This window comes from Paenibacillus arenilitoris (assembly GCF_014705655.1).
GTDB classification, from domain to species: domain Bacteria; phylum Bacillota; class Bacilli; order Paenibacillales; family Paenibacillaceae; genus Pristimantibacillus; species Pristimantibacillus arenilitoris.
The window spans coordinates 115,344-173,014 of the sequence record NZ_JACXIY010000014.1; the positions used below are offsets into that span (position 1 = coordinate 115,344).

The 57,671-nt window shown below is 55.7% G+C and carries 45 protein-coding genes and 1 pseudogene (1 of these 46 only partly in view); 13 read left to right on the forward strand and 33 right to left on the reverse strand.

What is annotated here, in order from left to right; all coding sequences use genetic code 11:
• Positions 1–350: 350 nt before the first annotated feature.
• From IDH41_RS11895 to IDH41_RS32125, 6 genes are all read left to right on the forward strand, one after another.
• Complete coding sequence (locus IDH41_RS11895; RefSeq protein ID WP_190861254.1) at positions 351–587, forward strand: hypothetical protein; 237 nt, start codon at positions 351–353, stop codon at positions 585–587.
• 167 nt (positions 588–754) lie between these two features.
• Positions 755–1,282, forward strand: coding sequence for an ATP-binding cassette domain-containing protein (locus IDH41_RS11900; RefSeq protein WP_190861256.1), 528 nt, complete (start codon positions 755–757; stop codon positions 1,280–1,282).
• 57 nt (positions 1,283–1,339) lie between these two features.
• Complete coding sequence (locus IDH41_RS11905) at positions 1,340–1,834, forward strand: transposase (protein WP_190861259.1); 495 nt, start codon at positions 1,340–1,342, stop codon at positions 1,832–1,834.
• Positions 1,831–2,286: a helix-turn-helix domain-containing protein gene (locus IDH41_RS11910; protein WP_190861261.1), complete on the forward strand. Its 456-nt coding sequence runs from the start codon at positions 1,831–1,833 to the stop codon at positions 2,284–2,286. The genes IDH41_RS11905 and IDH41_RS11910 overlap by 4 nt, the downstream gene beginning before the upstream one ends.
• A 633-nt stretch (positions 2,287–2,919) precedes the next feature.
• Positions 2,920–4,458 (forward strand): group II intron reverse transcriptase/maturase, encoded by a 1,539-nt coding sequence (ltrA, locus tag IDH41_RS11915; protein ID WP_223829663.1) that lies wholly within the window; start codon positions 2,920–2,922, stop codon positions 4,456–4,458.
• A 343-nt stretch (positions 4,459–4,801) separates the two neighbouring features.
• Positions 4,802–4,951, forward strand: coding sequence for an IS3 family transposase (locus IDH41_RS32125; RefSeq protein ID WP_223829664.1), 150 nt, complete (start codon positions 4,802–4,804; stop codon positions 4,949–4,951).
• Between the two features lie 87 nt (positions 4,952–5,038).
• Here IDH41_RS32125 and IDH41_RS11925 read toward each other — a convergent pair whose 3' ends face one another.
• The 5 genes and pseudogenes from IDH41_RS11925 to IDH41_RS11945 form a co-directional block, all read right to left on the reverse strand.
• Positions 5,039–5,923 carry a hypothetical protein gene (locus IDH41_RS11925; RefSeq protein WP_190861265.1) on the reverse strand — a complete coding sequence of 295 codons (885 nt, stop codon included), beginning with the start codon at positions 5,921–5,923 and terminating at the stop codon, positions 5,039–5,041.
• A 217-nt stretch (positions 5,924–6,140) separates the two neighbouring features.
• Positions 6,141–6,578 carry a hypothetical protein gene (locus tag IDH41_RS11930; RefSeq protein WP_190861267.1) on the reverse strand — a complete coding sequence of 146 codons (438 nt, stop codon included), beginning with the start codon at positions 6,576–6,578 and terminating at the stop codon, positions 6,141–6,143.
• 200 nt (positions 6,579–6,778) lie between these two features.
• Positions 6,779–6,955: pseudogene (locus tag IDH41_RS11935) on the reverse strand (Tn3 family transposase); the annotation flags it as partial.
• 848 nt (positions 6,956–7,803) lie between these two features.
• Positions 7,804–8,376: a hypothetical protein gene (locus IDH41_RS11940; RefSeq protein WP_190861268.1), complete on the reverse strand. Its 573-nt coding sequence runs from the start codon at positions 8,374–8,376 to the stop codon at positions 7,804–7,806.
• Between the two features lie 19 nt (positions 8,377–8,395).
• Positions 8,396–8,869, reverse strand: coding sequence for a hypothetical protein (locus IDH41_RS11945; RefSeq protein WP_190861270.1), 474 nt, complete (start codon positions 8,867–8,869; stop codon positions 8,396–8,398).
• Between the two features lie 1,381 nt (positions 8,870–10,250).
• Here IDH41_RS11945 and IDH41_RS11950 point away from each other — a divergent pair.
• Complete coding sequence (locus IDH41_RS11950) at positions 10,251–10,760, forward strand: polymorphic toxin type 44 domain-containing protein (RefSeq protein ID WP_190861272.1); 510 nt, start codon at positions 10,251–10,253, stop codon at positions 10,758–10,760.
• Positions 10,761–11,065: 305 nt separating this feature from the next.
• Here IDH41_RS11950 and IDH41_RS11955 read toward each other — a convergent pair whose 3' ends face one another.
• The 3 genes from IDH41_RS11955 to IDH41_RS11965 form a co-directional block, all read right to left on the reverse strand.
• Positions 11,066–11,530: a Mov34/MPN/PAD-1 family protein gene (locus IDH41_RS11955; RefSeq protein WP_190861274.1), complete on the reverse strand. Its 465-nt coding sequence runs from the start codon at positions 11,528–11,530 to the stop codon at positions 11,066–11,068.
• Entirely contained in the window at positions 11,527–12,816 is a 1,290-nt protein-coding gene (locus IDH41_RS11960; RefSeq protein ID WP_190861276.1) for a ThiF family adenylyltransferase, read from the reverse strand. The genes IDH41_RS11955 and IDH41_RS11960 overlap by 4 nt, the downstream gene beginning before the upstream one ends.
• A gap of 432 nt (positions 12,817–13,248) precedes the next feature.
• Complete coding sequence (locus tag IDH41_RS11965) at positions 13,249–19,278, reverse strand: S-layer homology domain-containing protein (RefSeq protein ID WP_190861278.1); 6,030 nt, start codon at positions 19,276–19,278, stop codon at positions 13,249–13,251.
• Positions 19,279–19,629: 351 nt separating this feature from the next.
• Between IDH41_RS11965 and IDH41_RS31330 the strand changes: the two genes are divergently transcribed.
• Positions 19,630–19,917: a hypothetical protein gene (locus IDH41_RS31330; RefSeq protein ID WP_223829665.1), complete on the forward strand. Its 288-nt coding sequence runs from the start codon at positions 19,630–19,632 to the stop codon at positions 19,915–19,917.
• A 109-nt stretch (positions 19,918–20,026) separates the two neighbouring features.
• Here IDH41_RS31330 and IDH41_RS11970 read toward each other — a convergent pair whose 3' ends face one another.
• The 12 genes from IDH41_RS11970 to IDH41_RS12025 all read right to left on the reverse strand — a co-directional run bounded on the left by IDH41_RS11970 (position 20,027) and on the right by IDH41_RS12025 (position 37,063).
• Positions 20,027–21,013: a glycoside hydrolase family 113 gene (locus IDH41_RS11970; protein WP_223829666.1), complete on the reverse strand. Its 987-nt coding sequence runs from the start codon at positions 21,011–21,013 to the stop codon at positions 20,027–20,029.
• 19 nt (positions 21,014–21,032) lie between these two features.
• Complete coding sequence (locus IDH41_RS11975; RefSeq protein ID WP_397327827.1) at positions 21,033–22,037, reverse strand: carbohydrate ABC transporter permease; 1,005 nt, start codon at positions 22,035–22,037, stop codon at positions 21,033–21,035.
• 23 nt (positions 22,038–22,060) lie between these two features.
• Positions 22,061–22,963 (reverse strand): carbohydrate ABC transporter permease, encoded by a 903-nt coding sequence (locus tag IDH41_RS11980; protein WP_190861280.1) that lies wholly within the window; start codon positions 22,961–22,963, stop codon positions 22,061–22,063.
• Complete coding sequence (locus IDH41_RS11985) at positions 22,960–25,533, reverse strand: DUF5696 domain-containing protein (RefSeq protein ID WP_190861282.1); 2,574 nt, start codon at positions 25,531–25,533, stop codon at positions 22,960–22,962. The genes IDH41_RS11980 and IDH41_RS11985 overlap by 4 nt, the downstream gene beginning before the upstream one ends.
• Positions 25,534–25,548: 15 nt before the next feature.
• Positions 25,549–26,169 carry a Yip1 family protein gene (locus IDH41_RS11990; RefSeq protein ID WP_190861283.1) on the reverse strand — a complete coding sequence of 207 codons (621 nt, stop codon included), beginning with the start codon at positions 26,167–26,169 and terminating at the stop codon, positions 25,549–25,551.
• Positions 26,150–27,613: an NHL repeat-containing protein gene (locus tag IDH41_RS11995; RefSeq protein WP_190861541.1), complete on the reverse strand. Its 1,464-nt coding sequence runs from the start codon at positions 27,611–27,613 to the stop codon at positions 26,150–26,152. Before IDH41_RS11995 ends, IDH41_RS11990 begins: the two co-directional genes overlap by 20 nt.
• A 17-nt stretch (positions 27,614–27,630) precedes the next feature.
• A complete protein-coding gene (locus IDH41_RS12000; RefSeq protein ID WP_190861285.1) occupies positions 27,631–28,500 on the reverse strand; it encodes a carbohydrate ABC transporter permease in 870 nt (289 codons plus the stop codon).
• A gap of 3 nt (positions 28,501–28,503) precedes the next feature.
• A complete protein-coding gene (locus IDH41_RS12005) occupies positions 28,504–29,385 on the reverse strand; it encodes a carbohydrate ABC transporter permease (protein WP_223829686.1) in 882 nt (293 codons plus the stop codon).
• A gap of 100 nt (positions 29,386–29,485) precedes the next feature.
• On the reverse strand, positions 29,486–32,464 hold the full coding sequence (locus IDH41_RS12010) for an extracellular solute-binding protein (protein ID WP_223829667.1): 2,979 nt from the start codon (positions 32,462–32,464) through the stop codon (positions 29,486–29,488).
• Positions 32,465–32,586: 122 nt separating this feature from the next.
• Complete coding sequence (locus IDH41_RS12015) at positions 32,587–33,951, reverse strand: ABC transporter substrate-binding protein (RefSeq protein WP_190861287.1); 1,365 nt, start codon at positions 33,949–33,951, stop codon at positions 32,587–32,589.
• Between the two features lie 525 nt (positions 33,952–34,476).
• The gene (locus IDH41_RS12020; protein ID WP_190861289.1) at positions 34,477–35,523 is read right to left on the reverse strand and encodes a LacI family DNA-binding transcriptional regulator; all 1,047 of its coding nucleotides are present in this window, start codon (positions 35,521–35,523) and stop codon (positions 34,477–34,479) included.
• 133 nt (positions 35,524–35,656) lie between these two features.
• Positions 35,657–37,063 carry a glycosyl hydrolase gene (locus IDH41_RS12025; protein WP_190861291.1) on the reverse strand — a complete coding sequence of 469 codons (1,407 nt, stop codon included), beginning with the start codon at positions 37,061–37,063 and terminating at the stop codon, positions 35,657–35,659.
• A 356-nt stretch (positions 37,064–37,419) separates the two neighbouring features.
• Between IDH41_RS12025 and IDH41_RS12030 the strand changes: the two genes are divergently transcribed.
• Both IDH41_RS12030 and IDH41_RS12035 read left to right on the forward strand, forming a co-directional pair.
• Complete coding sequence (locus IDH41_RS12030; RefSeq protein ID WP_190861292.1) at positions 37,420–37,752, forward strand: ArsR/SmtB family transcription factor; 333 nt, start codon at positions 37,420–37,422, stop codon at positions 37,750–37,752.
• Positions 37,753–37,861: 109 nt separating this feature from the next.
• Complete coding sequence (locus tag IDH41_RS12035) at positions 37,862–38,974, forward strand: NADH:flavin oxidoreductase (RefSeq protein ID WP_190861294.1); 1,113 nt, start codon at positions 37,862–37,864, stop codon at positions 38,972–38,974.
• Between the two features lie 145 nt (positions 38,975–39,119).
• Here the strand turns inward: IDH41_RS12035 and IDH41_RS12040 are convergent, their stop codons facing one another.
• Both IDH41_RS12040 and IDH41_RS12045 read right to left on the reverse strand, forming a co-directional pair.
• The gene (locus IDH41_RS12040) at positions 39,120–40,772 is read right to left on the reverse strand and encodes a DUF4091 domain-containing protein (RefSeq protein ID WP_190861296.1); all 1,653 of its coding nucleotides are present in this window, start codon (positions 40,770–40,772) and stop codon (positions 39,120–39,122) included.
• 17 nt (positions 40,773–40,789) lie between these two features.
• The gene (locus IDH41_RS12045; protein WP_223829687.1) at positions 40,790–41,611 is read right to left on the reverse strand and encodes a helix-turn-helix transcriptional regulator; all 822 of its coding nucleotides are present in this window, start codon (positions 41,609–41,611) and stop codon (positions 40,790–40,792) included.
• 534 nt (positions 41,612–42,145) lie between these two features.
• On the opposite strand from IDH41_RS12045, the gene IDH41_RS12050 reads away from it, so the two are divergent.
• Positions 42,146–42,991, forward strand: coding sequence for a class I SAM-dependent methyltransferase (locus IDH41_RS12050; RefSeq protein ID WP_223829668.1), 846 nt, complete (start codon positions 42,146–42,148; stop codon positions 42,989–42,991).
• Positions 42,992–43,007: 16 nt separating this feature from the next.
• On the opposite strand, the gene IDH41_RS12055 is transcribed toward IDH41_RS12050, so the two are convergent.
• The 3 genes from IDH41_RS12055 to IDH41_RS12065 form a co-directional block, all read right to left on the reverse strand.
• Positions 43,008–43,403 carry a YciI family protein gene (locus IDH41_RS12055; RefSeq protein WP_190861300.1) on the reverse strand — a complete coding sequence of 132 codons (396 nt, stop codon included), beginning with the start codon at positions 43,401–43,403 and terminating at the stop codon, positions 43,008–43,010.
• Positions 43,404–43,506: 103 nt separating this feature from the next.
• Positions 43,507–44,238, reverse strand: coding sequence for a class I SAM-dependent methyltransferase (locus IDH41_RS12060; RefSeq protein WP_190861302.1), 732 nt, complete (start codon positions 44,236–44,238; stop codon positions 43,507–43,509).
• A 15-nt stretch (positions 44,239–44,253) separates the two neighbouring features.
• A complete protein-coding gene (locus IDH41_RS12065; protein ID WP_190861304.1) occupies positions 44,254–44,685 on the reverse strand; it encodes an NUDIX hydrolase in 432 nt (143 codons plus the stop codon).
• A 280-nt stretch (positions 44,686–44,965) separates the two neighbouring features.
• Here IDH41_RS12065 and IDH41_RS12070 point away from each other — a divergent pair, with 280 nt between their 5' ends.
• Together IDH41_RS12070 and IDH41_RS12075 are read left to right on the forward strand one after the other, a co-directional pair.
• Positions 44,966–45,439, forward strand: a complete 474-nt coding sequence (locus tag IDH41_RS12070) for an SRPBCC family protein (RefSeq protein ID WP_190861306.1) — start codon at positions 44,966–44,968, stop codon at positions 45,437–45,439.
• 43 nt (positions 45,440–45,482) lie between these two features.
• A complete protein-coding gene (locus tag IDH41_RS12075; RefSeq protein ID WP_190861308.1) occupies positions 45,483–45,902 on the forward strand; it encodes a VOC family protein in 420 nt (139 codons plus the stop codon).
• A 65-nt stretch (positions 45,903–45,967) separates the two neighbouring features.
• Here IDH41_RS12075 and IDH41_RS12080 read toward each other — a convergent pair whose 3' ends face one another.
• The 8 genes from IDH41_RS12080 to IDH41_RS12115 all read right to left on the reverse strand — a co-directional run.
• A complete protein-coding gene (locus IDH41_RS12080) occupies positions 45,968–46,981 on the reverse strand; it encodes a LacI family DNA-binding transcriptional regulator (protein ID WP_190861549.1) in 1,014 nt (337 codons plus the stop codon).
• A 100-nt stretch (positions 46,982–47,081) separates the two neighbouring features.
• Positions 47,082–47,891 carry a 5-deoxy-glucuronate isomerase gene (iolB, locus tag IDH41_RS12085; protein ID WP_190861309.1) on the reverse strand — a complete coding sequence of 270 codons (810 nt, stop codon included), beginning with the start codon at positions 47,889–47,891 and terminating at the stop codon, positions 47,082–47,084.
• A complete protein-coding gene (iolG, locus tag IDH41_RS12090) occupies positions 47,888–48,940 on the reverse strand; it encodes an inositol 2-dehydrogenase (RefSeq protein WP_190861310.1) in 1,053 nt (350 codons plus the stop codon). The genes iolB and iolG overlap by 4 nt, the downstream gene beginning before the upstream one ends.
• Before the next feature lie 75 nt (positions 48,941–49,015).
• Positions 49,016–50,479, reverse strand: a complete 1,464-nt coding sequence (locus IDH41_RS12095) for a CoA-acylating methylmalonate-semialdehyde dehydrogenase (RefSeq protein ID WP_190861311.1) — start codon at positions 50,477–50,479, stop codon at positions 49,016–49,018.
• A gap of 20 nt (positions 50,480–50,499) precedes the next feature.
• Positions 50,500–51,504 carry a 5-dehydro-2-deoxygluconokinase gene (gene iolC / locus IDH41_RS12100; protein ID WP_190861312.1) on the reverse strand — a complete coding sequence of 335 codons (1,005 nt, stop codon included), beginning with the start codon at positions 51,502–51,504 and terminating at the stop codon, positions 50,500–50,502.
• 3 nt (positions 51,505–51,507) lie between these two features.
• Complete coding sequence (gene iolE / locus IDH41_RS12105; RefSeq protein ID WP_397327834.1) at positions 51,508–52,428, reverse strand: myo-inosose-2 dehydratase; 921 nt, start codon at positions 52,426–52,428, stop codon at positions 51,508–51,510.
• Positions 52,429–52,500: 72 nt separating this feature from the next.
• Positions 52,501–54,366 carry a 3D-(3,5/4)-trihydroxycyclohexane-1,2-dione acylhydrolase (decyclizing) gene (gene iolD, locus IDH41_RS12110; protein ID WP_190861313.1) on the reverse strand — a complete coding sequence of 622 codons (1,866 nt, stop codon included), beginning with the start codon at positions 54,364–54,366 and terminating at the stop codon, positions 52,501–52,503.
• A 1,082-nt stretch (positions 54,367–55,448) separates the two neighbouring features.
• Positions 55,449–57,671, reverse strand: the 3' portion of a protein-coding gene (locus tag IDH41_RS12115) for a glycoside hydrolase family 88/105 protein (protein WP_190861315.1). The gene runs 30 nt beyond the window's last position; the window shows 2,223 of its 2,253 coding nt (coding positions 31–2,253); its start codon lies off the right edge, out of view; its stop codon occupies positions 55,449–55,451.

A 57,671-nucleotide genomic window follows, 5' to 3' on the forward strand; every position in this document is an offset into this window, starting at 1 on the left:
TGCCGCAGCACCATCGTCTGGTTGCCTTGCGAACGCGCCTGTCCCCAGAGCGGCTCCTCCAGCGTATGGCCGATGTAAGCCAGCCCGCGCGACTCGCACCACCGGCTCAGCGCCTCGTGATAAGCGCCGACATACCACCGGGTCAATGCGCCGTAGTAATGCTCCCGTATCGCGTGGCTGGCATCCTCAAGCTCATACAGAAGCGCGCCTAATAATGGACGCAGCGAATAGCCGCATTCCGCTTCGAACCGCGTCAACAAATTTCTCGTCCAACCGAGCACGTAGCCCGGCAAATTGCCGTTCAGCGTCCGGACCGACGTCCGGATCGCTTCCGTGCCGAAGAAGCCGTCATGAATCATCAGCCCCGGCTCGTCGGTGAAGATGCCCCGTATCGTCCCGCCGAAATCGGCCTGCAGCTCAAGGAAAGGCTCGTATCCGGCCTGAATGAACGCTTGCACCGCTTCCGGGTTCATCGTATCGAGATAATAGCCCGCGCCGAACGTTACTTTCTCGGCAATCTCGCATTCCCAGCAAGCGAGAATGACATAATCCCCGGGCACCGGGGGCGTCCAGCATTGTCCCTGTAATTCCGTTACGTCGAACGGGTCATTGGCCAGGATGACTTGCTCGCCCACTTGACGCAAGACCCGATAGGCGAGAATGGCGATATTCTAAGGAGCTTAGAATATATAACTATATTCATTTCATTCTTGATAAATGGGAAAACAAAGTAACGACAATCAGAAAAATAACGATGGATCTACAGAAGAAATTTCATACAAATAATTTATTTATCAATGGTTTTGGATTTCTTTTGGTAGGGGTATTCTTCGTATCAACTTCTATAAGCGTATATAATTCTGAAGCCAGTATAGGTGCTTTTGCTGGATTGGTTTCTTTCTTAGCACAGCTTACGCCAATGATAAACAATGTGGGTTCAACATTGAAAAGCTTTAACATTAACAAAAATAATATTAACGAATTATTAAGTTTTTATCAAGAATATGAGACTAATCGAATGTATGCCAAGAACGTAAAAATTCAGCAACCATCGAGTGGAGGGCTCATTCGATTAGAGAATGTCTCGTTCATGTTTCCGAATAGCGAAAAATATATATTGCATAATGTAAATTTAGAAATTCACCCTGGAGAGACACTCGCCATTGTAGGTTTGATTGGAGCAGGTAAAACGACGTTAGCAAATATTATTGCCGGTTTTTATGAGCCGACTGAAGGACGAATTTATATAAATGGTGTCGATTATCCCCCTCTGTCAGAATAGTTGTCGTACCCCTTAAATGAAAGTATAGTGGGAATAACGAGGATGAGGTGGGAGACAATGAACCAAGTGAATGAGAAGTTAAAGGAGAGCATTGTGCAACGCATGCTGCCCCCGAACAACGAATCGGTCAGTCGGATCGCCAAGGAAAGCGGTCTATCTGAGACGACGCTATACAAATGGAAAAAGGCGGCGAAAGCCCAAGGGATGATGAATAACGGTGATGTGTCACCTGAGCGATGGAATACGCGTGAGAAGTTCGCCATCGTCGTCGAAACGGCAAGCTTAAGCGAAATCGAGTTGGCGGAATATTGTCGGACAAAAGGGTTGTTCGTCGAGCAGGTTGAATCATGGCGCGATGCCTGTATGCAAGCCAATGGCGGAGTTGCCGCACAAGCGGGCAAGCTGCAGAAGGAACTGCGCACGAAAGAGCAAGAAAACAAAGCCTTAAGCCGTGAGCTTAAGCGTAAAGAAACGGCGCTCGCCGAAGCAGCCGCCTTGTTGGTGCTGCGAAAAAAGGCCCAAGCGATTTGGGGAGACCAAGAGGACGAATGATCAGTGCCTCAGATCGCAAGGAAGTTATCACACTGATTCAAGAGGCCGTCGCTACCGGCGCAAGAGAAGCCGCTGCTTGCAAGGAACTCGGACTGACGCAGCGAACGCTGCAACGCTGGCGTAAGCAAGGCGGCAGCGAGGACGGGCGCCCTCATGCCACGCGGCCAGCGCCTGCCAACAAGCTGAGCGAGGCTGAAGAGCAGCAGGTGCTGAATATTCTTCAGAAGCCGCAAAACAGGAGCCTGCCGCCAAGCCAGATCGTGCCTGCTCTGGCTGACGAAGGCATCTATATCGCCTCCGAATCAAGCTTCTATCGAATCATGCATAAACATAATCAACAGCATCATCGCGGGCGTAGCAAGAAGCGCACAGCAAGGCCGCTTACCAGCCATGCTGCGACCGGACCGAATGAAGTATGGATGTGGGATATTACCTGGCGTACGCCCAGCTAACGAGTTCCCTTAGCGGAACAAGTTACTTGAGCATGTTTGGAATGCATGCCGAGATTTTTTTCAGGCATGTCCTCCCTCTGCTGTGAGGGGGAGTGAGCCGAAGTGGCGGTGACTTGCCGACACTGGCAAGGTGACGTAGTCCGTGGGAAACGGGGCTTGCGGCGAAGCGATTACGCCAAGATGAGTCTCTAGGCTGAGCATGGGAAGGTTGAGGAACACGAACCTATTAAACCGCATCTGAGGGTTGAAATGTCACCCCTGCCTACATCGCTTAACAGGCAGGACACGGATCGATGCTAGTTACAGCCATGAACTGGCATTGCGAATATCGGTTGGACATGTACGCCAACCGATAGGGAATTGCGAAGAGAGCACAGCTAGAGCGTGATGTCCGTGACGACTTGCAGAAAGCAAGGATAAAGACTGCGATAGGCAACCTAACCCATGTGTGGAGTCCAACATGTGAACTGGGGAAAGTTTGCATGGATGCCAAGGGAGTGAGCTCCCCGATGCTATGCAGAATGACGGAGCCTCCGTAGTAGTCCGAGATCGGGAAAGCCGATTACATGGCGAAGGGAGGCAGTTTAAGTGGTTTGCTTGGCCTATTAACTGACCCTAGTGAGGTGAAGACCTTTGATAATCAGTGAAATGCAAAGCAAACTGGCGACAGGGGCAACTGAAAGCAAAGAACGTAAGTTCGACCGACTCCTAAGACTTATTGCAAACAAGACTTGGCTCAGCGAAGCGGCTAGCATTACTCAGGCTTCAAGTGGTGCCCGAACACCTGGTGTAGATGGCATCAACAAGTGCAAGATGGAAGAAATGCTTGATCTTGAACTAGACAACCTACGGCATGAATTGTTGACGGGAACGTACTGCCCGCGACCTGCGCGGCGCGTATATATTCCAAAAGCGAACGGCAAGCTTAGGCCGCTAGGCATCCCCTGTCTCCGAGACCGCATCGTGCAACGTGCGATGGTAATGGCTATGGAACCGATCTGGGAAAGCGACTTCCACCCTCAATCCTACGGATTCAGACCGGCACGAAGTGTCCATCATGCCATTCGAACGGTTAAAATGCAACTGCAGGATGGAAATGAACGCACAGAAGCAACTGCGGGTCGCTGGGTCATTGAAGGCGATTTGGCCAGTTACTTTGATACCGTTCATCATCGGTTGTTGATGAAGGCAGTCCGCAAACGCATCTCTGACAAGCGCTTTCTTGCCCTGCTGTGGCGTATCATCAAGGCAGGATGCGTAGACCGTGGATTATTCCGAGCCTCTAGTGAAGGAGTTCCGCAAGGTGGTGTCATATCACCGCTCCTATCCAATATTATGTTACACGAATTCGATCAGTGGATGGAAGCGAAATTTCTGAGTAAAAAGGTGAGGAAGGATCGCTGGGCATGGAACTTCGGCATTCAGAAAGAGCGCCCTATCGCAATACGCGAAAACCGACAATGGATGCCAGCAATCTCCTATTGCCGTTATGCCGACGACTTTGTAGTGGTAGTCAAAGGAACCAAGGCACACGCTGACGAAGTGCGAGAAGCGTGTCGTTTATTTCTCGAAGATCGGCTGAAACTCACGCTGAATATGGATAAAACGCATATTACGCATGTGAACGATGGCTTCATTTTCCTTGGTCATCGAATTATTCGGAAGCGTGGAGCTAGAGGACGAATGCGACCTGTATCCTCGATTCCTTGGGATAAATACCGCCGTTTCACAGAGAAATTAGTCAAGCAATTGTCAGGGAATTTCGGTATGAACAAAATGGATTTAGTTGAAAGTCTAAATCGTCAACTTACAGGATGGTCTAATTTTTATCAATACACAGACTATACAGCAACGATATACGGAAAAGTAGACCGCGCGGTATTCTGGAAGCTCGGTCACTGGCTGGCGCGAAAATACAAACGTGGCTTCCGATCATTGATGCAAGAATATGTACGATCCCCAGAGAAAGGCAAGGCTAAAATCTGGGTACTGCAAGGTCAGAGCAGCCGGGGATTTTATGGAGAAATACCGTTGAAAAGGTTAATAACCAGCCGCAAAGGCTGGTTCAAATGGCGTACTCCAGCAGAAAATCCATACATCCTACGTTCAGAGAAACATCGTACAATTGAATCCTACTATGACGAAGTCGCCTTTGCTTTGAGCAACGCTTAAATGGAGAGCCGGATGCGCTGAGAGGTGCAAGTCCGGTTCGGGAAAGAGAGATGGGGAAATAGTTCGACTACGCCCCATCTCTTATTTCACTCCGAATGAAATACGGCTGGATGTACCTATACGCTGTCGTATCAATAGATATAAAAAAACTCGACTGATGGTGAAATTCAGGGAGGGGGACGGTCTCATTTTGAAGCAGCAAGATTTCCTTCTCCCACTTAGTCAAGACTATGAGGTAATAAAACTATGAAGAAAGCCGTGCATCTGCCTCGCTCGAGCTGCTGAAGGCGGCGGTTCTAGTCAAAAGTTTTTAACATGTGTTATGTTCAGTTTACGATGCAAGATGACTAGCTTAACGCTAAAATGTGAGAAGTATTTCTTGCACACTTACCAAACCTTTGAGCAGCTCGAAAGGGACTTTTACAATTACGAGCGATTACAAGCGAAATTAGACGGCCTCAGTCCGATGCAATTCAGGACCAAGGCCGCCTAACCGTTTTATTATTTATGCTGTCTACTTGACGGGGTACAGTTCATACTGGCAGCCTTATCATTCTTTTTAGAGTCACTTTTATAGCACTTATTTAATTGTAATTAAATTTGATGAGTGGACACTATTTTCTATAGTAGTTAGCTTATAAGGATTATTCACACTTATTACATATAAATTACTATCTTTTATTAAGTGTTCATCATTTAATTCAATTGGAATTGTTGCCTGCCCTGATGGCATCGTATAAAACAGAGGATCATCCTTAAATAATTGACCATTTGAATTCAAAACAATGATCGATACTTCATTACTTTCATTCATCATATTTATATTTATATTTATGTTTATATCCCTTGTTTTTGACTCTAGAATACTTATAATTTGTTTGAAATCAATTAATGGCATTGCATTGGTTAATAAAGGTTGAATGTATTGTAGATCAGTTGGTTTAGTTTTAATTTTGGTATATGAAACTTTTGGAACTATAGATGAATCGCCGACTAATAAAGCTGCTCTTCTATACATGAAAAATTGGTCTTCAGGAATCATTTTATCATTATCCAGGTGGTACTCAGGACTTCTAATGGAAATAACCAAAAAATCGTGAAGCCCCTCATTTAATTCTGGAATATTAATATTAAATACTTCTTTTTCATTTTGATTTAATATTATATCGATATATGATAAATCCTCACCATTTTTTTTCACATTGATCTGCTTGTAATCCAAAAAGAAAAATAATCTATATTTTTGTTTTGTAGATAAATGATTAATCAATGTGATTTTTGGATAATAAATACCCTCTTTTTTAATAGTGTGTATTTGTTGATATCTATCTGAGTTCTCATGCCATAAACCTAAAGATGTACCACCGTACTCGGTAGGTTTTATAGTGTAATCATATTTTTCAGAGCATCCAATCATATTTATAGCAAATATGAATAATATATGTATTAGAAATACTTTTTTCATACCCACCTCGGAATTATCATATTTAATTTTACTACTTGCTTACAAACTTGCTCTTCTATATACTCAAACAGATAACACTACCAATCCAGATTCGCTGTCGAAAAACTCCGACAGCGAATCACGATTGAATAAGGTGGCAATCAACATTCAATATTGGTCTTGGAGGCCCCACACCTCTGACCATTTTTTTCATTAAATTCCTTAATAAATCTACTATTTAAGTAGTGATACCATTTTCATCAATGGTGTTATACCCAGTTTTGACACCACCGTCATTGAGGAAATAATGTGTCGATTGAGATGAGTATGATATACTAGATGCGTAAGTCCCAAGGTTAAGAAGCGCTACTGCTGTGCCTCCATTTGTACTAGAGTGACTAGTAGTAGATCCTGCAAAAATACCATTTTTACTGGCATTAATAGTCGTAGTGGATTTTCCTATATGCGCGCCTACATTTAATTCTAATAATCTTGTCCATGCCTTTGCCATGACTGTATTTCCAGTAATCAGTTGTATTTCACTCCAGGCTTCAGAGTTACCAATCAAGTCTCCATCATAATACAGATAAGACTCTTCTGTTGTAGCATAAGCACTTGATGTAAAAGTTAATATTAGTGCCAACATTAAAGAAATAGTCACTAATGCCTTTTTCACTTTTCCCACACCCTTTTTATAAAATACCATATCCTTGGCTGCGCAGCATATGGATTAAATGGTTAAATATAGAATATCAAAATTGTATGGTTTATAAATAGCCCTTAAGAACTGGATATTCGACAGAGTACTTGTGTCAACTTCACTGGTATTGGTCCTATTGCGAAAAAAAAGAGTTGCTGAGAGCTATCTTTTTTCTTGACGTAGACGATACAATTCTGCAGGAGATGCAAGGATAGAACGGCCATTTCTTGTTCCTCTATTCGATTCGTCGCCGCCGTTGTCGTAAAAATGAAGCTATGGACCGAGTTCCAATTTTCCACGACATTCAGCCCATCGTTCATCTCGCGGCGCAGCTCTTGGGAGTTCAAATACTCGCTCCGGGCTCCCTCTGCAGCGCGCACCTTGGCCCGCATCGATCAATCGGGAAGTACTCGCCGAGCTGAAGAAACAGCTGCGCAGATCCGGAAACGCTCCTGTTACCGTCTCCCCTCTCGCCTGTTGCAAGTTCTTGACTCCAACGGAGGTATGCTGGTCGTTCGCATTCGACCAGGAACAGAATTCGCCATCGAATCGTCAAATACCATGAGGCGATATTTGCTGCTCACATACGGCCGCCGGCACTTGAACGAGCTGTAGCCGGCGATCGACGAGGCCATCAACCAGGAGTGCTTCCGGGTCAGCGTCAGTCGGCGCCGAACAAGCTGCAGCTTCCGGCGATCGGTAGCCGATAATCAGGAGCGCTCGCGGATTCGCGCGAAGCTGCTCTGGTCAACGGCCGTCAGCGCCGAACGAGCTGCAGCAGCCGGCGATCGATGCGGTCGAAAACCAGGAGCGCTTCTGGGTCCGACTCAGTAGCCCAGGATCCCCCGACACACCTGGAAAGAGTCGCAGCAGCCGAAGATTGAACCGGCCAGTAACCAGGAGCACATTCCGATCCCCGCGCAGCAGCTCCGGCCGGCCGCCGGCGCACCTGGAAGAGCCGCTGCCGGCGACGATGCGGCCAGTACCCAGGAGTGCTTCTGTATACGCATGCTTTTAAATCAACCTTCTGCTCCATACCAAATCGAAACGTTCCCCTATCAGCTCTCGTTCAAGCTGATCGAATACGCCGAGGATCCCGAGATAGCCATCTTGCTGCTCGTATAAGTTCTTTACAGAGCGAGTGAACCGGTCGAACCAGTATAAATAGAAAAGCCCCCGATAATAGGGAGCGTGACTCGTATTATATTTGGTTTGATTCAGTTTGTTCACTATGCCTTGAAGATGTATAATACAGAATTGTATTTGCAATTGATACTTCAAATATCATCATTGGAATTCTGACCAGCAAGTACACCAAACCGCCTTCCCACCAACTCGTTACGAATGCAATAATAATCAAGGCCAGCAATGTCAAATTTGAGAAGTTTTCAATATTGCGGCCCTGAATTCCATTTCCGTATCTGCCAATACCATGCATTATTCCTGCAACAACACTAATCATGATTAGTACTTTCCATAGTGTTGAGGGATCGTAGAATCCTTTCGCAAGATCTGTAATGGTAGATGACAGTTCGGCATTTGCAACATATAGACATAAATAAATTAACAAGTGCCTAAAAAACGGATACCTATCCTTTATTGGCAATGAGGTGTTAATGAAGAAGGAGAAAACTATCGTTAAGACAAAATAGGTAAAAAAGTTGTAACCAAATATGTAGAAAATTAGAGTCTGAAATAAAAAAGCGATTGCAAAATTCCATAAGAATCTGAAGAAAAGGCCAATAAAATATCCTTGCTGCATGCCTGTGTTCACTAGCGTTCTCCCCCAAGAATTATCCATGGATATTAACCATATTCAAAAATGGATAACTTATTTCAATGATAATTCGTTGAACCTGTCTACGTACTTGGCTGGCGAACCATTTTCCGTCACGGCGACAACCAGTGAAAATGCGAATAAGGTCGATGTCCATTTCGGATTCGGCGTTGCCGATAAGCCAGTACCAATACAGTTCTTGTACAATGAGGATGACGATCGTTATCCAAACTTCGCTCATATCTTTAACCTGAGTTCGGCCAATAATATAAACTGGAACACGGAAGCCTGGCGCAAATATTGGATCCAAATCCCTGACGGGACATATCCGGCTACCGTGACTGCCACCTATAATAATGGAACCACGCTCAGCAAGTTCATTAACATCATCATAAAAGATCACATCTGGTATAATAAAAAAGAAGGAAACTCGAATAGCGGGAAAAATCAAAGAAAGAGAGGACTTGCTCCTCTCTTTCTTTGATGTCAAGAATATTATTTCATTAACTGCTGCGAAATCGCTGCATTTTTGTTTTAAGGGATAAGGTACTTACGCAACTTTATAACATGTGTTAAGTTCAGTCTGGATTCAGGCAATGAACAGCTTGCGGTGCACGTCGTGCACACCGAAACTGTCGTTCGAGTAGATGCCGCCCGTCGCCGGAGGCGCGTCCACCCGGAAACCAGGCGCTCGAGCTGCAGGAGCTGGCAACCATCGGCGGCGCTTCGACCGTCCGCAACCGAACCTGGCACTTACGCTGCAGAAGATGGCCTCCGCCGGAGGCGCGTCGATCGTGCGCTTCCGGACCCGGCTCTCAATCTGCTGTAGCTGGCGCAGCGGCGCACCTCCGCAATTTCGGAAACCTGGGCTCGAGTGATTCAATGCCCGGACGATCATCACGCGAGCGATGCTTTGTTTTTCCATTCCTCTTAATGGAGATGGTATAATAAATGGAACGAATAGGAGAAGGAGGGAAATGATAAGTTTGCATCATTCGGTGATGCAGGATGACTCACTGGGATCCAAAAAGGAGGGATGCAACTGATGTCCCTAATAGCAACCTTTTTTCCATTTCATGAGTCTATCCATTAATGAACATCTGAAGATGAACAAAAATAAGGAGGTAATTTTATGAATTCTATAAAGCAAAGAATCAACCTTTGGTCCTTTATATTAACGTTTGTTTGTTGGGGATTATTTTTCTTGACGGCCACGACTTCTTTACATATTCATTCAATTGTCATGATCCTTGCGATAATTGTATTTCTTGCGAGCTTCGTTGGATTGGGAAGCATGAACAACTGGAAATCAATATTAAGATCAATCTTATCTCTTCTTGGGTGCGTTTTGCTCATAATAATTGAGATATGGGTACTCTTTTTTGGTAGTCTACTGGCATAAACCTACAGCTAACTGCGAAAAGGCTTTCGAGTTAACATCTAGTGACAACAATCAATCAAGTCCCCGCCTCGTGGGAAATATTGCCTATACTTTTTTGGATACTATGCAAAATAGTGATGATGAGGTTACACCCGCACTACGCAAAGGTTTTAGCCTCATTCAGAATCTTGTAATTCGCACATAAAACCAAGTCCAAATGCCTTAATCAAAATAGAAACTAATATAAATATTTATACCTATTTACAGAAATAGAAATATAAGGATAATTAGGATAAGTCGTTGAGAATGGAGGTAAGTGGTTTATAACTATATTAATTGAATTCAGGAGGAAAGTATGAAGAAAAGAGTTCTTATCCTATCTATTTTATCTTTAATCTTAACAGTTGGTTTAAGTGCAAGTGCTTTTTCTGCTACCCCATAAGATGTGACCTCAAGCTTCTCTCAGACAATGAGGGATAACGGCGCATGGATGGCTTATTATGCATTAACCGATATTGAACAGGAAACTTATCCATTTGGAACTGGTTTGGAGTTCGCTTCTAAAGTAAAGTCTGGTGGAGTATGGGATTATAAACTAACATTAGGCGTGGATACTCCTTATAAGTACGCAGGATATAATGTAACAGGTGAAGACTTAGGTAATATACACTATGGTTTTGTGGGCAGATATGCAGGATTTTCCAAAAACCTTTTGTTAACTGCCGCAGGTGCTGTTCAAATTTATTCTGGTACAGCTCATATAAAATGGTATGCATCTTATTTTGATGACCCTAACGACCAACACTGGATTGACCATGGAATCAGAAGATTTGATAATGGAACTTTACCAACGTCCTTTATTACATCTTCATCGGGAGTTCAAATTGATACTTCTCTAATTCATACTTTAACAGAAGCACAAAAGAAAGAGATTAGAGAGATCGCTATGGCCAGATCTAAAGAAATTAAGGAAGAACAGAGAAAAAAGAAATCTCAGTAGGTAACTGGTCATTGTATTGTCAATTAAATTGTATATAAGAATTTCTTAAGAGGCGATAACTAATCGGAATTTAACCGGTTAAGCGATCGCCTCTTATGCGGTTTTTATGGGGTACCGAAACATTTTAACGAAAACACCTTTTGGAGCTTAATGAACCGCCTTATCACCAAGGCGGTTTTCTTATGCTCAAGTTGTTCTCCAGAATACATATGCGTAATCGAAAGGGCAAGGTACTTAAACCTATTCATCGCTCACAGCATCGACTAGGCAACCCCCTATTATGGGAGTTGCCTTTTTTAAAACAACTATTTATTCGTTTGAATAATCTGTATGAAATTCCCGTCTCGGTCCAGAGAAGCAACAAAAAAATTATTAATTCCAACAATGACCATTAGCAAAAAATCAATGTCCATTTTCGTATCTCGCATCATATTTGCAAGCAACCTTCGATCTGTTAACGATGGCTTTGGTATCAATTCTGGATGTGTATGCCACTCTCCGAGGTATATAACTTCACCGCTAGATTCATCCCATTTCTCATTGACGAGCTTCTGCGCTTTTTTTACATTGCGATAAAAATAATATCGCCCCGACTTATCTTCGCCAGAAGGAACGCTAACGCTCTCGATAATAACCTTATCAGCGTAAACCCTACCAAATAGAATGCCACCAGACTCATGCTGATGATCGAAACGCTGCCGGTAACAATCAAATGTTTCGATGACCTCTTGTGCAAGAATCAGCTCTCTATGATTTAATTGATATTTCATTGGGCTATGCAGACCTCGCATCCAGTAAAACTGCTAATTGGATCTCTTTTTATACCATAATCACCTTCATGTTCCCATTGAGGAGAGATCTGCCGACCACTTGCTCGATGCATCGTCAAGTTACCGAACCAAGTAAATAAAACGTTTTCCTTAACTGACCCAGCAAGAATGTCTTGAACTAAAAACATAAGATCATTTATAAACCGTTTTACTTCCAAAATGCTATAGGGAACGTATGCACTTTGGCAACCTGACTCACGAATCGCATATTGCCCCGGATTATCTAACACAGTCTGCTTAAATGTATGGTCTTCGTTGAATAGACATTGTAAGCATCCGGTATTAGCAGGATCCACAAACACAGCGTGTGCACCGGCCAAATAAGGTTCCACCCATACATATAATATTGGTTTATCGATGATTCCCTGACGCTGTAGATTATTTAATCGAAATTCAGCATTCATATTTCCAACGGCGACGACAGTAAAGTCACAATTATTTAGTAAAGATTCGTAATCTCGCAGTAATGTTAATACATCGCCATGATATACAGTATTCTGGCTATGCGGGAAACGAGAAGCTATTTGTTCGCTCACTGCTTCGACCTTATTTTTACCTACATCAGAAGCACCACAAATATGCCGTGCGATGTTTTCAAATGTCAGTTTGTCATTATCAATTAGAAGCAATTTGTGCATTCCAACTTCACTAAGAGCGCTTGCAATTTGACTTCCAATTGAGCCACATCCAATAATGCCTACTCTCGAATCGAATCCAATTGTTCTGTCACCGCCGCGCCGCAGGAGCCGCTCTTTATCCACGCGAGTAATAACATATTTATCAATTGTTACATGTTGGAAATGGTTAAGCTCCAATCTTGCATTTTGCCCGAAGTCCAGCCGGGCCGTCTCCGCGCCGCCTGCGAGCCGTCGCTCCTCCAGGCGCAAGTAACGCATCCGATATTCCGGATGCCGTCTCGTCAGCTTCCCGCCGAACGTGCCGCTCGGCCAGTTATCCTCATCGTAAAGCCAGACGACCATATCCCTTTTCTTGCATGCGTCAACGCAGAAAGCCAGCATGTCCAAGTATTCGCGGGACATGTACTCGGCGCTCTTGCCGTGCCGGGAATGCAGCACGACGCCGCCGACGCCTTGCTTCCTCATTTCCTCCAGCTGCCATTCCAGCTCCTCCCGCTTGTAATCGTGATTCAAGAACCAGAACGGCTGCGGGCGGTACGCCGGCGAAGGATCGGCGAATTGCTTCTTCGTCTCTTCCAATAAGCTCATGACAATCTCCTTTCTTCTTTCGAGAATGGGCAGTATCCGTTAAACGCGGAATAACGAGGCGCCCTCAACGAATATGCGGATTGGCGATCCGGCTCGATTTCGGAAAGGAATCAGACCGAAGCTTTTCCACCGCCAAAATCCGTTCTCCGTAACTTTCGCCATTCCGCCGGCATCTCCTCCCCAAAACTCGGGGCCTCCGAACACGTCGTCATTGACGGCGACGGCGCCGTCCTCCATCCAGCGCTTATCATAATCGCAATGCACGATTAATTGCGCTCTGACGCTTTCTTGTTTACAAGTCACATGGACAATTACCGAGAAATAAAAAATAAGAGCCTTTTCGGCTCTCAAAAAGTTGATTAGGCATGCGCTAATCAATGACCGGCGACAGCTTTGTCGCCGGTTACATTTAAATGTTCTCCTTGCACTACGTTACTCGTTAATCAAACCGGATTTTTGCAGCAGCCGCTGCATAATCGTCGCCACTTCCGCCCTTGTCATAAAAGCTTTGGGAGCTAATTCGTCATCGCTTCTGCCGGAAACGATTCCTGCGCTAACGCTGTCGCCAACGCCGGACAACGCCCAATTCGAAATATGGCCGACATCGGAAAATGCCTCAAGAACGCGATTCGCGCTTTCGCCCGCTTGTACGCCCGGCAATCCCGTAATCGCCATCGCTTTCGATACCATCAGCATCGCCTGTTCGCGGGTAATTTTGTCGTGCGGGCGGAAGCTTCCATCTTCGTAACCGGCGATGATCCCGTATTCGTAAGCAGTCTGAACCGCGCCGCCGAACCAATCGGCAGGCTTGACATCCGTGAAGACGCTCATCCCGCTCTCCGGCCTAAGGCCTAAGCCGCGAACCGCAATGGCCGCAAATTCGGCTCGAGTGATGTCGCGATCCGGGCTGAACCTGCTCTCTCCCGTTCCGCTTACGATCATCCGCGCTCCCATGTTGTTGACAGCGTTCTTCGCCCAATGGCTCTCTACATCCTCGAACGTAAACGGATGCGAAACAACGGAGTAAATGCTGTTCGTCAAACTGTTGATTTGCGCATAGTACTTGCCGTCGATCGTGACGATCTTCGTAGGCACGTGCCGCAGCGTGCCGTCCGCTTCCACCGCTGCCCCGGTCGTCATCCGCTCCGGATCGATGCCTTCCGGAAGCGCAATCGTGCGCTTGACGTAGGCGCCAAAGCTCGACACTTCTTCCGTACGATCGCCGTTGACTGCGCTTATCTTGAAATGGAGCGGCGGCACGACCAGCGTCGCTCCTTCCCGATCGGCCGCATCCTCGACGACGGAGACCTCTTCCGTTAACAGCTCGGAAATTTCAAGCCTGATCTTGATATTCTCCAAGCCGTTATCGATTCCGATCCGCTCGGCAATGGCCTCGATATTCAAGCGCTCCGCCGGCAGCGTATAGGCCGCCCTCTCCGTACGAAGCTCCAAGACGGCTTTCAGGACGCCCATGTTTTGGACAATTCGCCCGCTTAGTTCGCCAATTACCGCCTGACTGCCCGCAGCGGACGGAATGGTTATGACGGCCTGTTCGCCTTCGGCTTCAAGCAGTCGCTGCAGCTTCTCTTCATCCACCTTGATGGTGGTCACTCGCTGCCCATTCACTTCCTCGGTCGTTGCCTTCCCTATGTTCTCCGTTACGCCGTTCACAAGAACGCCGGCTTCCGTGCCTGCAGGCGGCCCCGAAGGCGATCCGCCCCCATTGTTCGGCGGCGTCTTCGGCGTCGAATCGCCGATCGTAACGGTCAGCGTCGGGTCGACTCCTTCGCTCATATCGATCGTGAACACATGCTCCCCGATACCTAGCTTAGCCAAGTACGCTTTCTTGATCGTCAACGCATGGCCGGCTCTATCGTAGCTATAGTTCCGCTCGCCGATGCCCGTCCCATTCCGTGTCACACCGATCAGCGTATTGCCGTTCTCCTTCAGTTTCGTCGTTACGTCTGCATAACCGGCCGCTTGCTTGTACTTGTCGAACGTCGCCGAGTCCGAGTTCGCCGTGCTATTGTAAGCAAGCTTCTCGCGGTCGTACAGCTCCTCGATATCTTGATCGAATAACGGCAAGGTGTATAAGCCCGTCTGGCCGATCCGGCCTCCGTAATAGGATGCGCTGGAATCGTCCCCGAAGACGTCCAGCTCCGCGCCAGCGGCAATCGTCGCGGTCAGGCTTCCTCTCTCGATGTCGTAGAGCTCGGGATTTCTGGATGCCGGGTTCGCCCCGTCCTGATTAAGAGAAGATTGCTTCGGCTGGAAGCCGGTCTGAAGCTCTTCTTGCTTCACGCCGTCCACGTACAGCTTCAAGATCCCTTCTTCATAGACGACCGTCACAAACCGCCAAGCATCCGCGTCGAAGCCGGTGCTTACCGTCTTCAGCGTTTGTTCTTTGGATACGCCCGCGATCAGTTGATCTCCCTCGATTTTGAGCGCGAGCCCTCCGTCCCGATTCCCTTCGTGGTAAAGCATCTGCGAATCCTCGGTTTCATTTGCTTTGACCCACATGGAGACGGTTCGATTGTAGAACGAGTCGTCCAGATGCTCCAGCTTGATCGCATCGCCGCTGCCGTCGAAATCGGCGTAACCGGCGTCGCCCGAATCCGGATCGGCGAAGGACGGGCTGCCGATCGCCTCTCCGTCGTTGCCGCGCCCGGACGCATCTTCCGCTCCGCCCAGGAACGAATACAACGACTCTTGCGAGAAGTGATTGATCAAATTCCACATTTCCCGCGTGCCCATTATGGACATGCCGGAATGTCTGGCCCGGAACGGAATGCGTAGATCCATGTTTTCTTCGGACCAGGCCGACGGGTCCGTAATATCCGGCGTCGTCTTCAGTCCGAACTTGCCCGCCCACCAATAATCGTACATCATATGCCATTGATCGCCGACTTTGAAGATGGATGCGCCTTCCGTTTTTAACGGCGTCACGTATTCGCTGACGCGGCCCGCATCCCGATACGTTTCCGGACTCGCGACTCCTTCGGCGGACCAGGTTTGCCTGTTTCTCATTCCACCCTGATTTTCATGGGTTTCATCCTTATAAAACATCATCCATACCGTATTGCCGGGAATTTCTTGATTGTCCGGAATGCCCAGCTTTTCTCTCACCGTCAATCCGTCGATCCGCTCATCCGCATCCAAGGCGTGCAGCGTCGCATCGATCGTTTTGTGCTCCGGGGCAAAAAATGGCTTGGCGTCGCTAAACGTTTTCCAATCTTTTGTCGTCGCGTAATAATGCTTGTTGTCTCCCGATGAATAAGTGCCGACGGTGGAAGACCAATAAATGACGTACTCCCCGTTCACGGGATCATAGGACCACTCGGGCGCCCAGGAATTGAAGACGACCTCGCCGCGGTCTTTGTACGCCTTCATGACATCCAGCATCCTGTAGTTGGTCCAATTGATCAGATCCCGGGATTCCGCATAGCCGAGCATGCTGAATATGCCCTTGCTGTTCGGGCCGTTAACGGTCGCGGCCGTGAACATCAATCGCCATATGCCATCCTCGCCCTGCGCGATGAACGGATCCCTGAGCGGATTGTTGAAATCGACGACCGGCAGATTGTCGTTCAATTCGTACCATTTGAGGCCGTCTCTGCTGTAAGCCAAATGCAAATATTCGTCTTTTTTGCCCGTTTGCGCAATATCCGAGCGGAAATACGACATTAAATAGACAGGCTCGCTATCCGTTGCCTCCTCGACGGTAACGGCGGAAGTGCCGAGAACGTCCCCTTCCTCCGACTTCAGCTTGATTGTCGCATGGCCCGGCGCAAGCGTCGTGAGCTTGCCGTTCGCGTCGATCGAAGCTACTTCCGGATGATCGGACGACCATTTCAGACCGTAAGGCTTCGCGTTCGAAGGCTCAAATGCCGGCGCAAACACGTAGTCGACGCCAACGGGCAGCGTGATGCGAACCGGATTCAGCTTGACGCTCTGCAAGCCCGGATCGGTGACGGTAACGTCCACGGACGCCTTGTAGCCCCCATCGACGGTCGACGCGCTGATCGTCGCCGTTCCGGTCGAATCCGCCGCGAGATTGGCGATAAGCGCTTCCGTCGTATCGATGCGGACAACGGACGGATCGCTGGATTCCCAGATCAGGTCCGAATTCGTCGCATCGATCGGAAGCAGGGAAGCGGTCAGCGGAGCCTTCTCGCCCAGATTCAACGATAATTCGGTTTCGTCGAATGCGATGCTCTCGGCGGATACTTCGCCGATCTTCGGCACGACGACGGAAGGGAAGAGGCGGACGTCGTCAATCAGCCCTTCGAAATGAGCGCCGGAGGCCGTTCCTCCGAACGCGTCCACTTCCGCTCTCCAGCCGATGCCGCCAACGTTCAGCGCGGAAGCGACAAGCGCGAAGCCCGTAGCCTTCTGCGCCGCGAGTTCGCCATCCAGATACAGCTTGAAATCCCCTTTATCGAACGACACCAGCACATGATGCCAAGACGAAGTATCGGTAAAGTCGACGGACAGCACATGCCGATTGGACGCGTTCACGACGGCCGCTTCCAGCTTGTTGTTGTTAAGCTGGATCGCCAGCCCGGCTACGTTGCCTCCGCGCTCGAACAACACCTGCCTCGCGATCGTCTTATTCGCTTTGAACCACAAGGAAGTCGATTGCTGCTCGAATTCGTTTCTCATGAAGGTGCCGGACGGCCCGTTCAATGCGATTCGGTCGCTTGTCCCGTTCAAGGAAAGGGCGCCGCCTCTCACGCCTCCTTCGGGAAGCCAGGTGCCGTACGTAATAAACGAGTGGCGATAGTTGCCCGAGGAGTCCAGCGCGAAGAAGCTGCCCGCAGGCTCGTCCATCTTGTACCAAGCATCCATTCCGGTATTCGGTACGCTAATCACCTCTTGCTGCACCTCCGGTGTCTCGGGCTCTTCTTCGTTCGAAGGCCCGTCAATTGTTTTGATGCCGAAATAGTCGACCCTCACGTTAATCGGATAGTCGGGCGCGACGTTGTTGTTGCCATATACGCCGATTTTAATATTTTGCAAATCAAGCGTCGCCGTTTCGGCCGCTTGCACCCAGCCTCCGTCCGACCAGTAGTAGCTCGTATATTGATTGCCGAACTTCCTGATCTTCAGCTTGACCTGCAAGCCACCCGGATGATCGGCCATATTGCCCCGGGTGTACGCGGCGGCCTTCTCGTAGCCCGTCTCGATGAATTTATTCTGGTTCCATACCTGACCCAGTCTGTAGAAGTTGTCGGCATCCTGCATCACGATCAAGCCTGCCTGCTGATGGTTCCTTAAGATCGGAGCGTGCAGACTCGTTACGATTTCGAAGTTCTCCGGCGCTTCGCGCAAAAACACGTTATTGAGCGTATTATTCGCCTGATAAAGATCGGTTGCCGTCGTCTGGAGAGTCAAATAGCCCGGATGTTGGCTAAGGCTCCATTTGCCGGCGTCCTCTTGAAAAATCGACCAATCCCCGCCAAGTGAAGGAGAATCAAACGAATCGAGGGCGAACGAGGACAAATCCGGCTCCGGCTGCCCGATCCGATCGCTGGATAACGCGGTGACCTTGACGTTATCGAAAGCTGCGTCTCCGGCTGTATGCCAGGCTCTTAAACCGAAGGTGCCGATCGCATGATCCGTGTCGGTGAATGTAAACTGAAACTTTCCGTTCAAATAAATATAATAAGAGGCGCCAAGTCCGACCACCTTTAATCGGTTCAAGGCATTCGGCGTAACCTCGGCCGCGTTCGCCCCCTCCAATCGATGAATAAGCGCGAATTTGCCCGAGCTTCCGTCGCGCGTCAACTTGGCAGCCGCAAGCGTACCGTTCGCGGCAAAGCCGACAAAATAGCCGCTCATCGTATCCGCGCCGGCGCCGGGATCCGTCACCCGAAAAACAAATCCGGTATTTTGCAGGCTGCTGTACGGATTTATGTCGGCTTCCATTACGAAATGCCGCGGGGAAGCATCGGCCAAATCCGCGATCATCGCCTTGAAGCCATTCGCTTGCTTGGCTACAAACTGTCCGCCTGCGACCGACCATGCCGTCGGGTCGTCCTGAAACTGCCAGTCCGCCGAATCGTATGAGCTGAAATCATAACTCCATTCGGATTCGATGTCCGCGATGACGTACAGCCCTTCGACCCGCTCGGACGGCATCCCGCCTTCCGATTCGGCATAGGCCCGAATTTGCGTTGCCGAATCGATCCAGATCGGTTCCGAATAGACGGGAGAGCTTGCATTCGGCTCGCTTCCATCCACCGTATAACGAATGACCGCTTCCGGTGTAGTCGTGCTTAAAGCAACGGTCTGCGGCTCTTCATATAGGCCTGGAGCCACGCTGAATGCAGGCGCTTCCGCTTCATCCCCGGCAGCCTCCGCATTCATCGCTTGCGGCATCATCGCGAACGCCATAAGAAAGCTTAAAAATATGGATAGTGCAGTCTTGCTGCTGATCCATGCGTTTTTCCGCTTTTTCAAATCTCAAACCTCCCCGTTTTGTTTACAGTCGCCTATGTAAGCGTTTTACCAAATGGACATGAATAAAATCGGCTAGGACCGATTCGGTTGATTGAAGCCCCCTTTCCAACTTTCGATTCACCAAATGCTGTAAGCGCTTCCTTTCGGTGTTCCCCCATTATAGAGCAACTCAAATAACGGTTAACTACACATTTATGACAATTTACTCCACAAATTTTACGGCTTCGCTTCGGCCGCGCGTTGTAGAGTTGACCGGCACGCTATCATAATCCCCGAATCCCCTCTCGTCAAGAGATAATGCGGGAATGAGCAACATATCGTGGGATCCCCCCTTTTGCTTTCGAAATAGGAATGAATTTCCGGGAATATCGCTTTTTCCAATTCATCCGATTTCATGATAAACACAGAGTGGACAAAATCAGATTTGTGCTTCTTTACGAGGAAGCGCCTGAAGCGCAATGCTACGGGTACATGGAGTTGGATCGGGATGGCAATAGGCTCGCGCTTTACAACGGATATGGCGAGGAAATAGACATGTATGGCGGACATGAATTCGTCAGGGTACGGACGCTTGGCAAATTCGATAACGAAGACCGCGATCATTTTTATTCCTTGTTGGAAAGCGATGGTGTAGGATAATCGGACGACAGGCGAAATAAACAAACGCAAAACTAAACGGCCTAAGTCCAATTGAGATCTGGACCAAGGCCGCTTAACTGACTTTACAACTCGGATCTGCATCGTTCCGCTACACGCCCACCCGCTTCTTTCCCGCGTAATACGCCTTGAGCACATCCCCGGCTTTTTTGCCATAGATGTCGAATCCGCGGTTGGCTGGCGCTTCCTCCAGCTCGTACAGCTTCGTGCTCCAATCCCACCAGAAAAATCCCGCGAACCACGGCTCATCCCAGAACGATTGCAGCGCGGATTGATAGAAGTTCGCCTGTTCCTCCTCGTGGAACGGGAGCTCGTCATGCTCGAAGTCCCACGGCATCGTGGCGCAGCCAAGCGCGCTGCGGCAGCCGATCTCCATGAAGACGACGGGCTTGCCGAACTTCCGGGACAAGGCGGCGAGCTTGGGCTTCTGCGCCGCCCAACCTTCCAGCATGGACGCCAGACTGTCTCCCGGCTGCTTGGCAACGGGATAATAGGCGCTCATGCCGATGAAGTCGACGGCGTCGAACCAGTCGATTCCTTCCTCTTTGCCATGATTGCCGTTATAGATGATCGGACCGCTGTAGATGCCCCGCACCTTCTCGATCAGCGCCCGCCAATAGCGGGACTTCGCTTCGGTCCGCACCATTTCGCAGCCGATGCAGAACATCTCGCAGCCCAGCTCTTCCGCAAGCTCGGCATAGTGGCAGACGAAGTTGGTGTACGACTCGAACCATTCATCCCAGTACGTCGCTCCTTTGGCATCGTCCGGGAAGCCGATATGCGCACGCCAGATGCCGTCCCGCGAATTGACGACCGGCTTGAGGCATACTTTAAGCCCCTGCGCCTTGGCTTCCTTGACCGCAAAGGCGATGTCGCGATCCGTCATCGTGTAGCCGTAATCAAACGTAATGCTGGTCGAATAGACGCGGTCCTGATAAGTCCAGAAGGATAAAGCGATCCATTCGCTGCCCGTCTCACGCAGCTTCCGCAAGGAATCTACCGCGTAAGGCTGCCTGTACTCGCCGCGTTTGGCGCCCCAGCCGAAGGTCATTCCTTTAAAAAAAGATCTTGATGTCATCTTCGAATCCTCCCATTCATTAGCCTACGACGCCCGTACGCTCTACGCTTTCCACAAAGTACCGCTGGACGAATAAATACATAAGAACGAGAGGGGCGATCGCGAGCAGAATGCCCGTATCCACGATCATGGCGACATGGTTCGGATCGGCCCTGGTCTCCGCGCCCGTGGCGAGGCCGAGCAAGCCGGGCAAATACTGATTCGTGTCCGCCGGCAGCGACGCGACCTTGATCGACATCAGCGCGCTGTCGCTCATGAACAGGGAAGCGTAGAACGTATCGTTATACTGCCAGACGAAGGCGAACAGCATAACCGTCATAAGCGCGGGCACCGCGTTCGGCATCATGATTCGCAGGAAGGTGCCGTACGCGCCGGCGCCGTCGATCAGCGCCGCTTCTTCGATCTCCTTCGGCAGTCCTTTGAAGAACTGACGGAAGATATAGATGTACAATCCCGATTTGAGCCCGTTCGCCAAAGCGGAAGTAATGATCGACGGCCAATACGTATTAAGCAGGTTGATCCCGTCTTTGCCGCTGAACAGTCCGACCGCACCAAGGACGTCGAAGCTGCGGAAGTGCAGGTACATCGGCACCATCAGCGTATTCATCGGTACCATGATAGTCAGCACGACAAGCATGAACAGGATGTTGCTGCCCGGAAATACGAATCTCGCGAAGCCGTATCCGGCAAGCGCGCAAGATGCTGCCTGCAGCACCGTCATCACCGTCACGAACACGATCGTATTGCCCAGCATCGGCCAATAGTTCAAGATATCCAACGCCTGCTTGATATTGTCCAGCGTAAAGTGGACAGGCACCATATAAATCGTAGGGTTGTAAATGTCGACGGGAGCTTTGACCGCCATCGAAATGCGCCGGATCAGCGGATACAAGATGACGAACGATATTCCGGTCACCAGCACGTAGACAAGCAGCTTCCAGGCCCAGTCCGTCGCGCGGTTTCGCGCTTTGTTGAACCGATACAGGAACATCTCGTTCTGCTTCATGCTTTGCGGCATGTCCATTCGCTTCCCTCCTCCCGAGGTCGTTAGTTGTAATAGAAGACTCGCCTGGACACCATGAATCCGATGAAGACCAGGATCAAGCCGACCACGATCGTGTACATCCAGGACATCGCCGCGCTAAGCCCGAAGTTCTGTGAGCGGAATGCCGTATCATAGATCGTCTGCGTAACCGGACTGCTCGCGAACGAGTCGATGATCGTATAAATAATGTTCGTCAGGATAAGGGGACTGACCATCGGGAACGTGATTTTCCAGAACGATTCGTAGCCCGTGGCGCCTTCCATCTTGGCCACCTCATACATCGCGGGAGGCACCGACTGCAGCGCGGCAAGAAAAATCAAGATTTGCACGCCGGAGCTGCGGATGATTTCGTAAATGCGGCTGGTGCCGTCGATGATGTAATTGATGAACCACTCCGGCAGACCGGCGCTGTCCAGCATGAACATCAGCGACATGGTATCAAAGCCGCTCTGCGCCTCGCCGAGTTCCTGCGCGACCTCCGAGCTGCCCGTCATGCTGATAAGACCCGCCGTCTCCGCCGCGGCGATGGCGCCCGACGCCAAGATGACCGGCAAGAAGAAGATGGCGCGCGCGGCGGCTCTCCCCCGGAACTTCTGGTTGAGCAGCGCCGCGGAGAACAGGCTGAAGAACAGAATCATCGGCACGTTAAGCGCCATCTCCGACACCGATTCGGTCAAAATCCGGTTGAAATTCGCGTCGACGAACAACGCTTCATGGAAGTTCTGCAGCCCGATATACTCCAGCGCATAGCCGCCGGGAGCCACGACCAGCTTGTTGAAGCTGAATTGCACCGATTGGAGCAGCGGCGTCGCGAACAGGAAAACGAACCCGATGAACCAGGGCAGGATAAAAGTTACGCCAACGAGCGATCTTCTTTGCATCAACGTCAATTTCCTCAGGTTCATTGCCCTCCGCCTCCTATCGCAAAGTCGCGGCCTTGAATCGTTACGCCGTTCACCGTCGCCGCTTCGTCGGCATAGTTGACATAGATGGATATGCCGTTATCGTATATCGTCTCCGATACGTCTTCGGAGTGGCGAATCTGCCGAACCATCCTGGCGGTCCGAACGCCAGCCAGAGCCTCGTTCGCCCGTGCGTACAGCTCGACGGCCTGGTCGTACCAGGACGTGTATTGCGTCGAGAACATGGCGTCGAACGTTGTGAACTTCAGCTTGGACGAGGACTCATGCGACCATAGAAAATGCGGCGCCATGCCCAGCTCGATCGCGCGGAGCGTATGCCCGGCCGCATCCTGATCGTTGCTCAGATTGATCGGCATGCCCGCGTAATCCGCGTAGCCGTGCAGCACCATCTGATAGAACGGCACCGTCTCGTCGGTCAAGTTAAACCCGCTGTCGTCCGTCGGGACGTTGATGAACCGGTCGGCGTAAGCCAGCGCGTACGCGTTGCCGCCCGCGATCAGCAGATCGTCCTGCGCCTCCTTGATGCGCGCCAGCTGCTCCTGCACGATCCGCTTCGCCGTGTCGCGGAAGACGACCCGCCCCGTACGGTAATCCGCATGCAGCTTGTCGCCCAGATCGCGGAGCGACAGTCCTCCCGCTTCCACGTCCAGCTTGGCGTAGCTGTCCAGGAACCGGTTCGCGTAATAAGGCAGTTTGGCCGGCGACAGCAGGAAGTAGGTGCCGAGCTCGTAATCCATCGTGTTGAACGCGCGGTTGTACGGCGTCCGTTCCGCTTCCTCGCGAGTGACGAAGCGCGCGGCGTCGGCGGACGGCGAGAATCGGCCGTCCTCGCGGAACACATGCTGGAACGCGACGTCGGGATACAGCTTGCCTCCCAGCCGCTCCAGCGTGGACGCAAGCCCGCGCAGCCCGGAAGCGCCTCCCAGCACGCCGTCGGCATGCACCCGATCCGGCGCTTCGTGATTGACGCCTTCGTTGAACCAGCCGACGTACCGCATCCCGACGTTGGTGATGCCTTCCGCGGCCAGCCGCTTGGCAATCTCGCCGGCTTCGCCGAACGTCGTCATCGAGATCAGGCCTTGATACGGAACGCCGAGGAACGACTTGCGCTTGTCGACCGCGCCGAGCATGCTGACGAAGAACGGAATCGACTCTTCTTCTTGCAGCGGCTTCAGCACGCCCCGCTCCTCCAGTATGCCGCGATAATGGGCGGCCATGCCGGCATAATCGGCCTGCTCGCCGGACAAGAAGCTGTAACGAACTTGGATATCGCCTTCGAAACGCTCTTCTGTAAGCAGCTGGATTTCCTCAACCCGGTTCCCCTTGTAGAGCTCCAGCTCATCCTCGCCGCGCAGCGCGAATCCGGCGAACACGTTATTGTAAGAATTATTGCGGCCGCTAATGTCGGCATTGACTGTCGCGATCCCATCGCCATTCTCCACGACCGCATACCATGCCGCTTGATCAGACTTCAATCCGAATACCGGCAATCGGGCGCTCTCGGCCACTTGTCCGCGTCGTCCGCTGTTGTCGTTCTCGTCCTCGCCGTATACGCGCTGAGCGTACACCTCCTGGCTGGTTTTCCCGTTATTCAGGCGAATAAGGCTGCCCGAACCGTCGGGAACGAGCATATACCCTTCTTCGCCTGTGCCGGCCGCCCCGAAAAACGATAACAAATTCAGCATCCGAATCCGGTATCCCTCGCTTTCCGCGATTTCGGCCGCAGGAACCGATACGACGAGCGACTCCCCTTGCAGCCGGATGTCCAGCGGAATGGTGAAGCTCGGCCGGTCCGCTCCGCCTCCGCCGGCGATGCCGTTCTCCTGGTTGTCGAAGGCGAGATCCTCTTCGGTATAACCCGCCGCCTGGAAAATCTCGAGCATCCGCTTCAGCACCAGCTCCCTCGCCACGGCGGTGTCCAGCCGCTCCAGCACGTCCGGATTCGCCTTCTGCGGCAAATACCGCGTGCTGACGTAACGCGCCTGCGCTTCATCCGCCTTGCTGTAAATCTTTTCTTCCATTCGCTGCTTGCTGATCAGCTTGGGCAAGGCGTCGATGCCGAGCGACATGTCGCCGAGCGTGTACGTCACCCGCAAGCCGTCCTGAATCGCTTCGGCCTTGAATTGGCCGCGGCTGACGCTCTGGCCGAAGCTCGAATACGTCTCCAGCCTGCCCGTTTCGTCGAGGAACGAGATCGCAAGCAACGAAGACAGCATCTCCTTCTCGTACGGGGAAGCCTTGGCGTCCTCGGCCCGCTCCTCCGGATTGCTCCGCCACAGCTGGCCGCTGCGCTTGTCGAGCACGGCGAATTCACTTGTCTCTTCTCTATAGAAGAGAGCCAGCTCCTCCGTTTCGGACGCCAGCTTCATGCCCGGGACTCGGCCGTCGTCCTTCAGGACAAGCTCGGAAGCCGCCGTCGCCTCGGTCTGCGGAACGTAAGCGGCCGGCCGAATGGCGGGGGCGCCGCTGCTCCGGGCGTAAATCCACGCCGCGACGCTCCCGGCGATCAAGAGGCAGGCCAGCGCCAAATACCATTTGATGGATGTTTTCAAGCGGACTGCCTCCTTTTATACCCGGAATATTAGCTCGCGGTACACGTCGTACACGAAATAATACATCTGCATGGCGATGCTGAAAATCAGCGTCCCCACGAACACGACGATGCCCATCGCGATGACCGTCAGCAGAAGGGTGACGACCGTCTTGAACGGCGTATATTGATGCACGGTCATGATGCCGACGAACAGCAGATAGAAGAACCAGATGGCGGCGATGCTGTTCGCCAGGTAATAAAAAGCCGTCTCGTCGTTCGTCATGAACCGGCTGACGAGCGTCAGGGGCAAATTGACGAGTGCCATCGGCAGCAAGGCGTAGCCTGTCGCCATGACGATCTCCTTGAACTTTCCTTCGCCTTCCATCAAGGTCGTGACCGACCAGTTCGCGATGCAGAACAACAGGAACGGAAGCACCGTATATTGCAGATCGTCCAGGCTGTTCAAGTAACGCGGATCGTTGTAGTTGACGAGAAAACCCGCGAATTGACGCTGAAGGATGACGCTTAGCACGAGCAGCGCCACGATGAGCGCCGCGATGCGCGTTCTGCCCTTGTTCTCGTATTTCATGTCCCAGAATCCGTCGAACGGATGCAGAATGACGTGGAACGGAAATTTATAATGCTCCGGCTTCACGCTTCGCCCCTCCTTTCTTCCTCCAACGCCTTGCCAGAAGGAACGCGGCAAGCGCGAACAGCGCGAGCGCGGCTCCGGACATCAACGTGCCGAAGTGCTCCTGCATGACTTCCCGGCGGTACCGCTTGTAGGCGATGGAATAATAATCGCGCTGCATGCCAAGCTTGAAGTAAGCCATCGCTTCCTTGTTTTTCTTCTCCATCAGCAGCGATTTGCCGATGCCGAGATACGCCAGATCGTAGTTGGAGTTCAGCCGCAGCACCTCTTCCCAGAGACCGACGGCTTCGGCGTCGTTGCCCTCGTAGCGAAGCTCGGTCGCGCGCCGCACCGTGCTGCCGAACAAGGTCGGCTCGAACACGACGATATTGTTCTTGCCCCGATCGAGCACGGCCAGCTTGCCGTCCACCTGCTCGACGGCAACCGGCGTGTTGAACACGCCCAGCTGCGTGCCTTTGCCGCCGAACGCGTGCAGCAGCTCGCCTTCGTCATTGTACGTGAACAGCCGTCCGCGGTACGTGTCCAGCGCCGTATACATGCCGCCTCCGAGCACCTTGATGTCGGTCAGCCGAGACGGTCCGGCGTTGTTGCCGAATATGCGGAAGCGCACGTCGCCCCGTACCGGATAGTAGCCGAACCGCTTGAGCACGTCCTGGCCTGACGGGTTCAGCCGGCGGATGGGCGTCTCCGAATTCAGATCGACGCTCGTCGCGTAGACGAAGCCCTTATGGTCGATATCGACGCTGGAAAATTCCGTCGGGATGAACAGCTGCATCCGCTGCCGCTGCGCGTCGGTCGCCAGGCTTCTCCACAGCCGGTCGGAGAACGTCTGGGTGACGCCGATCGTGCCGGCGTAGCCGATGAACTGCCCGTTCTCGTCAAATTGCATCAGCCCCTCGAAGACGCCGCGGGCGACGACGAACACCCGGCCCGCCCGGTCGACGGTCACCTTCGTGGGATTGAATTGAAAGTCGGCGGGCAGGATGTCGGATTCCGGCTTGCCGATCACGCGCTTCAGCTCCCCGTCCTCCGCCAGAACGACGATCCGGCCCCGATCCGTGTCCGCCACATAGAGGTCTCCGGCACCTGTGACGAATAACCCTCCGGGATTCCCGAACGTTTCCCGCTTGCCGTCCAGATCGAAGCCGTCGATGACGCCAAGGGCGTTCCATTCCTTGTCGGTGCGGACGATGCGTCCATTGCCGCTGTCAAGAATATAGACGCGTCCGTCCTCCGTCGCGTAAAGATCGTTCGGCCCCTTGAACGCTCCGACGCCGAGCTCCTCGCCAGTCACGGCCCGCTCGGGCAAATAAGGGGCGGGAATCGGAACCGAATCGCGGTAATAGTTGTACGTGTACGCTTCGTACGGCGCGTCGGCCGACGCCGTCCAAGGCATCGCCGTGAAGGCGAGGATCGCTGCCGTCAGTCCAATCAGCCATGTTCTCATCTGCACAAGCTCGCCTCCTATTCCTTCATGCCGGACGTGGCCATCGTCTCGATGATCCGGCTCTGCGAGAATACGAACAGCGTAATCGGCACGCTCATCAGGATCAGCGCGACCGCGGCTCCGACGCCGGCGCGCGCGATGCCGCCCTGAATGATCTGGTTGGTGGCGAAGTGCAGCGTCTTAAGCTCCTCGCTGTAAATAAAACCGTTGCCGTCCGTCCCCCACAGCAGCTGGAACAGCAGGATGATCAGCGTCATCCAGGCCGGCTTCACATTAGGCATGATGACCTGCCAGAAGATACGGTATTCGGACGCCCCGTCGATCTTCGCCGCTTCGATGAGCGCGTCGGGAATCTGCTCCATGAACTGCTTCATAAGATACAGGCCGAGCGGGAAGGCGAACGCCGGCACGATGACGGCCCAATACGAATCGACGAAGCCGATCCAGGACATGATCATGTAGTTCGGAATCGCCGTGACCTGCGGAGCGAACATGAGCGCCAGGACGACCGTCGTGAACAGCAGCGTTTTGCCCGGAAATTGATGTTTGGCCAGCGGATAAGCCGCCGCGGAAGCGAGCAGCACATGGCCGACGACGCCCATGCCGGTGATGAAGACCGTGTTGAAAATATACCTCGAGAACGGCACCCACGATTGGCCCAGCAGCGTCATGAGGTCGACGAAGTTGGTCAAGGTGGGGTTGCGGACGAACAATGTCGGCGGGAACAAGAAAATTTCGTCGAGCGGCTTGAACGCCGCGTTAATCGCGTAGACGAGCGGCAGGGCCATAAACGCGCCGACGACGCCCAAGAACAGAAACATGGCGAGGTTGCCCATGAACGAGCGGTTCATTCTTTTTTTGCGCAGGCGCAGCGCCAGATTCACCATCGTTTATTCCCCCACCTTTCGGAGAAGTCGCTGCACGATCAGGTTCGTCCCGACCATGAGCGCGAACAGGACCGTCGCGATCGCCGACGCGAAGCCCATCTCGAACCGGATCGTGCCGAAGTCCATGAGATGCGTCACGATCGTCTCCGCCGCGTAGTTGACGCTCGGGAAGCCCGCCAGGTAGATCGAGACGTCCGCCACCGCGAACGAGGTCGTGAGCTGGATGACCGCACCGAACATTAATTGCGGCTTCATCGACGGCAGCGTGATGTACCACAGCTCCTGCCACCTGTTCTTGATGCCGTCGACCGCGCCCGCTTCGTACAGCGTCTTGTCGACCGTCTGCAAGCCGGCGATGAATGCCAGGAATCCGGTGCCGAGACTGAGCCACAGCTGGACGAGGATGATGATGGCCAGAATGTAGATTTCCGTCTTCAGCCACTGGACCGGCTCCAGGATGAAACCCCACCGGATGAGAAAGCCGTTGGCGATGCCGTACCGGTCGCCCGAGAAGATCATCTGCCAGATGAAATAAACGTTGCCCGATATCGACGGCGCGTAGAAGACCAGCGTCATGAACGCGCGGACCTTCGGCCGCATGTCGTTGATGATCCAGGCGAACACGAAACACGCGATATAGCTGAGCGGCCCCGTAATGGCGGCGAACAGCAGCGTGTTTTTGATCGCGATCAGGAAGATATCGTCCTCGAGAAACAGCCGCGAATAATTTTGCCACCCGATGAATCTCGGAAATTCGAGCATGTTGAAATAGGTGAAGCTGATCAAGAGCGACATGGCCACCGGCAGCACGGTGAACAAGCCGAACAGGAGCATGTAGGGAGCGAGCAGCACGTAAGAGTGTTTGTTCGCCTTGATTTCTTGCAGCTTGACGGCCCACCTGGACGGGGGACGCGTCGCGGGCGGCGCGCCGGCAGGAGCCGGCTTCCCTTCCTTCAATATGACTTCAGACACGTGAATCCCCCTCTCATTCGTCCAGGCCGAACTCTCTTCGTTTGTTGCGGATCTCTTCGTGCATGAATTGCGCGTACTCCACGATCGTCTCTCGAGGCTCGGCCTTCTCGCCTTTGATCGTAATGCCCATCGCCTTCTGGTCGGCGCTGCCCACCACGACGCTGTAGAATGCGTTGAGCAGATGACGTCCCGTAAAATAGCCGCCCGGCACTTCCGGAATACCGCGCACGGATTCGAACTGCGCCTTGAGCTGCTCGTAATCGTCGACCGGCCACGGCAAGCGGTCCAGCGCGTTGATGTTGGCCGTCGGATAACGGGCGGCCGCGCCCATCAGGCTTTCCATCTCGCGTCCGAACATCGTCTGCACCTCGTCGCTGGTCCACCACTTCATGAACGCCCACGCGGCGTCCTTGTCTTCCGCGTCGTCCAGCATGATCGTCGCGCTGCCGCCGCTCGGGACGTCCCGGCGGATCGTCCCGTCCGGCTGCGGCGTGCCCGGAATCGGCGCGAAGCCCCACAAACCGCGAATTTCCGGCGCGAACACGGTAAGCTGGTTGTATGTGGTATAGTCGGCGATGCCGATCGGCATCTGTCCCGTCCGGAACCGGTTCGGGAAGTCGAACTCCCGCTCCAGCTTGTAGTCGGTATAGAACTCCGTCCACGTCTTGAACGTTTCGATCCCGACGCGCGAATCCAGATCGGATTCCTTGCCCCCGTTCCGGTAGAACTCGCCGCCGTTCTGCATGAGCAGCGCGGCGAACAGCGAGTTCGGCGGTATGTTCTCGCCGGGATATTGCGGCTGCAGCACGAGCGGCAGCCCGAACTCCATATGATGCTTGTTCAGCACCGCGAACAGCTCCGCTACGTCATCCCATGTCTGAGGAACATCCAGCCCCAGCTCGCTGAGCACATCCTTGCGATAAAACAACATATTGAACGTCTGCGTCTCGGGCAGCGCGAATACGCCTTCTTCGTAGCTGTACGGAACCATGGCGCTCGGGCGGAACCGTTCAACGACTTCCTCGAAGTCGGGAAATCCGCTCAGGTCGGCCGCCGCGCCCCTCATCGCGTAGTTGACGGGAATGTCGTTGCCGATCTGCATCGCCACGTCCGGTCCTTGTCCCGCGAGTGTCGCCGGCAGCAGCGTGTGCATCTGCACCAGCTTCAGGTTGACGTTGATGCCCGTCTCCGGCGTGAACGTCTCGTCGATCATCGCCTTAAGCGTATTGGCCTGGTCGCGTCCGCTGCCGATCCACACCGTCACCGACTTGGCGTCTTTGTCCTCCGCAACGTTGCCGATCTGGTTGTAGTCGATGACGAAGGAATTCACGAACGTCGTCGCCTCGTGCTTCAGCTGGCTGAAGAACCCCGCGCCCGTCTTCGGCAGCTTCTTGCCCGGCGACGCGACGTACAACTCGTCGATCTCGAGCGGCATCTCGCGCGTGCGCAGCAGCCAGGTGCCGAGCCCGCCGGTATTGCTCTTGTAAGACCCGAGACGCCTTGGAATCGTGTACGGCTCGTCGATCATCTCGTCCAACTGCGTGGACATCGTCTTCAGCAGCGCTTCCGCGTCGCCGGTCCCTCCCGACAGCCGGTGAAGCTCCATGCTGATCCGCTTCAGCCTTTCGCTCTCTTCTTCGAACGTCTCAAGCAAATTCGGAATTTGCTGCTCCACGCGGTAATCGCGCAGCTGATCCGGGGCTGCGCCGGTAATCATCAATATTTTGCGGTACATGGCGTTGAGGTTGAACAGGCTTTCCTCTACCTCCCGAATGAGAGGCGCGAATTCGCCAAGCGTATTCTCCAGGCGCAGCGTGTGCTCGCCTTTCTCCAAGTAGTAGAGATAAGGCTCGTCGCCGCCCATGACGTCGAGCCGGTACCCGCTCTTGTAACGGAACGGAACCAGCTCCATCTCTTGGAACGGAATCTCGCCGTCGATCAGCAGGCGGCGCGTGGAATAGATGCCGCGCACGAAATTTTGCTGCGATTTGAACGCGACTTTGTAGAGGCCCGTCTCCGGCACGTCGACCTTCCATTCGATCCATTGCCCGGGCACGCGCCAATTATAGCCGCCGATCGTGTTCACACGTGTCTTGGACGAGCTGTAGGGCTCGACCGCCGGAGACGACCGTTCGGTCTGCGGATAGAGCGTCGGCGATGATTTCGCCGTCGCGTCCTCCCCTTGAACCGTGAGCAGAACCCCTTCCGTCTCGGCGGCGCCGTCGTTCCGGTAGCCCGCCAGCGCTTCCTCATATGCAGGGGCCGACTCATGCCGGAACAGCTTCAGCTGTTTCACGACCATCGGCTCGCGCTGCGACACGAACGAGAGGGTATGCTTGCCTTCCGTGAGGTAGAATTGGAACGGCTCGGCGTAATAACCCTCCACGTCCTTGAGCATGGCTTCCCGCCATTCCGGCCGCTCGACCTGCCTCGGCCGCAGATCGTTGCCCCTGTTGTCGCGTTCCGCTTCCTCCAGCTCGTTGCCCCAGATTCGGTCGAACTGCAAATAAGCCGCTTCCTCGAAAGGAAGCTCGCCGTCGATCAGCAGCGCGCGCTCGATGCCGGAGCTTTTCCCTTCAATGGGGTAATACAGGATGGACATATGGTAAAGTCCCGCTTCCGGAACTTGAATTTCCCAATCGACCCGGCCTTGCTCGCCCGTATGCAGCGCTGCGCCCTCCATGTCTTCGAACCCGGTTACCGGTTTGAAATCCGAGCCTTGGACGGCGGCATATCCGGCGGCTTCCACCACGATCTCGCGATCCGGCGTCGAGGCGTCCTTGTACCGTTCCATGTAGCTGGCGTAATCGGCGCCCTGCATGACGGCGTCAACGAGCCGTGCTTGTTCGTCGCCGTCCGATTGGCCGGCCGACAGATCGGCCCGTGCTTCCCCTTCGGCTGACGTCAAGGAGACGGGGCCCGGCGCGCCGGCGACAAGCGTCAGGCAGAGCGCTGCGAGCAGCGATATTTTCACCCGCTGTTTCGTTTGCAACTGTCAGCCCTCCTTATTGAAATGACTTCCATGGCTGGCTTCGCGAGATCCCAATCGTTAGAAGAGGTGCGCCGGCTGCGGCACACCTCCCCTTCCAGCATCCCGAGGCGCTGACGCCTCGATTATTGACTTAGCTTGGCAAGCGCGTCCGCGCCTTGCTGCTTGAATTTCTCGATGGTGGCCGTCACCGACTGGCTGTTGACGATGATGTCGTCCAAGATGCCGTAGAACGGATAATCCGGCACGCCTTCTTCGATCGAGATCATGCCCGTGCCATTGATATGCTCCAGCGCCATCTGGATGTCGGCTTCGGACTTATAGCGGGCTTCCAGCCAATCCTGGCCAAGGTATTCCTCCGTCGGCGGCACGTTGCGCATCTCTTCGAAGATGTGGTAGACGATCTGCGGATCCTTGACGCCCTTCGGAATGAACCAGCCATTCAGCGCCGCGTTGGCATAGGTGTGCTCGCCGTCGCTCTGAGGTCCCTTCGGAATCGGCACGACGCCGGCTTCGAACGTCAGATCGGCGATGTTCCAGTCGTATTGGATCGACATGGCCACGTCGCCGTCCTTGAACGTGTTCGTCTCGTTCCAATCCATCTTGTTGCCCGTCTTCACCTTCATCACGTTCTCCACGTTGACGACGCGGTTCACGAACTCCAGCGTCTCGATCATTCTCGGATCGCCCGCTTGATCCGCCAGCGACGACTCGTTGACGAACGTTACGCCGTTCGAGGCGCCGAAGTGGCGCGCCATATCCGCCGGCCATCCCGAGAAGCCGAAGGAGTCGATCTTGCCGTCATTGTCGGTATCGCGGGTGGCTTCCTTCGCCATCTCCAGAAATTTGTCCCACGTCCATTGTCCGTTCGCGTACAACGTCTGAGGATCCTCGAGGCCGAGACGCTTGAACAGGTCGCGGTTGTAGTGCAGGCCGACCACCGAAACGAACGGCGGGCTGAATGCGTATTCGTCGCCGCCGAGCGCCGGCAGCTTCGTCACGAGCTTCTGCTCGTTGTTGATGTCGTTGCCCGGCGTCGTAAATTCGCTAAGCGGGAGCACCAGTCCCGACTTGACGGGCACGATGGCGCGCTTGAATTCCATGATGGCGACATCCGCGAACGGCTCGCCCGCCAGCACGGTCGTCGTGAATTTATCCATGTACTCTTCGAAAGGAATATTGATGAATTCGAATTTGAAGTTGTACGCCTTCTCGAGCTCGGCCATCTTCTCGAGGCGGGCGATCTCGTTCGCCGTCTCACCCTTCGGCTTGTCGTCCCACCACGCCGCGATGCGGATCGTGCGCCCGCCGAGGTCGGTCGGCTCCGGCGTCGCATCCGGCGCTTGGCTCGGCTCCGCGGTCGCTTCCGGCGAAGGCGCGTTTGTGGCCGTGCCGCTATTCCCCCCGTTTCCTCCACTGCCGCCGCTGCACGCCGTGACCACCATCATGCAGGCAAGCAACATCGATGTAAGCACTTTCATTTTTTTCATTGTCATTCCTCCCCTAATCGGATTACTAGAGATTTAGACAAGTCGATCTAAGCTGATGGCGAAGCAAGTTAAAGCCAGAGAGATGAACCCGGATGTGAATCAAGACGTGAAGCGTCATTCGAAGATAGCGGTGAAGCGCGATTTGAAGCGAGCGGCGAAGCGAAATGGTCGTGCGTAAGTATGACCTGCGACGAAACGCAAATCCAATTAGAAACCGCTTACAATCCCCCTTAAAAAAATTTGAAAACGGATCCTTATGAAGCTTCTAGGCAATCGGCCCTGTTATCCGGCTGCACTAACATCATAACACCGTGCCAAACGAATATCAATACATTATCGCAACAAAATTAGATTATGTTTTTTATTATCGTTATCTTGTTTTTATATCAACCTAACAAAATGCGACAAGTTGCGTAGGTTTCTCCTGCAATTGCTGACATTTCTAGCGGATCGCGACATGCGAAAAAAACGCGCCTTGCGTTCGAGGCGCGTCGTCAGGTTCCTATTCGTTATCCATTCGGACGATTAATCGTCCAGCTGCATGGCGTATTGCTCCCTGACGAGCAGCTCGCCGGCAATCAGCTTGCGCTCGGGGGCGGTATCCGGGTTCATAATGCGCCAGATCATCTGGTCGACGGCCCTAATGCCCAGCAGTTCCATGTTGACATTGACGGTCGCCAGAATGGGATGCGTGTCATTTGTGTTGTCGAATCCCGTTACGCCACAATCCCGCGGCACTTGGATGCCCCGCTTCTGCAGCTCTTCGACCATGAAAGCGGCACTGGAATCGTGGGCGCAGACGAACACCTCCGGCAGCTCGTCCAGCGACAGCTTGGGCATCATCATGTAGATATCTACCGCTTCCGGCCCGATGAGCAGCGGATCCTGCTTGAGCTCGATATCATGCTCTTCCAGCGTCGTCTTGAAGGCGATCCAGCGTTCATAATAGCTTGGCGCATCCTTGATGCTGCCCACGAACTGATACTTGCGGTAACCTTTGCTGATCAGCTTGGTCATAAGCTTCCTCATGCCGCCGAAATTATCCGTAAAAACGGTGTCGCACTGAAACGCCGGATCCGCATGATCTACCATCGTGACGGGAATGTTCAGCCGCCCGATATCCAGCAAAATTTGCGTGGAGATGGAACCGATGGAGATAATGCCCCGGATGGCATCAGGATTCAGCAAACTGAACATGTTGTCGGTCGAAGGCTCGGTAAGCGTGACGATATCCAGCGTCTCCTGATTCAATCGATTCATAATGCCGTCGAACACGGGTCCCCAATAGACATTGTCCCGATTCTGATGTCGGATATTGGGGAACAAGATGACAATCGAGCCTGACAGTCCGCTCTGCTGGGCCGGTCTCAGCTGAATGCCCGATTTGAAAGTTGATTTGACAGGTTCGTTATTGCCGCCGCCGGAGAAATATCCGAGCTGCCCGGCCGCCTTCAATATCGTCTCCTTTGTTTGCGGGCTTACGCCCGGCTTGGAGCTTAAAGCGCGGGACACCGCGAATTTGGATACCCCGACCATATCCGCGATTTCTTGCATCGTCACTTTTTTCCTCATTCGCCTCATCCGTTCGTTATCGTCGTTTTTTTGGGCTGCAACCATTGGCGATTTCGTTCTTTTGTTATGATACTATAGGCCTGCGCGATTTGGAATACTGCGTCAGGACGGCGCCGTTTCCTTGCGGATTCCGTCAAAACTCCGGAAGCTCATCCAGCGTGATGACGTAGTCATGCGCCAAGACCTTCCGAATATGCTCCGGGCTGTTCTGCTTGCCGTCATGAATGAATTCGCCGGTCCACGTACAATACCAGCTCCAGTGCGCTTCGTACTGCTCGAGAAGCTCGGGATCCGGAATCGGACCGTTCTCCGTGAGGGCTACCAGCTTCTTGCCGCCCGTCAGGGCCAGCAGGCTTTCGTAAGCGCGGCTAACCGGGCTGTAATCGCCCGGCTGCGGGTACGAATCGACGCTCACGATGTCGACGACGTCGTCCCCGGGATACCAGGCAGGCGATTCCGAATTCCATATCCAGATCAAATTATCGATCCCATGATGGCGGGTAAGCCGGTCGTACATCAAGCGCCACAGCTGCTTTGCAGCCTCCGGGCCGTGCGCCCCCCACCAGAACCAGCCGCCCTCCGCCTCGTGAAGCGGCCGCCAGAGCACGGGAATTCTTGCTTCTTCAAGACGTTGCAGCTGAACGGCAATCGCGTCGATATCGCCGACAAGCCGCTTATAGCTCTCGGAATCCGGGTTCGCGAGCGCCGCCGGCAGATCATACGTCGTACCTTCCTTGTAGAAGCCCTTCCACCACGGCTGCTCCTCCGTATTGACGAGATCGGCCGGCGCATTCCAGTGCCAGGCGAGCGTTGCGATCCCTCCAAGCTCATGCCATTGCAGCATGTTCTCGATCTCCTTGGAGCCGGAGCCGAATTGCTGTCTCGTCGGCGAATATTCGATTAGATCGAAACCCGCAATAGCCGGCAGTTTGCCATAGTCCCCATTCAGCTGCAAGGCGTCCTGAAGCGTCTGCTGGCCGGACAGGATGCGCTTCCCGTACTGATCGATCAAATAATTGTGCAACGCCTTCGCTTCGGGCGAGGCGTCGGGATTGCTCAGCGTTCGCTCGACCGCGTGCTTGGAACGAGGCCCTGCCTTGGCGATCGCGACATAATCGATCTCGTACCATCCCCAATAGGAATGGAGCTTCAGCTCGTTCGAGCCTTCCTCCAAATCGATCTTGCCCGCCCCTGTCTCGCCGAAAACCGCGGCTTGCGCCAGCTTCAGATCGCCGAACGGCTTGCCGTTAAGCGATAAGCGGGCCGCCTTCTCCCCGTCCGGGCTGCGATAGCCGACCTTCAGCTCGTAGAGTCCTTGGGCCGGAACGTCGAGCCGCACGACCAGCTCATCGGCGTCTTGATCGAAGCCCGTCACGTATCCTTCGCCGGAGTACCCTTCCGCGGCCGAATCGGCATGAACGCCCGTTAACCCGCCGTTCTCGGCTTCGAACCTCCGGAACCGCTCCTCCGTTCCCGCGACGCATGCCGTTAATCCGCTTACGGCCATCATAACAACTGCCGCGCCTATTCTGGTCTTCATGCCAAGGTATACAGCCCCCTTCTTCGGATTCATGTTTAACTGGCGAATAGTTGCTTTACATCGAAAAACAAACTATTACCTTGTTAGTTATTTTGTTATGTTTAACATAACTCTAAATAAAATTGATTCATTCGTCAATAGCGCTGACGTAAATCGGTAACCATTCATTATCCGATAGCATGTAACCCAGACTGCCGGCGGCAATGTTATTTTGGCAGCGCATACATTTCGCTCTAGCAGGGACACGTCTTTATCATGTACTCCGACGGAAAAGCGGGCCGCCTGATTAAACCATTTTCTTATTCGCATCGCTTTTTGGTATACTGGATACATACTAACCAAGAGTGGGTGGAACGATGAATAACGAAAACATGCTCGCGGTGCTGAAGGCGCTGTCCAACGAAACCCGCCTCAACATTCTGTGCTGGCTGCAGGAGCCGGAGCTGCTGAACGACGATTCGCCGAACGTCATTCGCGAACAATTTCCGGGCGGCGTGTGCGTCGGGACGATTCAGGAGAAATCCGGCCTGGCGCAATCGGTCATCTCCTCCTACCTGTCCTCCATGCAGAAGGCCGGGCTGCTCGAGTCGCGCCGCTTTGGCCAGTGGACCTACTACAGGCGCAACGAAGAAGCGATCGCCGACTTTTTGGAGAACTTCGCGGCCGGTCTGCAGGCCAAAAAAAAGTAGCCGCGGATGTCTTTACGAAAAAAATGGGTTGCATCCGAATTCGTTAATCTATATATTTAGATGTACGGATGAATCACAGATTCAAGTTCATACAAGAGGAGAGATACAAATGACAATATCCAATACCGCTGCGGCGTTATTCAAACCATTCGAAGGAGGCCGCCTGAAGCTTGACAATCGCATCGTGATGGCGCCGATGACCCGTTCCTTCTCGCCGGGAGGCGTGCCCGGACCCGAAGTGGCCGGCTATTACCGGCGTAGAGCGGAGAACGGCGTCGGCCTTATCATCACGGAGGGTACGGTCATTAACCATCCGGCGTCGGCAGCCGACCGGGACGTCCCGCATTTTTACGGAGAAGAAGCGCTCGAAGGCTGGGCGCGCGTCGTCCGCGAAGTGCACGAAGCAGGCGGCAAAATCGCACCGCAAATCTGGCATACCGGAACCGCCCGCAACAGGGACAAATTCCCCGATTCGAACGCCGATCCGATCGGGCCGTCGGGCCTCGGCCTGACAGGCGAGCGGGTATCGGAGCCGCTAACGGCCGAAGAAATTCGCGGGCTCGTGCAGGCTTACGCTCAAGCTGCCGCCGACGCGAAGCGCCTCGGCTTCGACGCGGTGGAGATCCACGGAGCGCACGGCTACCTCATCGACCAATTTTTCTGGGACGTCACGAACAAGCGCACGGATGCGTATGGCGGCGACCTTGTGGGGCGCACCCGATTCGCGGTAGAGGTTATCGAGGCGGTGCGCGCCGCGGTCGGCCCCGACTTCCCGGTCATCTTCCGCTACTCCCAGTGGAAGCCGGTCAATTACGGCGCCAAGCTGGCCGCGACTCCGGAGGAGCTGGAGCGCTTCCTTGCCCCGCTGTCCGCGGCGGGCGTCGATATTTTCCACGCGTCCACGCGCCGCTTCTGGGAGCCGGAGTTCGAAGGCTCGGACCTCAATCTGGCCGGCTGGACGCGCAAGCTGACCGGCAAGCCGGCGATTACCGTCGGCTCCGTCGGCCTGGATTCCGAGTTCACCAGCTTGTTCGAGACGGGCAAAGGCGGTCAGCCCGCAAGCATGGATCATTTGATCGACCGCCTGGAGCGCGGCGAGTTCGACCTCGTCGCCGTCGGCCGCGCGCTGCTGACCGATCCGGCCTGGGCGGCCAAGATCCGCGAGGAGCGCACCGAAGAGCTGCGGCCGTTCACGAGAGAGGCGCTTGCCACGCTGAGCTGACCGGGCGTCGAGACCGGCCAACGCGAGGCGTTGACCTTGGAACGGCTCGCTTCCCGCAAGCTTGCCCGCAATAGCTCGAAATCAAACGGCGACGTTAAGGAGATGATCCTTGCGTCGCCGTTTCTCGATTCGCGAACGAATTCGCTTATTTCGCCGTCTCGGCGATCTTCGCATTCACTCGCTGCCTGGTTTGACGTATCCATTCCGCATTTCTCGGGTATTCGTCGAACGTAAGCGGAGCATTCAATCCCTCTTCGATGAGAGCGAGAACTTCCGCCCGGCCAATCCGTTTCTCAAGCAGCCGAAGCGCCCGCAAATCCTGCAGCGTGTCATGGAATACCCTTAGCCGCAGCGATTCGATCGGCTCCCCTTGCTCGCCGGGATAGACCACGAAGCCGTCTCCCGACGGGAACCATCGATTCGAATCCGTGCTTTGAAACGGATTCAAGCTTTTTCTGGACAGTCCGCTGTACCAGAAATTGTAGCCCCAGTGCAAAAATCCGCTAATATTGTATTTATACAACTGATAGCCTAAAATTCGATTGCGGTAAGACGGCATGGCGATAAAACGATTGGCAACCTTCTTGTATTGACTGACGCAGTAGTAAGTCCATAAGTCCCTCCCTCCGCCCTCCAAAAAGGCATCGATATGATTGCTGGCGGGAATCGGCCGTTTGACCAGTCCGTATTTATAAAAATCGTAATCCGATAACGCGTCGATGACGGGAAATCCTTCGACATGCTGACCGAGCATCTCGCTGGCCTGACGATAGGCCTCCATATGATTCAGCGACGGCTCGTCCGACACATGGAAATAAACCTTATCCTCCAATCCCTTTTCCCGCAAGTATGCAACCAGCTCCGGCAGGAAAGCAGACAGAAAAGCGCGATATTCCGCGCCGAATGCATCGGTCTCCCACCCGAATATCCGGCCTGGCTTCCCGTTCTCGGTTGCCACGATCTTCGGCGCGTGCTTCGCTCCCCACTGCGTGAACAAATGGGAGATTTCGAAATATCGAATTCCTTTGCTTTGACACAGCTCGATCCAGCGATTCAGACGCGAAAATCCGAAACGGTACTGCCCGTCTTCTTTAACGACGTCGACAAGCTGGACGGTCGGCCGTTCTTTGCCAACCTCCGTATCTAGCGGCGGAGTAAATACGGGCGTCAGTATCATGTTCATGCCGCCCCTGGCCGCCGTCTCGACGAAGCGGCCGATGATTTCCCAGTGCTCCTCGCTGAAAACCTCCGTTCCGTAGTGAGTCGAGAGGCAATCGGAGTGGAACCAGTTGGTATAGATCAGCTCCTGCTCGGGCAGCTTCGCATTGATGAGTTCTAGGTTGAAGGTCTGACCGGCGAGCCTTTCGCCGGCTTCGGATGTAAATACAAGCTCGATCGGGTAACGCCCCGCCGCCGCTTGTCCGGCAGGATCGACCGTAATCCAGATCGATCTCCATTGCCCCGGGACGGCGATCACCCCTTCGATCGGATCGATAGGAAGAAGCGGATCGGGATACAAGCCCGGCTCCGCGCTAAGGATATCGTCGTCATGATCCGGTTGAATCGGGTATTCCGAGGGCACGAGGCCAACGGAATACAATCGGATATACGGCGCTAATACGGAATGAACGGCAACTTGAACGCGATGCAATAACCGATCGCCGCTATATGCCACCTGGTACGAATAAACCTCGTTCAACAGAGCGGAGCCTTCCGCTGCCGGCTTCATCTCCGAATTTGGATTGGGAAATACTTTATCGAGCGCATGCAAACAGATTATATCCAACCGATCGCTCATCTTCTGTCGTCTCCTCCTCAATTTCTAATGAATGGAGCGATGGACGCCAAAGCACGGATGCCTTCTTTATCAATCGCTTTCTTGGCGCACTCGTCAATCGCGTCCTCGCTCATAAACGGAGCAACCGCTGTCAGTGCCGCTATTCCTTCTTTATCGATTATTTTCGTGGCACACTCGTCTACGGCATCCTTGCTCATAAATGGGGCGATCGCGGCTAGAGCGGCCATCCCTTCTTTTTCAATTGTTTTTTTGGCGCATTCGTCGACCGCGTCCTCGCTCATAAACGGAGCGACCGCCGTCAGTGCCGCTATACCTTCTTGTTCGATCGTTTTCCTGGCGCATTCGTCAATCGCGTCCTCGCTCATAAATGGGGCGATTGCCGCCAGGGCGGCCATGCCTGTACCTTCTTCTTCAAACGCCTGCTTTGCCAATCGGTCTACGATCTCCCCGCTGACAAACGGAGCGACGGACAGGAGATCGCTTATCTCGATTTTTGCCTTCACATGCTCGACAAAATCGTTAACTTGCTCTGTTCTGAGTAAAGGCGCGATTTCCGAAATCTCTTCGAAAGACACCTCATGCTGCTGCAAATAATCCTTCGGTTCGTGATCCAGCATGTTTTTAAGCAGCTGCGTCCCCTTGCCTTCGTCGAGAATTTCATCGATGCTGACGTCGAAAACTTCCGCAATCAGAGGAAGCTTGGAAATATCGGGCATCGTTTCTCCTCGCTCCCAATTGCTCACCGCCTGATAACTGATACCAAGCCGGTCGGCCAGGCCCATTTGGGTAATGCCGGATTCTTTCCTTAACTTCGCAATATTTCTGCCTACTTTCGCCATATCGAACACGATCCTCACCTCTTCGTCCGTGATATTGCCAGTGTATCCGTCACCCGCTATTTTGTATATCAAGCTATACTTGAGTTGTAAGCACTGCCTAGTATGCTTGCGTTACAAGCGTTGCTTGATGTCGCTTCCGACTTGCTATTTACTTCGGCACAGACGCTTGAAATCCCCCTTGTTGGCATACGGGTACAAAACAAACCCGTCATGGGTACAATAAACGGATACGCAGACCGTCAGGAGAGGTGAACCCGCATTAACAACAAAAACGACAGCGGCGAGAAGGCGCTCGCCGACCTGCTCAAGAAGCAGCTCGGAATCGTGAATCCTTCTCCCGATCAGTTAAAGCAAGCGTTGAAGGAGCTTGCTTCCCGCAAGGTCATCTCCAAATTTTCCATAAAAAACGACAAGGAATAGCTCTTGCCGCTTCTGTCGCGTATTGTGGGCCGGCGTACGAAGCGCTCTTTCACCGAGGTAAAAAACAATTTAGCCCGACTATTCTCTTATCGACCGGAAGGATGAGATGCTAATATGTTCGTAGGGCTGCATACTTCGTTGAAAGAGGGGATCACGGTGACCGATTACCGGGAAATCAACCGATTGAACTGGAACGACCGGACGGCGGTACACGCCAAATCGGCTTTTTATAATGTAGAGGCTTTTGTAGCTGGAGAAGGTTCGCTTCCGGAGCTGGATTTGACGGAGCTTGGCTCCGTAGCGGGACGCTCGATGCTGCATTTGCAATGCCATTTCGGCATGGACACGCTGTCCTGGGCCAGAATGGGCGCCCGCGTGACGGGCGTCGATATTTCCGATGAAGCGATTGCGCTGGCCGAATCGCTCAACGAACGGCTGGGGCTGGACGCAAGGTTTCTTCGCTCGGACCTCTACGACGCCGCCGAAGCGCTGCAAGGCGAGCAGTTCGACATCGTCTATACTTCCTACGGCGTGCTGTGCTGGCTGCCGGACTTGACCCGCTGGGCGGAATTGATCGGCGCGTCCCTTAAGCCGGGCGGGACCTTCTACATGGCCGAGCTCCATCCGCATGCTTTTATTTATGAAGCGGCGGATGGCGGTCTTCATATTCAATATCCCTACTTCGACAACGAGGCGAAGCGCTATGAATCCGCAACCACCTATACCGGCGATGAAGACAAGCTGAACCATCCCGTTACCTATCAATGGCAGCATACGCTGGGCGACATCGTCAGCGCGCTGGCCGGGGCGGGCTTGACGCTCGAGTTTGTGCACGAATTTCCTTACACGGTATATGAGATGTTTCCCGGTCTCATGCTTCGGGACGAGAAGGGAAGATGGCGCTTGAAGCAGAACGGCAATATGCCGCTACTCTTCTCCGTCAAAGCAACGAAGCGCTAAGAGAAGGCGGCCGGCGTTACCGGCTGCCTTCCATCTTCTCTTCCAAATCCGCAAAGTAACGGATCGGCCGAATCTCGACGCGCCAGCCGAGCTGCTCGCCGGCTTCCGCTTGCACGGCCGGATGCAGCGATGCCACCCGAATCGCCTCCTCCTTGGGACGCGCTTCGATAATGAACGCGCTGCCGATCATTTCCTTCGATTCGCTGTAAGGGCCGTCCAAAACCGTCACTTTTCCCCTCGAACGACGCAAATGTTTGGTCTCCTTGTCGAGCCCGGCATCGAGCAGCACTTGACCGCTTTCGTAAAATGCCTTGAGCGGCCCCTCGCATTCGCGCATAATGGCTTCCATCTCCTCCTTGGGACGCGCATCCATTTTGTCCGGATGGAAATAACCGATACAGAGGAACTTCACTGGCTTATTCTCCTTTACTGGCGGAATAGATTTTTGCCTTCATGAAGTCGACGAACGGCAAGGGGCGGAATCGACGTTCCTGGCGATCCTTTTTTTCGGCGCCTTAATTCGGCTTTCGGGCTTTCACGATAAGAAAATGGGGATTCGTCGCAAGCCGCTCGTACCAGCGCTCATACCAGTCGGCGGCTTCGGGCTTGTCCTTCCACTCTTCGGCCGGCTGCGGCTCGACGAGCCGGTCGATGACGAATCGCTCCGACGCCGCGTTGATGATTTCCTGGAGAGGCCTCCTGTAGAAGGTGACTTCGACCGGGCCGGACTCCTTCTTGTTCCATACTTCCGACAGCAATTCGCGCGCGAAGTAATCCGGCCTGTCGAACAGCTTGAAGTCCATGAACGGATGATGGACGGAGAAGAGCAAATTCCCGCCCGGCTTCATGACCCTTTCGAACTCCCGGAACGTTGGCGCCCAATCCTCGATGTAGTGCAGCGTCAAAGAGCTTGAGACGAGGTCGAACGATTCGTTATCGAACGGAAGTGGCTCCGTCAAATCGCAGACGCGTACATCCGCAAGGCCGCCAACCCGCTTTCTGCACGCTTCCGCCATGTTCGGGCTGACGTCGATGGCCGTCGCTTGCGCGCCGCGGCCAATGAATTGCTCGGTATACCACCCCGCCGCGCACCCGGCATCGAGAACCGCGAGCCCGCCCATGTCGCCCGGCATCAGCTTCATCATGGCCGGCCGCTCGTAGTAGGCGTTATGCCCGCTCGCCGCATCGACGCTTCGTTCATAGGCGACGGCCAGCTTATCGTACGCCTCGCGAATCTTTTCTTTCATGTCTTCGCAGCCTCCTTATTCGATCCACTGCCTCGGTCCTATCGTATGGAAGGGCGGCCGCCCTTCAAGCTTCAGGGCGTCCTGAATTCGGTTGTAGGTAAAGTCGCTCATCGGTGTTGGCAAATCGTCGATCGAAAAATAGCCGCATTCCAAAATTTCAGGCGAGCTCGGAATAGGAACTTGATCATTTGCGTTGCTGGAGAGGAATACAAAATGGTGCATATCGTAATGAGGGTCGTAATAGATGCCCGTTAATGGCCCAACCTCGACCTCTAGCCCCGTTTCCTCCTGCACCTCTCTTCGTGCCGTTTCCTGCGCGGATTCGTCCGCTTCCGATTTGCCGCCCGGAAGATCCCAGTTCAATTTGCCGTAGCTGTGCTTGACCAACAATACGCGGCCATCCGAATCCAAAATAATGGCTGCCGCACCCATTAGCTTATTCGACATAGTCACACTCCCTTATTCGGTATTGGAAAACAATAACCTAACGCCAAAAAGCGGAAATAGGTTTCAGGTACATGTCGTTCAAGCTGAATCCGCATATGAACACGGATGCTGTGCGCCATTACCGGACTTGCCCCTCCCATATCCCCCATAGTAGAGTACATTCCACTTTCTGTAAATCGGCTGTTTAAACAAAATTCAAAACATTCCTTGACAGGAATATTCTCTATAGAGTATATTGTTAACAGAGAGCAGTAGCCAAGCGAATGGGAGGATAAACCGAATGCATCCAGACAACACGATGACGGCGGTGGTGGACCGCGAGTTAATCGTCAGCCGCACGTTTCATGCGCCGCGCGAGCTCGTCTTCGACACATGGACGAACCCCGGCCATCTGCCGAAGTGGTGGGGGCCAAACGGGTTCACGATCACCGTGCGGGCAATCGACGTCCGGCCGGGAGGCGTATGGCGCTACGTCATGCACGGACCCGACGGAACCGATTACGACAACAAAATTTCGTATCACGAGGTTGTCCGTCCCGAACGATTGGTCTATTCCCATGGCGATGGCGAAGACGACGAGCACTTCCGGGTTACCGTCACGTTCGCCGAGCAAGGGAACGGGACGACGCTCACAATGCGCTCGCTCTTCAAATCGGCCGAGGAGCTGGAGACGGCCGTGAATCGGTACGGAGCGATCGAGGGCGCGAAACAAACGTTTGACCGCTTTGCCGAACAGTTGGCGACGCTGGCCTAATAACATTCCAACCAAAAAAAATCGAATGGAGAGGTGTATCACAATGGCAATCCAAGCGAAACAAATTTATGTTAATCTTCCGGTAAAGGACCTGCAGGAATCGATCGATTTTTTCACCAAAATCGGGTTTGCCTTTAATCCGCAATTCACCGATCAGAACGCGACCTGCATGGTCATCGGCGAAAATATTTTCGCCATGCTGCTCGTCGAGCCGTTCTTCCAGACGTTCACGAGCAAGGAGATCGTCAATGCCCGCACGCATACGGAAGTTATCCTCGCCATCTCCGCGGACAGCAGGGAACAGGTCGACGAAATCGTGAATAACGCGCTGGCCGCCGGCGGACAGCCGTCCAAAGAGAAGCAGGACCACGGCTTCATGTATGGCTGGAGCTTCCAGGACATTAACGGCCATCTGTGGGAAGTGACGTATATGGACGAGAGCGCCTTCGAGCAAGGCGAATAAGTGAGACGCTGAACGCAAAAAAAGAACGTTCCCGTACCGCTCTGACGAGCGATGCGGGGACGTTCTTATTCATTGTGCGGGGCGAGCGCCGTCGACGCCCGCACGACCAGCTCCGTCCGCAAGGTGACGCGGCGCCTGGCCGGTGCGGCGCCCTGCCCAAATTGCTCCAGCAGCAGGTCGACGGCGGCGGCGCCGATCCGCTCCATCGGCTGCGCGACCGAGGTGAGCGGCGGATCGGTGACCGAGGCGAGCACCGTGTTGTCGAAGCTGACGACCGACAGCTCGCCGGGCACCTTGATGCCCGCCTCCTTGGCCGCCTGCAGCGCGCCGACGGCGAGCAGGTCGTTGCAGCAGAAAATCGCGGTCGGCCGGTCGCTGCCTTCGAGCATCACAGCCGCCTCCCGCTTCGCATGCTCGATCCGGTGCTTGCATGGCCGCACATGGCGCTCCGGCAGCGGAACGCCTTCTTCCTCGAGCTTCTGCCTGAAACCGTGAAGCCGGTCCCGGCTGCTGCTGACCGCCATGCCCTCGGACAGGACGGCCATGCGGCGGTGGCCCAGCAGCAGCAAATGCTCCGCCGCGCTCCGGCCGCCCTGCCGGTCGTCCGCCACCACCGCGTGGACGGGTACGGCCGGCAGCTCGCGGCCGATGGCCACGACCGGCATGGCCCCCCGCAGCTCGCGCAGCGTATCCGCGTTCCCCATGCCCGTGCCGATCATGATGCCGTCGACGCGCTTCTGCTTAAGCACCGACAAATATTGCTCGATCCGCTCGTCCTTGTTGTCCGTGCTGCAAATGATGACGCTGTAGCCGAGCTGATGCCCCCGGTCCTCGACCGCCCGCGCCACTTCCCCGAAGAACGGATTCGCGATGTCCGGAATGAGCAAGCCCAGCGTATACGTATGCTTGCCGGTCAAGGCCGACGCGATCACGCTCGGCTGGTATTGGAGCCGCTCCATGATGGCGAAGATTTCGCGCCTTCGCTCCTCGCTTATTTTCCCTTTGGAGTTGATGACCTTGGATACGGTCGCGATCGATACGCCCGCCTCGCGGGCTACGTCGTAAATAGTCGCTTTCATGCGCATTCCTCGCTCGCTCATGTCGTCCTACTCCCTATTATGCTCGGAGAAAGGCGCAATTGGCAATAATAACCTGATGCCGAGCGGCTTCCGCCTCCGCCTATTTCTTCAGCATCCACTCGTGATCCGGATCGTTATGGAACCGCCATGTGCGGATTGGTCCGGCCATCACGTTCAAATAATACACCTCGTACCCGGCGGGAGCCGCTACCGGATGGTAGCCCTTCGGCACGAGCACCGCCTGTCCGTCCGCCACCGCGAGCGTCTCGTCGAGCGAGCGGTCGTCGGTGTAGACGCGTTGGATCGCGAAGCCCTGCGAGGGCTCCACGCGATAATAATACGTTTCCTCCAGCAGCGATTCGTCCGGCAGCGCGTCGCGGTCGTGCTTGTGCGGCGGGTAGCTGGACCAGTTGCCCTCCGGCGTGAACACCTCCACGACGAGCAGGCTGTCCGCCGGCTCCCCCTCCGGCAAAATATTGTGCACGAGCCGCTCATTGCTGCCGCTGCCTCGCTTCTCCGCGCCCACCTGCTCCGGCGCGATCAAGCGGGCTTCATGGCCGCCCCGCCCCGGCGCCGTGCAGACGGCCACCTCGACGTCCGTCAGGGCGGTCAGCTCGTAGCGGTCTCCGCTCGGCACGTAGACCGAATACGGCGGCATCTTCTCGAATACGCTCATCCGACCGCCGATATCGGTCCACTCGGCCGCGGCCGTCGATACGTTCGCCCTTCCGCTCAGCAGCACGAGGCACGCTTCCCGCTCGCCCGTCTCCCTGCGGACGCGCTGCCCGGCTTCGAGCTTCAGCGCTTCGAAGCCGACGTACTGCCACCCCGCCGACTCCGGCGTAATGCGAAGCACGCTGCCTTCCGCGTCGGGGCGCGCCGATGCCGGCACAATCAATGGCGACGTCATTGAATCCCCTCCTTCGCGAGCGTCTGCTTCGCAAGGCCGCAAGCCTCGGCCAGCTTCACCGGCCTGCCGAGCCGCAGCGAGCATTTGGCCGCAAGCGCCATCAGCTCGGCCTGATACCCGTCCTGCCCGCTGACCGGCACGTCCGTGCCGCATGCGATGCTGGCGACGAATTGCGCCGTTTCCAGCACATACGCCTCGTTGTACCGCTCCAGGAAGAAGTGCAGCGGCTTGTCGCGGAGAACGCCGTCCGCCGTATGAATCTCCGCCGTGTTCGGATAGTCGTTCGCGGCCGTAGCGCTGCCGCCGGAGCCGAATACCTCGACGCGCTGATCGTAGCCGTACACCGCTTGACGGCTGTTATCGATGACGCCGAGCGCTCCGTTTGCGAACTTGATCGTCACGATAGCGGTATCGATGTCGTCGCACTCCGCGAACGACGGGTCCACGAGCACGCTGCCGTACGCGTGCACCTCCACCGCCTCGCTGCCGGACAGGAAGCGCGCCATATCGAAATCATGGATCGTCATGTCCATGAAGATGCCGCCCGACGAGCGGACGTACGCCATGCTTGGCGGCTCCGGATCGCGGGACGTGATTTTCACGAGATGAGGCTGGCCGACCTGCCCGGAGCGCGCCACCTCCCTTACCCGACGGAAATTATGGTCGAAACGCCGGTTGAAGCCGACCTGCAGCTTGACCCCGGCCGCCTCCGCCGCCTCGATCGCTTCCTTCGTCTGCTCGATGTCCATGCTGATCGGCTTCTCGCAGAAGATGTGCTTGCCCGCCGCCGCGGCCTGCTTGATGAGCGGGACATGCGTGTCCGTCGGCGAGCAAATGAATACCGCCGTTATCGACGGATCGTTCATCACGTCTCCGCTATCGCGCGTCACGCGGCCGATTCCTCTTGCCGCCGCCCATTCGCGCAGCTTGTCGTCCGCGAAGGGATCGCTGATCGCGGCCACTTCCGCGTCCGGCCGCCGCAGCATATTTTCCGCGTGGATCCTCCCGATCCGCCCGGCCCCGATAATGCCGATTCTGACTTTGTCCATAGCGTCATGCTCCTTCTGCTCCATTGTGCGTTGCTGCCGGTCTTATCTTACGCGCCGAACCTCGGCGGCAGCGGATTACCAGCGCGAGGTGACCATTTTCTTCCTCGTGTAGAACTCGACGCCGTCAGCGCCGTTCGCGTGCAAATCGCCGTAAAACGATTTTTTCCAGCCGGAGAACGGGAAGAACGCCATCGGAGCGGGAACACCGAGATTGATGCCGAGCATGCCCGCGTCGATCGTCTCGCGGAATTGTCGGACGTTGCCGCCGTCCTGGGTGAACAGGCAGGCCCCGTTCGCGAACTCCGATTGATTGGCGAGCGCGATCGCCTCGTCCAGCGTATCGGCGCGCACGATCGACAGCACCGGCGCGAATATTTCGTCCTCCCATATTTTCATCCCGCGCTCGACGTTATCGAAGATCGTCGGACCGACGAAATAGCCCGCTTCGCCCGTCGCCGCGTCCTTGCGTCCGTCGCGCAGCAGCAAAGCGCCTTCCGTCTCGCCGAAGTCGATATATTTCAGCGTTCTTTCCTTGTGCGGCCCGCGAATGACGGGCCCGAGGAAGACGCCTTCGTCCATGCCGTTGCCGATTGCGATGTTATCGGCCGCTTCCTTGATTTTGCCGACGAGCGCATCGCCGATGCCGCCGACCGCGACGACGACCGCGCACGCCATGCAGCGCTCGCCGGCCGAGCCGAACGCGGCGCCCACGATTTGCTGGACGGCCGCGTCGAGATCGGCGTCCGGCATGACGATCGAATGGTTTTTGGCGCCGGCCAGCGCCTGCACCCTTTTGCCGTAGGAGGTGCCGGTCTTGTACACGTACTCCGCCACGGGCTGCGAGCCGACGAACGAAACCGCCTTGATGTCCGGATGCTCCAGCATGCCGTTCACCACGTCGTGGGCGCCGTGAACGACGTTCAGCACGCCCGCCGGAAGCCCCGCTTCCTCGAACAGCTCCGCAAGCCGGTTCGCGAGCAGCGGCGTCCGCTCGGACGGCTTCAGCACGAACGTATTGCCGCAGGCGATGGCGAGCGGGAACATCCAGCAAGGCACCATCATCGGGAAGTTGAACGGCGTAATGCCGCCCACGACGCCGATCGGATAGCGGTACATCGCCGACTCCAGGTTCGTCGCGATGTCGGGCAGCACCTTGCCCATCATCAGCGTAGGGGCGCCCGCGGCGAATTCGACGCACTCGATTCCCCGCTGCACTTCTCCGTACGCTTCCGCGTAGCTTTTGCCGTTCTCCTTCGTTATGATCGAAGCCAGCTCTTCCCAGTGGCCGACAAGCAGCTGCTGGTATTTGAACAAAATTCTCGCCCGCTTCGGCACCGCCGTCCGGCTCCATGCCGGGAACGCCACCTTCGCCGCTTGAACGGCGGCGTCCAGCTCCGCCTTCGAAGACAGCGGCACGTAGGCAAGCACTTCCTCCGTCGCGGGATTATAGACCGGCTCTGCCGCTTCCGCGGCGGACGCGGTCCACCGGCCCCCGATATAATTGTCGATCTTTTGCGTGGTGCTCGTCTGATTATTCATGGTCGTTCCGTCTCCTCTCGTCAGTTCGGGCTTGCCGCGTTGCTCATCCGGATAAATTCGTCGACCTGCTCCTTCGTCGGCATCGCGTCGGAGCAGCTGTGGCTTGACACGACGATCGCCGCCGCCGCGCTGCCGTATTCCATGCTTCGGGCGATCGGCCACTGCTGCATGAGCCCGTACAGGAAGCCCGCCGCATAGGAGTCACCGGCGCCGAACGTCTTGACGACGTTCGCCTTGAAGCTCTTCGCGCGATGGCTGGAGCCGTCCTTGGCATAGGCGATCGACCCGTCCTTGCCGTGCTTGATAATGACGATTTGGGCGCGGTAATCGAACCACTTGGCCGCGGTGACGCGATCGTCATGGCCGGTATTCGCTTCAAACCGCTCCATCATGTCGAATTCCTCGCGCGTGCCGATGACGATGTCGCATTTTTCCGCCGCCAGATTGTAGTAAGCTGCCGTCTCCTCCTCCGAGGCCCACGTATAGGGCCGGTAGTCGAGGTCGAACGCGATGACGGCACCGTGCCGCCGCGCGTATTCGAGCGACTGGAACACCGCCTCGCGGGAAGGGCTCTTCGCCAGCGCCGTGCCGGATATGAGCAGCAGCTTCGCGCCGGCGACGACCTCCTCCCTCACCTCGGCTGCCGTTAGCAGCAGATCGGCGGCGTTATCCCGGTACATCAGAATGCTGCAATCCGTCGGGCTCTTGATTTCGGTAAAAGCGAGCCCCGTCACCGCGCCGGTCCGATCGGTCACGACATTGTCCGTGCCGATGCCTTCCCGCTCCAGGTAACGGACGATGAACCGGCCCATCTGGTCGTCCGCCACTTTGCCGACAAAGCCGATCTTCAGCCCCAGCCTCGCCATGCCGATGCAGATGTTCGCGGGCGACCCGCCGACGTATTTCGTAAACGTAACCGTATCCTCCATCGGCCGGTTGATTTCATTGGCGTTCAAGTCGATGCACAGGCGGCCGACCGCCACGAAATCAAGCGTCTTTCCTTCCGGAAATCGGATGCTGTTCATGGCCTACTCCCCTCTCTGCCCGGCCTCGGGCACTATCGAGTCGATATACCGCAATGCGCGCCGCGCATATTCGTACGGCGGATGCAGCGCCGGATCCTGCTCGCCCTCCAGCATCGCCCAGCCGGCATAGCCCCGATCAAGCAACTCCGTCACGATCGGACGAAAATCGATGCAGCCGTCTCCAGGGACGGTGAACACGCCCTTGCGGATGCAGGTGATAAAGTCGGCCTGCTCGGCGCGGGCTTCGTCCAGCACTGCCTGGCGAACGTCCTTCAAATGCACGTAGGCGATCCGGTCGTAATGCTTGCGTAGAACGGCCAGCGGGTCGGCGCCGCCGTAATAGGCATGGCCCGTGTCGTACAGCAGGTGGACGAGCGACGGGTCGGTCAGCTCCATCAGCCGGTCGATCTCCTCCGGCCGCTCCACGACGGTGCCGCCGTGGTGATGGTACGTCAGCTTCAGCCCGTACTCCCGGGCGATGCGGCCCGCGGCGTTCAGCCCTTCGGCCAGCGATTGCCAGCCCGCTTCGTCGAGCCGGAGCACCTCCTTCTCGTTCGGCGTCCGCCGAGGGTCGAAGTGAAGCGAGCCGCCGACCTCCGCCGTGCTGATGACCGTGCTCCCCATATCGCTTAAGAAAGCCGCATGCTCCCGGTAGGACGCCAGCTCTTGCTCGCGGTAAGCGGGATCGGAGAACAGCACCGACTTCCACTGCGAGACCAATTGAATGCCCCGCGATGCCAGCTCGCGCTTCAGCACCTCCGTATCTTTGGGATACTTTCTGCCCATTTCCGTTCCCTTAAGCCCGAGCCTTTGCATATCGTCCAAAATCGTTTCGTAAGCCGTGTCCGCGCCATGCTCGCGCACGTCCTCCCCGACCCAATTGATCGGATGCGCGCCGATTTGAAAAGTGAGCTTCTCCAGCATATCGCTGCCTCCTCTCGGGCTTGCCCGGCAAGCCCGCTTCAGTTAATGAGCCTTATCCTGCGTACGCTGCGCCTACAGCGCTCTCGCCTTGCGGATTTGCGCCGCCATCTCCTTATGGGAGGCGGCCACCTTCTCGCTCGCCGACACCTCCGGCACCTCGACCCGCCACCACGACTCGTAGCCCGGCGTGTTCGTGCCCGGAACGACCTTGATTTCGATCAGCGTCGTGACCGTTTCTTCGCGCGCCTGAAGTAGCGCCTCGCGCAGCTCCTCCGCCGTCGTTGCCTTGTAAGCCTTCGCCCCCATGCTCCGCGCATGGGCGGCGAAGTCGATCGGCATGTAGCCGCCGTCAAGATGTCCGGTCCCGGCATTGCGGTAGCGGAATTCGTTGCCGAAGCCGTCGCTGCCGTGCCCGCGCTGCAGGTTGTGAATGCACTGGAAGCCGTGGTTGTCGAACAGCAGCACCGTTATTTTGGTCCCTTCCTGCAGACTCGTCACCAGCTCGGAGTGAAGCATCAGGTAGCTGCCGTCGCCGACGACCGCGTAGACGCCCCGGTCCGGCTCGGCCAGCGCCGCCCCGAACGTGCCGCTGATCTCGTAGCCCATGCAGGAGAAGCCGTATTCCATATGGTAGGTGCGCGGTTCGGCGGAGCGCCACAGCCGGTGCAGATCGCCGGGCAGGCTGCCGGCGGCGCAGACGACGACGTCCGACGGGAGCAGCGTCTCGTTGATGACGCCGAGCGCCCGCGTCTGTGCCAGGCCTTCTTCATGCTCTATCGCGTACAGCCGGTCGACCTCCCGGTCCCATTCCGCCTTCCTCTCGGCCAGTTCCCCTTCGCCGTAGCCGCTCCGGTAGCCGGCGGCGGCGAGCTCCGACCGCAGCGCCGCCAGCCCTTCCCGCGCGTCGGCCGTCAGCTGCAGCCCGTTCAGCTTCGCCGAGTCGAAAGCGCTTACGTTCAGGTTGACGAATTGCGCGTCTTCGTTGCCGAAGGCCGATTTCGACGCGGTCGTGAAATCCGAATACCTCGTCCCGATGCCGATGACGACGTCTGCCTCCCGCGCGAGCTTGTTCGCGGCCAGCGAGCCGGTTACACCGATCGCGCCCATGTTCAGCGGATGATCCCACGGCAGGCTGCTCTTGCCCGCCTGCGTCTCCGCCACCGGGATGCCGAACGCTTCCGCGAATTCGGCCAGCTGCCGCGCGGCGTCCGCGTAGTGCACGCCGCCGCCCGCGATGATGAGCGGCTTCTTCTTGCCGGCGATCAGCGCGGCCGCGCGGCGCGCCGCCTCCGGCGACGGCGGACGCCTGTCGATGACATGCACCCGCCGCTCGAAGAATGCCGCCGGATAGTCGTACGCTTCCGCCTGCACGTCCTGCGGCAGCGCGAGCGTCACCGCCCCCGTCTCCGCCGGATCGGTCAGCACCCGCATCGCCTGCAGCGCGGCGCTCATCAGCTGCTCGGGCCGGACGATCCGGTCGAAGTAGCGGCTGACCGGCCGGAAGGCATCGACCGCCGATACCGTATAGTCGGCCTGCACCTCGAGCTGCTGCAGCACGGGATCGGGCTGCCTGCACGCAAAGTTGTCCCCCGGCAGCAGCAGCACCGGGATCCGGTTCACGGTCGCCGTCGCGGCGGCCGTCACCATGTTCAGCGCGCCCGGACCGATCGACGACGTGCACGCGTAAATTTGCCTGCGCCCGCTCTGCTTCGCGAACGCCGCCGCGGCGTGCACCATTCCTTGCTCGTTTTTCCCCTGGATGAACCGAAGGCTGCCCGCGCTTCGCTCCAGCGCCTCGCCGAGCCCCGTCACGTTGCCGTGACCGAAAATGCCCATGACCCCTTTTACGAACTTCGTTTCCGTCCCGTCCACCGACACATACTGCTCGTCCAGAAACCTGAGCAGCGCCTGCGCCATCGTCAAACGTACCGTTTTCATCCGCATCCCCTTCCGGTTTTCAAACTCGCCCGCCTTCGCGGACGGTCAGGTTAAGCGCTTAACTCGTTAAAAAAATAGATGTTGCTTTCCCGCCGCCGTACTCCGAGCGCCCCGGCAGCTCACTTCCGCCACCGCTCGCCACGTGCGCCGGCAGCTTAATTCCTGCACCGTACCCCGAGTGCCCGACAGCCCACTTCCCGCCGCCTCTTCCACACAGTCCGGCAGCTCACTTCACGCCACCGCTCGCCACGTGCGCCGGCAGCTCACTTCACGCCGACTTTCCCGCGGTCCGGCAGCTAATTTCAAAAATTGAGACTAAATCGGTTTTCCACCTGCGCAACGTCCGTTTAATTTCAAATTTTGAACCTAAACCGTTTAATACGCTCATCAAGCCTCGATTTCCTTCTAAATAATTTCAAAATATGATATTAGACCCACTATGGTGACCGCAAGAGAGCGTTTAGTTGCAAATTTTGAGCTTAATGAGTCACCTAAACAACGTCGGTGCACCGCTTCTACGCTGCTTCTGCGCCGCTATACGATCCTATGTCGTCGATAGCGGAAAATATGTCTGCTTCTTTCGCCCGTACCGCTAAGAGAGCAGCAACGACGCCCAGCCCGCACGCGCAAAGCCGTTGCAACCACAGATCTGCCCGCCCCGCACTCAGCATGGTGCATAGCCACATTACTTCACCTGGATGCTCGAAGCCGTTGAAGCACGGCTCAGCCCGCACCCTGCATGGTGCAAAGATGCATCGCCGATCGCCTTAGCCCGCACCGCACAAGGCGCAAGCGACAGCGCCGCCACTCCCTACTGGCGCTACCGCGCCTTCGGCCCGGCCGGCCTGCCGCATCTCCACGCGGTCCGCCGCCGTTCCCTGCTTACAGCGGCGCTACCGCGCTTTCGGTCCTGCCTGCCGCATCTCCACGCGGTCCGCCGCCGCTCCCTGCTTACAGCGGCGCTACCGCGCCTTCGGTCTGGCCGGCCTGCCGCATCTCCCCGCGGTCCGCCGCCAATCGGCACATCCGCGCCTTCGGTCAGGCGGGCATGCCGGATGCTGCCCGAGCCCCCGCCTTGCGAATCAGGCCGTTGGCACGAACGTCCCGGCAGCGGCACCCTTCAGCCGGCTGATCTCCACGCCAGCCAGCATCATGATCCCGATGCCGTGGTTGTCGTTTACGACCGTGCGCAGGTCGTGCATGTAATACTCCGGGGAGAAGGAGTACCGCGATCCGCTGCACACGCCGTGCACGTTGCCCTGCCGGTCGATCGCTTCGCCGGTGAGCCCCCGCCAAGCCTTAAGCGCGGCGGCTTCGTAGCCGGCGTTGCCGTCGAGCCAGCCGAAGCGCACGCCTCTGGCGAAAGCGTACGCGAACATCGCGGTGCACGAAGCTTCCTCGTAGGCATCCGGCCGATTGAGCACCTGGCGCCATAGGCCCGACTCCGCCTGAAGCGCCGCGACGCCCGCGCACAGCTCCCGGAACATCGCGAGCAGCGCTTCGCGGTCCGGGTGGCCGGCCGGGAGCTTCTCCAGCAGCTCGGACAGCGAGAACAGGCACCAGCCGTTGCCGCGTCCCCACGGCACGCGCGTCGCCTGGCCGTATTTGAAATCGAACACATGCGACATGACGCCTTCCGGCTCCATGAACAAATAACGCTTGTACAGCAGGAACTGCCTCGCCGCTTCGTCGATCGCTTCCGGCTTGCCGGCCGCCGCGGCGTAACGCGTCAGGAACGGGGCGCTCATGTACAGATCGTCGGCCCACATCGTGTCGGCCGCGTATTCGCCCGGGCACAGCCGGTAGAACGCGCCGTCCGGCCGCCGCTCCAGCCGCCGCAGCATGAAGTCGGCGATGACGTCCGCAATGCCGAGGAAGCACTTCTCCCCCGTCTGCAGGTAAGCCTCGAGCATCGCCGAGCCGAACGAGCCGCAGTTGTCCAGCATTTTGACGAGGACGAGCTGATGGTTCACGGACGGGAAGCCGTAAGCATCCCGGTCCCACAGCGAATAAGCGTACAGGTCCGTGCAGCTGCGGATATGGCGGATCGCGTACTCGGCCAAATCGTGCCGGTCCAGCTCGCGAGCCGTCCGCAGCAGGCCGTACATCGTGACGCCGAGCGGGTAATCCCAGCGCCCGAAATTCGTGGCGCTCCCCGTCGTCCATTTGTTGCTCAGCATCGCGTTCTCGTAGTATGGCCTCACCCACGTCTCCGGCGCGTCGACCCGCCAATGCGTTTGCCCGGCGCAGCGGCCCTCGGCATCGACGGCAGGGAAGAGCGCCCCCGCCATGCATGCCGCCGCGGGCTCCGTCTCCTCCCCGGGATCGAGCGGCCCGGCGTACAGCCAGGCGCCGTCATAGCCGTGCACGGCGGCCGGCGCTTCCAGCTGCAGCGGCCGCCCTCCGCATGCCGCGCCGCACGTAAAGCCCCAGCCGCCCGGGCCGCTGACGGTGCGCACGAGCAGCTGTCGGCTGCCGCTTCCGGCTGCCGCCTCCACCCGGTACGCCCCGGCCGATGCCAGCTCGGCGACCTTGCTGCCGTCCAGCCAGATGGCCGTCGGCCCGAAGACCCGGCCCTCCAGCACGAGCGGCTCCTCCCCGGCCGGCACGTTCACCCGGCTCCAGCCGTAGAGGGCGGCCGGCCGCCCAGGCAAGCCGAACAGCCGCTCGCCGTTCGGCCGCTCCGCTTCCTCGGCCGTCCACTTCGTCCGCGGATGCCAAGCGAGGCCGGTGGCCTCTTCCGCGCCCTTGAAGTCGGGAAAGCCCGCTTCGCTCCCGAACCTCGGTCCCTTCACCGCGTCCGTGAACGCCCAGCCCGCGCTTCCCGCCCGGTCCGCGAACGGCGAAAGCACCTGCAGGATCCGGACCTTCGCCTCGTCCGCGCCGAAGCGGCAGCCGAAGCCGGCAGCCGTCCTGCGCGTCTCAACCAGCACGCTGTTCCAGCCTTTGCGCAGCAGGAGCGGGATAACGACCCGCGCGTCCGGCTTCATCTCGTCCACCGCGCCCGAACGGTACAGCCGCTCTTCGTTGACGTACAGCATCACCGGACCGAACGGCTCCAGAATGCCGTCGATCGACCGCTCGTCGTCGCTCCATACGAGACCGAACGCGTAAGCGTAGTCGCCCATGGAAGCATCCGGCAGCTTATTGGAGAAATCGAAATCGTAAAGTCCTGCCTCCGTCTGCAGCACGCCCGATTTGGCAAAAGCGCGCAGCGCGAACGGCACAGGCGGGTTCGCGCCGGCGTAACGGCCGGCCAGCGCCTCCAGGACGCCGCGTTCGTCGCCTCCGAACGCGTAACGCGC

Bases quoted from the DNA above. Each gene is read 5' to 3' on its own strand.
- IDH41_RS11895 (WP_190861254.1), top strand. From the start codon at position 351: ATGAATCATCAGCCCCGGCTCGTCGGTGAAGATGCCCCGTATCGTCCC.
- IDH41_RS11900 (WP_190861256.1), top strand. From the start codon at position 755: ATGGATCTACAGAAGAAATTTCATACAAATAATTTATTTATCAATGGT.
- IDH41_RS11905 (WP_190861259.1), top strand. From the start codon at position 1,340: ATGAACCAAGTGAATGAGAAGTTAAAGGAGAGCATTGTGCAACGCATG.
- IDH41_RS11910 (WP_190861261.1), top strand. From the start codon at position 1,831: ATGATCAGTGCCTCAGATCGCAAGGAAGTTATCACACTGATTCAAGAG.
- IDH41_RS32125 (WP_223829664.1), top strand. From the start codon at position 4,802: ATGACTAGCTTAACGCTAAAATGTGAGAAGTATTTCTTGCACACTTAC.
- IDH41_RS11925 (WP_190861265.1), bottom strand. From the start codon at position 5,923: ATGAAAAAAGTATTTCTAATACATATATTATTCATATTTGCTATAAAT.
- IDH41_RS11950 (WP_190861272.1), top strand. From the start codon at position 10,251: ATGGCTTATTATGCATTAACCGATATTGAACAGGAAACTTATCCATTT.
- IDH41_RS11955 (WP_190861274.1), bottom strand. From the start codon at position 11,530: ATGAAATATCAATTAAATCATAGAGAGCTGATTCTTGCACAAGAGGTC.
- IDH41_RS11960 (WP_190861276.1), bottom strand. From the start codon at position 12,816: ATGAGCTTATTGGAAGAGACGAAGAAGCAATTCGCCGATCCTTCGCCG.
- IDH41_RS31330 (WP_223829665.1), top strand. From the start codon at position 19,630: ATGAATTTCCGGGAATATCGCTTTTTCCAATTCATCCGATTTCATGAT.
- IDH41_RS11970 (WP_223829666.1), bottom strand. From the start codon at position 21,013: ATGACATCAAGATCTTTTTTTAAAGGAATGACCTTCGGCTGGGGCGCC.
- IDH41_RS11975 (WP_397327827.1), bottom strand. From the start codon at position 22,037: ATGGACATGCCGCAAAGCATGAAGCAGAACGAGATGTTCCTGTATCGG.
- IDH41_RS11980 (WP_190861280.1), bottom strand. From the start codon at position 22,963: ATGAACCTGAGGAAATTGACGTTGATGCAAAGAAGATCGCTCGTTGGC.
- IDH41_RS11995 (WP_190861541.1), bottom strand. From the start codon at position 27,613: ATGAGAACATGGCTGATTGGACTGACGGCAGCGATCCTCGCCTTCACG.
- IDH41_RS12000 (WP_190861285.1), bottom strand. From the start codon at position 28,500: ATGGTGAATCTGGCGCTGCGCCTGCGCAAAAAAAGAATGAACCGCTCG.
- IDH41_RS12015 (WP_190861287.1), bottom strand. From the start codon at position 33,951: ATGAAAAAAATGAAAGTGCTTACATCGATGTTGCTTGCCTGCATGATG.
- IDH41_RS12020 (WP_190861289.1), bottom strand. From the start codon at position 35,523: ATGAGGAAAAAAGTGACGATGCAAGAAATCGCGGATATGGTCGGGGTA.
- IDH41_RS12025 (WP_190861291.1), bottom strand. From the start codon at position 37,063: ATGAAGACCAGAATAGGCGCGGCAGTTGTTATGATGGCCGTAAGCGGA.
- IDH41_RS12030 (WP_190861292.1), top strand. From the start codon at position 37,420: ATGAATAACGAAAACATGCTCGCGGTGCTGAAGGCGCTGTCCAACGAA.
- IDH41_RS12035 (WP_190861294.1), top strand. From the start codon at position 37,862: ATGACAATATCCAATACCGCTGCGGCGTTATTCAAACCATTCGAAGGA.
- IDH41_RS12040 (WP_190861296.1), bottom strand. From the start codon at position 40,772: ATGAGCGATCGGTTGGATATAATCTGTTTGCATGCGCTCGATAAAGTA.
- IDH41_RS12045 (WP_223829687.1), bottom strand. From the start codon at position 41,611: ATGGCGAAAGTAGGCAGAAATATTGCGAAGTTAAGGAAAGAATCCGGC.
- IDH41_RS12050 (WP_223829668.1), top strand. From the start codon at position 42,146: ATGTTCGTAGGGCTGCATACTTCGTTGAAAGAGGGGATCACGGTGACC.
- IDH41_RS12060 (WP_190861302.1), bottom strand. From the start codon at position 44,238: ATGAAAGAAAAGATTCGCGAGGCGTACGATAAGCTGGCCGTCGCCTAT.
- IDH41_RS12065 (WP_190861304.1), bottom strand. From the start codon at position 44,685: ATGTCGAATAAGCTAATGGGTGCGGCAGCCATTATTTTGGATTCGGAT.
- IDH41_RS12070 (WP_190861306.1), top strand. From the start codon at position 44,966: ATGCATCCAGACAACACGATGACGGCGGTGGTGGACCGCGAGTTAATC.
- IDH41_RS12075 (WP_190861308.1), top strand. From the start codon at position 45,483: ATGGCAATCCAAGCGAAACAAATTTATGTTAATCTTCCGGTAAAGGAC.
- IDH41_RS12080 (WP_190861549.1), bottom strand. From the start codon at position 46,981: ATGAAAGCGACTATTTACGACGTAGCCCGCGAGGCGGGCGTATCGATC.
- iolB (WP_190861309.1), bottom strand. From the start codon at position 47,891: ATGACGTCGCCATTGATTGTGCCGGCATCGGCGCGCCCCGACGCGGAA.
- iolG (WP_190861310.1), bottom strand. From the start codon at position 48,940: ATGGACAAAGTCAGAATCGGCATTATCGGGGCCGGGCGGATCGGGAGG.
- IDH41_RS12095 (WP_190861311.1), bottom strand. From the start codon at position 50,479: ATGAATAATCAGACGAGCACCACGCAAAAGATCGACAATTATATCGGG.
- iolC (WP_190861312.1), bottom strand. From the start codon at position 51,504: ATGAACAGCATCCGATTTCCGGAAGGAAAGACGCTTGATTTCGTGGCG.
- iolE (WP_397327834.1), bottom strand. From the start codon at position 52,428: ATGCTGGAGAAGCTCACTTTTCAAATCGGCGCGCATCCGATCAATTGG.
- iolD (WP_190861313.1), bottom strand. From the start codon at position 54,366: ATGAAAACGGTACGTTTGACGATGGCGCAGGCGCTGCTCAGGTTTCTG.